This is a genomic window from Phormidesmis sp. 146-33, assembly GCF_052939515.1.
Genome location: NZ_JBJPHU010000019.1, coordinates 1 through 56,901 on the forward strand (window position 1 = coordinate 1; position 56,901 = coordinate 56,901).

Annotated in this window: 54 protein-coding genes, 2 tRNA genes, 1 other RNA gene and 2 pseudogenes (1 of these 59 only partly in view); 31 read left to right on the forward strand and 28 right to left on the reverse strand. The window is 49.1% G+C overall.

Annotated elements, in window-relative coordinates; translation table 11 throughout:
- The 3 genes from ACJ2PR_RS09965 to ACJ2PR_RS09975 all read left to right on the forward strand — a co-directional run.
- Positions 1-1,206, forward strand: a 1,206-nt coding sequence (locus ACJ2PR_RS09965; protein WP_446876898.1) for an HlyD family efflux transporter periplasmic adaptor subunit, incomplete at its 5' end; no start/stop codon positions are given.
- 397 nt (positions 1,207-1,603) lie between these two features.
- Positions 1,604-2,959, forward strand: coding sequence for a 30S ribosomal protein S12 methylthiotransferase RimO (gene rimO, locus ACJ2PR_RS09970; RefSeq protein ID WP_446867626.1), 1,356 nt, complete (start codon positions 1,604-1,606; stop codon positions 2,957-2,959).
- Between the two features lie 280 nt (positions 2,960-3,239).
- Positions 3,240-4,673, forward strand: a complete 1,434-nt coding sequence (locus tag ACJ2PR_RS09975; RefSeq protein WP_446857603.1) for a DEAD/DEAH box helicase — start codon at positions 3,240-3,242, stop codon at positions 4,671-4,673.
- Positions 4,674-5,073: 400 nt separating this feature from the next.
- On the opposite strand, the gene ACJ2PR_RS09980 is transcribed toward ACJ2PR_RS09975, so the two are convergent.
- From ACJ2PR_RS09980 to ACJ2PR_RS09990, 3 genes are all read right to left on the reverse strand, one after another.
- Complete coding sequence (locus ACJ2PR_RS09980) at positions 5,074-7,791, reverse strand: hybrid sensor histidine kinase/response regulator (protein ID WP_446876899.1); 2,718 nt, start codon at positions 7,789-7,791, stop codon at positions 5,074-5,076.
- A gap of 193 nt (positions 7,792-7,984) precedes the next feature.
- Positions 7,985-8,365: a response regulator gene (locus ACJ2PR_RS09985; protein WP_446857605.1), complete on the reverse strand. Its 381-nt coding sequence runs from the start codon at positions 8,363-8,365 to the stop codon at positions 7,985-7,987.
- 181 nt (positions 8,366-8,546) lie between these two features.
- Entirely contained in the window at positions 8,547-9,494 is a 948-nt protein-coding gene (locus ACJ2PR_RS09990) for an aldo/keto reductase (protein ID WP_446876900.1), read from the reverse strand.
- Positions 9,495-9,650: 156 nt separating this feature from the next.
- On the opposite strand from ACJ2PR_RS09990, the gene ACJ2PR_RS09995 reads away from it, so the two are divergent.
- Positions 9,651-11,060: a BCD family MFS transporter gene (locus ACJ2PR_RS09995; protein ID WP_446876901.1), complete on the forward strand. Its 1,410-nt coding sequence runs from the start codon at positions 9,651-9,653 to the stop codon at positions 11,058-11,060.
- 442 nt (positions 11,061-11,502) lie between these two features.
- Here the strand turns inward: ACJ2PR_RS09995 and ACJ2PR_RS10000 are convergent, their stop codons facing one another.
- On the reverse strand, positions 11,503-12,165 hold the full coding sequence (locus ACJ2PR_RS10000) for a hypothetical protein (RefSeq protein WP_446876902.1): 663 nt from the start codon (positions 12,163-12,165) through the stop codon (positions 11,503-11,505).
- A 443-nt stretch (positions 12,166-12,608) separates the two neighbouring features.
- On the opposite strand from ACJ2PR_RS10000, the gene ACJ2PR_RS10005 reads away from it, so the two are divergent.
- Positions 12,609-13,475: an inositol monophosphatase family protein gene (locus ACJ2PR_RS10005; protein ID WP_446876903.1), complete on the forward strand. Its 867-nt coding sequence runs from the start codon at positions 12,609-12,611 to the stop codon at positions 13,473-13,475.
- Here the strand turns inward: ACJ2PR_RS10005 and ACJ2PR_RS10010 are convergent.
- Complete coding sequence (locus ACJ2PR_RS10010) at positions 13,469-14,023, reverse strand: hypothetical protein (RefSeq protein ID WP_446867633.1); 555 nt, start codon at positions 14,021-14,023, stop codon at positions 13,469-13,471. The two genes, ACJ2PR_RS10005 and ACJ2PR_RS10010, sit on opposite strands and share 7 nt — an antisense overlap.
- Before the next feature lie 262 nt (positions 14,024-14,285).
- A complete protein-coding gene (locus ACJ2PR_RS10015) occupies positions 14,286-15,128 on the reverse strand; it encodes an SAM hydrolase/SAM-dependent halogenase family protein (RefSeq protein ID WP_446876904.1) in 843 nt (280 codons plus the stop codon).
- Between the two features lie 129 nt (positions 15,129-15,257).
- Here ACJ2PR_RS10015 and pirA point away from each other — a divergent pair, with 129 nt between their 5' ends.
- From pirA to ACJ2PR_RS10035, 4 genes are all read left to right on the forward strand, one after another.
- On the forward strand, positions 15,258-15,413 hold the full coding sequence (gene pirA / locus ACJ2PR_RS10020) for an arginine synthesis PII-interacting regulator PirA (protein WP_446857612.1): 156 nt from the start codon (positions 15,258-15,260) through the stop codon (positions 15,411-15,413).
- 264 nt (positions 15,414-15,677) lie between these two features.
- Positions 15,678-16,586, forward strand: a complete 909-nt coding sequence (gene thyD, locus ACJ2PR_RS10025) for a thylakoid membrane protein ThyD (RefSeq protein WP_446876905.1) — start codon at positions 15,678-15,680, stop codon at positions 16,584-16,586.
- 45 nt (positions 16,587-16,631) lie between these two features.
- Entirely contained in the window at positions 16,632-17,183 is a 552-nt protein-coding gene (locus ACJ2PR_RS10030; protein ID WP_446876906.1) for a Uma2 family endonuclease, read from the forward strand.
- Positions 17,184-17,544: 361 nt separating this feature from the next.
- Positions 17,545-17,760, forward strand: coding sequence for a hypothetical protein (locus ACJ2PR_RS10035; protein ID WP_446867637.1), 216 nt, complete (start codon positions 17,545-17,547; stop codon positions 17,758-17,760).
- Positions 17,761-17,853: 93 nt separating this feature from the next.
- Here the strand turns inward: ACJ2PR_RS10035 and ACJ2PR_RS10040 are convergent, their stop codons facing one another.
- The 4 genes from ACJ2PR_RS10040 to ACJ2PR_RS10055 form a co-directional block, all read right to left on the reverse strand.
- Complete coding sequence (locus ACJ2PR_RS10040) at positions 17,854-18,093, reverse strand: hypothetical protein (protein ID WP_446876907.1); 240 nt, start codon at positions 18,091-18,093, stop codon at positions 17,854-17,856.
- 149 nt (positions 18,094-18,242) lie between these two features.
- Positions 18,243-18,449: a hypothetical protein gene (locus tag ACJ2PR_RS10045; protein ID WP_446857617.1), complete on the reverse strand. Its 207-nt coding sequence runs from the start codon at positions 18,447-18,449 to the stop codon at positions 18,243-18,245.
- 565 nt (positions 18,450-19,014) lie between these two features.
- A complete protein-coding gene (locus ACJ2PR_RS10050; protein WP_446857618.1) occupies positions 19,015-19,434 on the reverse strand; it encodes a tetratricopeptide repeat protein in 420 nt (139 codons plus the stop codon).
- Between the two features lie 63 nt (positions 19,435-19,497).
- A complete protein-coding gene (locus ACJ2PR_RS10055; protein WP_446857619.1) occupies positions 19,498-19,854 on the reverse strand; it encodes an iron-sulfur cluster assembly accessory protein in 357 nt (118 codons plus the stop codon).
- Positions 19,855-20,068: 214 nt separating this feature from the next.
- On the opposite strand from ACJ2PR_RS10055, the gene ACJ2PR_RS10060 reads away from it, so the two are divergent.
- From ACJ2PR_RS10060 to ACJ2PR_RS10080, 5 genes and pseudogenes are all read left to right on the forward strand, one after another.
- Positions 20,069-21,697: a DUF6930 domain-containing protein gene (locus ACJ2PR_RS10060; RefSeq protein WP_446876908.1), complete on the forward strand. Its 1,629-nt coding sequence runs from the start codon at positions 20,069-20,071 to the stop codon at positions 21,695-21,697.
- A gap of 421 nt (positions 21,698-22,118) precedes the next feature.
- Positions 22,119-23,297 carry a hypothetical protein gene (locus tag ACJ2PR_RS10065; protein ID WP_446876909.1) on the forward strand — a complete coding sequence of 393 codons (1,179 nt, stop codon included), beginning with the start codon at positions 22,119-22,121 and terminating at the stop codon, positions 23,295-23,297.
- Between the two features lie 410 nt (positions 23,298-23,707).
- A pseudogene (locus ACJ2PR_RS10070) lies at positions 23,708-24,019 on the forward strand (HU family DNA-binding protein); the annotation flags it as partial.
- 38 nt (positions 24,020-24,057) lie between these two features.
- On the forward strand, positions 24,058-25,107 hold the full coding sequence (cobD, locus tag ACJ2PR_RS10075) for a threonine-phosphate decarboxylase CobD (RefSeq protein ID WP_446876910.1): 1,050 nt from the start codon (positions 24,058-24,060) through the stop codon (positions 25,105-25,107).
- A 20-nt stretch (positions 25,108-25,127) separates the two neighbouring features.
- On the forward strand, positions 25,128-26,495 hold the full coding sequence (locus ACJ2PR_RS10080) for a dihydrolipoyl dehydrogenase family protein (protein WP_446876911.1): 1,368 nt from the start codon (positions 25,128-25,130) through the stop codon (positions 26,493-26,495).
- Positions 26,496-26,742: 247 nt separating this feature from the next.
- Here ACJ2PR_RS10080 and dcd read toward each other — a convergent pair whose 3' ends face one another.
- From dcd to ACJ2PR_RS10100, 4 genes are all read right to left on the reverse strand, one after another.
- The gene (dcd, locus tag ACJ2PR_RS10085) at positions 26,743-27,324 is read right to left on the reverse strand and encodes a dCTP deaminase (RefSeq protein ID WP_446857624.1); all 582 of its coding nucleotides are present in this window, start codon (positions 27,322-27,324) and stop codon (positions 26,743-26,745) included.
- 9 nt (positions 27,325-27,333) lie between these two features.
- Positions 27,334-27,867: a P-loop NTPase family protein gene (locus ACJ2PR_RS10090; RefSeq protein ID WP_446857625.1), complete on the reverse strand. Its 534-nt coding sequence runs from the start codon at positions 27,865-27,867 to the stop codon at positions 27,334-27,336.
- A gap of 246 nt (positions 27,868-28,113) precedes the next feature.
- Positions 28,114-28,911, reverse strand: coding sequence for an MlaE family lipid ABC transporter permease subunit (locus ACJ2PR_RS10095; RefSeq protein WP_446857626.1), 798 nt, complete (start codon positions 28,909-28,911; stop codon positions 28,114-28,116).
- 102 nt (positions 28,912-29,013) lie between these two features.
- On the reverse strand, positions 29,014-29,655 hold the full coding sequence (locus tag ACJ2PR_RS10100; protein ID WP_446876912.1) for a hypothetical protein: 642 nt from the start codon (positions 29,653-29,655) through the stop codon (positions 29,014-29,016).
- 114 nt (positions 29,656-29,769) lie between these two features.
- Between ACJ2PR_RS10100 and corA the strand changes: the two genes are divergently transcribed.
- Positions 29,770-30,936 (forward strand): magnesium/cobalt transporter CorA, encoded by a 1,167-nt coding sequence (gene corA / locus ACJ2PR_RS10105; RefSeq protein ID WP_446876913.1) that lies wholly within the window; start codon positions 29,770-29,772, stop codon positions 30,934-30,936.
- A 58-nt stretch (positions 30,937-30,994) separates the two neighbouring features.
- Here corA and ACJ2PR_RS10110 read toward each other — a convergent pair whose 3' ends face one another.
- The 3 genes from ACJ2PR_RS10110 to ACJ2PR_RS10120 form a co-directional block, all read right to left on the reverse strand.
- The gene (locus ACJ2PR_RS10110) at positions 30,995-31,363 is read right to left on the reverse strand and encodes a phasin family protein (protein ID WP_446857628.1); all 369 of its coding nucleotides are present in this window, start codon (positions 31,361-31,363) and stop codon (positions 30,995-30,997) included.
- A gap of 190 nt (positions 31,364-31,553) precedes the next feature.
- Positions 31,554-31,650, reverse strand: an RNA gene (gene ffs / locus ACJ2PR_RS10115) — signal recognition particle sRNA small type.
- Positions 31,651-31,715: 65 nt separating this feature from the next.
- Positions 31,716-31,982 (reverse strand): YciI family protein, encoded by a 267-nt coding sequence (locus ACJ2PR_RS10120; protein ID WP_446867645.1) that lies wholly within the window; start codon positions 31,980-31,982, stop codon positions 31,716-31,718.
- 297 nt (positions 31,983-32,279) lie between these two features.
- Between ACJ2PR_RS10120 and ACJ2PR_RS10125 the strand changes: the two genes are divergently transcribed.
- Positions 32,280-32,831, forward strand: coding sequence for a 2'-5' RNA ligase family protein (locus tag ACJ2PR_RS10125; protein WP_446876914.1), 552 nt, complete (start codon positions 32,280-32,282; stop codon positions 32,829-32,831).
- Positions 32,832-32,937: 106 nt separating this feature from the next.
- Here the strand turns inward: ACJ2PR_RS10125 and ACJ2PR_RS10130 are convergent, their stop codons facing one another.
- The 4 genes from ACJ2PR_RS10130 to lpdA all read right to left on the reverse strand — a co-directional run bounded on the left by ACJ2PR_RS10130 (position 32,938) and on the right by lpdA (position 37,258).
- A complete protein-coding gene (locus tag ACJ2PR_RS10130) occupies positions 32,938-34,068 on the reverse strand; it encodes a hypothetical protein (protein ID WP_446876915.1) in 1,131 nt (376 codons plus the stop codon).
- A gap of 152 nt (positions 34,069-34,220) precedes the next feature.
- On the reverse strand, positions 34,221-34,493 hold the full coding sequence (locus ACJ2PR_RS10135; protein WP_446857632.1) for a DUF5340 domain-containing protein: 273 nt from the start codon (positions 34,491-34,493) through the stop codon (positions 34,221-34,223).
- Positions 34,494-34,610: 117 nt separating this feature from the next.
- A complete protein-coding gene (gene trpC, locus ACJ2PR_RS10140) occupies positions 34,611-35,501 on the reverse strand; it encodes an indole-3-glycerol phosphate synthase TrpC (RefSeq protein ID WP_446876916.1) in 891 nt (296 codons plus the stop codon).
- A 266-nt stretch (positions 35,502-35,767) separates the two neighbouring features.
- Entirely contained in the window at positions 35,768-37,258 is a 1,491-nt protein-coding gene (lpdA, locus tag ACJ2PR_RS10145; protein ID WP_446876917.1) for a dihydrolipoyl dehydrogenase, read from the reverse strand.
- Positions 37,259-37,346: 88 nt separating this feature from the next.
- Here lpdA and ACJ2PR_RS10150 point away from each other — a divergent pair, with 88 nt between their 5' ends.
- On the forward strand, positions 37,347-37,481 hold the full coding sequence (locus tag ACJ2PR_RS10150) for a hypothetical protein (protein WP_446876918.1): 135 nt from the start codon (positions 37,347-37,349) through the stop codon (positions 37,479-37,481).
- Positions 37,482-37,498: 17 nt separating this feature from the next.
- Complete coding sequence (locus ACJ2PR_RS10155; RefSeq protein ID WP_446857635.1) at positions 37,499-37,723, forward strand: hypothetical protein; 225 nt, start codon at positions 37,499-37,501, stop codon at positions 37,721-37,723.
- A 68-nt stretch (positions 37,724-37,791) separates the two neighbouring features.
- Here the strand turns inward: ACJ2PR_RS10155 and ACJ2PR_RS10160 are convergent, their stop codons facing one another.
- Together ACJ2PR_RS10160 and ACJ2PR_RS10165 are read right to left on the reverse strand one after the other, a co-directional pair.
- Entirely contained in the window at positions 37,792-38,589 is a 798-nt protein-coding gene (locus ACJ2PR_RS10160) for a TrmH family RNA methyltransferase (protein ID WP_446876919.1), read from the reverse strand.
- Between the two features lie 161 nt (positions 38,590-38,750).
- Positions 38,751-38,834, reverse strand: a tRNA-Leu gene (locus ACJ2PR_RS10165).
- A gap of 229 nt (positions 38,835-39,063) precedes the next feature.
- On the opposite strand from ACJ2PR_RS10165, the gene murA reads away from it, so the two are divergent.
- The 3 genes from murA to ACJ2PR_RS10180 all read left to right on the forward strand — a co-directional run bounded on the left by murA (position 39,064) and on the right by ACJ2PR_RS10180 (position 41,477).
- Positions 39,064-40,419 carry a UDP-N-acetylglucosamine 1-carboxyvinyltransferase gene (gene murA / locus ACJ2PR_RS10170; RefSeq protein WP_446857752.1) on the forward strand — a complete coding sequence of 452 codons (1,356 nt, stop codon included), beginning with the start codon at positions 39,064-39,066 and terminating at the stop codon, positions 40,417-40,419.
- 128 nt (positions 40,420-40,547) lie between these two features.
- Complete coding sequence (locus ACJ2PR_RS10175) at positions 40,548-41,417, forward strand: M48 family metallopeptidase (RefSeq protein ID WP_446857637.1); 870 nt, start codon at positions 40,548-40,550, stop codon at positions 41,415-41,417.
- A tRNA-Leu gene (locus ACJ2PR_RS10180) sits at positions 41,396-41,477 on the forward strand. Before ACJ2PR_RS10175 ends, ACJ2PR_RS10180 begins: the two co-directional genes overlap by 22 nt.
- A gap of 487 nt (positions 41,478-41,964) precedes the next feature.
- On the opposite strand, the gene ACJ2PR_RS10185 is transcribed toward ACJ2PR_RS10180, so the two are convergent.
- Genes ACJ2PR_RS10185 through ACJ2PR_RS10195 form a run of 3 tightly spaced genes read right to left on the reverse strand, consistent with a single transcriptional unit; the run spans position 41,965 to position 43,343 of the window.
- Positions 41,965-42,231 carry an FAD-dependent oxidoreductase gene (locus tag ACJ2PR_RS10185; protein ID WP_446867282.1) on the reverse strand — a complete coding sequence of 89 codons (267 nt, stop codon included), beginning with the start codon at positions 42,229-42,231 and terminating at the stop codon, positions 41,965-41,967.
- 29 nt (positions 42,232-42,260) lie between these two features.
- Positions 42,261-42,887, reverse strand: coding sequence for a TVP38/TMEM64 family protein (locus ACJ2PR_RS10190; RefSeq protein WP_446876920.1), 627 nt, complete (start codon positions 42,885-42,887; stop codon positions 42,261-42,263).
- A 24-nt stretch (positions 42,888-42,911) separates the two neighbouring features.
- Positions 42,912-43,343, reverse strand: a complete 432-nt coding sequence (locus ACJ2PR_RS10195) for a hypothetical protein (protein WP_446867280.1) — start codon at positions 43,341-43,343, stop codon at positions 42,912-42,914.
- A 178-nt stretch (positions 43,344-43,521) separates the two neighbouring features.
- On the opposite strand from ACJ2PR_RS10195, the pseudogene ACJ2PR_RS10200 reads away from it, so the two are divergent.
- The 8 genes and pseudogenes from ACJ2PR_RS10200 (at position 43,522) to ACJ2PR_RS10235 (ending at position 47,711) form a co-directional block, all read left to right on the forward strand.
- Positions 43,522-44,427, forward strand: a pseudogene (locus ACJ2PR_RS10200) (LysR substrate-binding domain-containing protein).
- A gap of 228 nt (positions 44,428-44,655) precedes the next feature.
- Complete coding sequence (locus ACJ2PR_RS10205) at positions 44,656-45,042, forward strand: cupin domain-containing protein (RefSeq protein WP_446867278.1); 387 nt, start codon at positions 44,656-44,658, stop codon at positions 45,040-45,042.
- A 76-nt stretch (positions 45,043-45,118) separates the two neighbouring features.
- Complete coding sequence (locus tag ACJ2PR_RS10210) at positions 45,119-45,337, forward strand: hypothetical protein (protein WP_446867277.1); 219 nt, start codon at positions 45,119-45,121, stop codon at positions 45,335-45,337.
- Positions 45,338-45,478: 141 nt separating this feature from the next.
- Positions 45,479-45,703 carry a hypothetical protein gene (locus ACJ2PR_RS10215; protein WP_446876921.1) on the forward strand — a complete coding sequence of 75 codons (225 nt, stop codon included), beginning with the start codon at positions 45,479-45,481 and terminating at the stop codon, positions 45,701-45,703.
- A gap of 183 nt (positions 45,704-45,886) precedes the next feature.
- A complete protein-coding gene (locus tag ACJ2PR_RS10220) occupies positions 45,887-46,447 on the forward strand; it encodes a GNAT family N-acetyltransferase (protein ID WP_446876922.1) in 561 nt (186 codons plus the stop codon).
- A 2-nt stretch (positions 46,448-46,449) separates the two neighbouring features.
- A complete protein-coding gene (locus tag ACJ2PR_RS10225) occupies positions 46,450-46,572 on the forward strand; it encodes a hypothetical protein (protein ID WP_446876923.1) in 123 nt (40 codons plus the stop codon).
- 314 nt (positions 46,573-46,886) lie between these two features.
- Positions 46,887-47,021, forward strand: coding sequence for a hypothetical protein (locus ACJ2PR_RS10230; RefSeq protein ID WP_446876924.1), 135 nt, complete (start codon positions 46,887-46,889; stop codon positions 47,019-47,021).
- 396 nt (positions 47,022-47,417) lie between these two features.
- Complete coding sequence (locus ACJ2PR_RS10235; RefSeq protein WP_446876925.1) at positions 47,418-47,711, forward strand: hypothetical protein; 294 nt, start codon at positions 47,418-47,420, stop codon at positions 47,709-47,711.
- Here the strand turns inward: ACJ2PR_RS10235 and ACJ2PR_RS10240 are convergent.
- Positions 47,708-49,438: a ShlB/FhaC/HecB family hemolysin secretion/activation protein gene (locus ACJ2PR_RS10240; RefSeq protein ID WP_446876926.1), complete on the reverse strand. Its 1,731-nt coding sequence runs from the start codon at positions 49,436-49,438 to the stop codon at positions 47,708-47,710. The genes ACJ2PR_RS10235 and ACJ2PR_RS10240 overlap by 4 nt on opposite strands.
- Before the next feature lie 140 nt (positions 49,439-49,578).
- Complete coding sequence (locus ACJ2PR_RS10245) at positions 49,579-55,017, reverse strand: beta strand repeat-containing protein (RefSeq protein ID WP_446876927.1); 5,439 nt, start codon at positions 55,015-55,017, stop codon at positions 49,579-49,581.
- A gap of 227 nt (positions 55,018-55,244) precedes the next feature.
- On the opposite strand from ACJ2PR_RS10245, the gene ACJ2PR_RS10250 reads away from it, so the two are divergent.
- Positions 55,245-56,729 carry a protein adenylyltransferase SelO gene (locus ACJ2PR_RS10250; RefSeq protein WP_446876928.1) on the forward strand — a complete coding sequence of 495 codons (1,485 nt, stop codon included), beginning with the start codon at positions 55,245-55,247 and terminating at the stop codon, positions 56,727-56,729.
- 16 nt (positions 56,730-56,745) lie between these two features.
- Positions 56,746-56,901 carry the start of a ribosomal protein S5-alanine N-acetyltransferase gene (gene rimJ / locus ACJ2PR_RS10255; protein WP_446875241.1) on the forward strand. It continues 411 nt past the right edge of the window, so 156 of the gene's 567 nt are visible here — the first part of the coding sequence; the start codon lies at positions 56,746-56,748; its stop codon lies beyond the right edge, outside the window.

The window sequence follows — 56,901 nt, forward strand, 5'->3', positions numbered from 1 at the left end:
GGCAGCGTTACTGAGACAAAAGTCAGCGTGGGATCAACGGTCAAAAAAGGAGACGTGTTAGTCACGATCGATCCTGGGTCTGCTGAGACGAGTGTGACCAGTTTGGAGCAAGATGCCGCCAAGATTCGCGAAGACATTGCTCGTCTCCAGGTTGAGAGAAGCGGTCAGGGCGAAGCTGGGACTCCTCTACAAGATGAGCTAATCGCAACCCGTCAACAAGAGTTTTCTAAGAAACAAGCGGGCGCGATCGCCGATGCCAACAGCAGAGCCGGAGCCTACCAAGAGTCTCAGTCTGAGCTAGTCCGATTTCAGGAAAACCTGACCGCCGCCCAAACCACGTTAGACAATGCCACCGCTAACAAAATTCAGGCAGAAAACTCGTTGGCGCTGGCTCAAAAACGTCAAGCAATGCTCAAACCCCTCGAAAATTCAGGGGCGATCCCTAACCAGGAAGTGATCAGAGCCGCTCAAGAAGTCACTCAGGCCACCCAGCAAGTCATCAGCGCAGACAACCAGATTGCGGAAGCGGAAGATCGGATTGGCTCTCTGAGAAATAAGATTCAGTCTCAGCAAGGGCAAGTTCAGCAAACCCAGCAGGCATACGAGGCCGCAAAAAATGCGGCTCAGGGGCTAAGTCCTCAACGTCAGTCAGAAGTCCTCACCCAACTCAATCAGCGTCAAGAAGAATTGACCAAAAAACTGGGTGAACTCGCTGTCGCCAAACAGCAGCAGAGCGATCGCGAGTCGGTCAAAGCGCCGTTTGATGGCAAAGTTTACAACTTGAAGGTGACGCAAGGGCCGGTTCAGCAAGGCGAAGAACTCCTGTCGATTTCTCCAACGGATCAGGATCTAGTGCTAGAAGTCAAAGTGTTAAACCGAGACATTGGCTTTATCCAACCTGGTATGAAGGCAAAAGTGAAGCTGGCAACCTTTCCTTTTCAAGAATTTGGTGTGGTAGAAGGCGATGTGATTTCGGTGAGTCCTGATGCGGTCGTTGAGAAGGATGAAAATGGACGAGACATGGGGCCCGTCTTCTTGACCAGAGTGCGCCTCAACAAACGAGCGATCGACGTGAGAGGAAAAGCCGTCGAACTCACTCCCGGTATGGCGGCCTCGGCGGAGATCGTCACCCGCAAAAAATCAATTCTCACCTTCATCACGGAGCCTGTCACCCGACGATTTAGCGAAGCGTTCTCAGTGAGATAGGCATCCCCAACGCCACTGCTAAAGACTTTAGAGAGATCCCTGGCTTCGCTCAGGCGTTGGGGATCTCATCGTTATGGTGCAACCATTCAAGCAGGATTGCTGAATTCGCCTAAACAAGGCCCAAAGTTTTGAAACTTGTTGCCAGAAAGCGCTAGAATAGCCTCTCAGTTCTGCATCCCTCCCTACACTCTTGAAAGAAAAATAATTGTTTAACAGAACGTAATATTTGCAGAACTGCGTTATCATAGAGACCAATACAACAAAGCGGTTGCATTATCTGTATCCAACAAGCATTTACTGCCTGGATTGTGAAGCGAGGGGACAGACCATCGCACGCGCGATCGCTACAGTTCATCCCTGTCACTGACCTTTCGTTCTCCCTCCATTCAGGTATTTCATGGGCAACAAGCCAACCATTGCCATCTCGCATTTAGGCTGCGAAAAAAATCGAATCGATACCGAACATATGCTGGGTCTGCTGGTGCAAGCCGGATACTCTGTTGATGCCGACGAAGCGCTTGCAGATTATGTTATTGTAAATACTTGCAGCTTTATTCAAGCAGCCCGTGAGGAATCTGTTCGCACTCTAGTTGAGTTGGCAGAATCCGACAAAAAGATTGTGATCACAGGCTGCATGGCGCAGCATTTTCAAGAAGAACTGTTAGAAGAACTTCCAGAAGCCGTTGCGCTAGTCGGGACGGGCGATTACCACAAGATTGTGGACGTGATCGAGCGGGCCGAGACAGGCGAACGAGTTAAAGAAGTTTCTCAAGAGCCGACGTATATCGCGGACGAGACGACTCCTCGGTATCGCACCACGACTGAGGGCGTTGCCTATCTGAGAATTGCCGAAGGCTGCGACTACCGTTGTGCCTTTTGCATCATTCCTCATTTGCGCGGCAACCAGCGATCGCGGACGATTGAATCGATCGTTGCCGAAGCGGAACAGCTTGCCTCTGAAGGAGTCAAAGAGATCATCTTGATCTCCCAGATCACGACCAACTACGGTCTAGACATTTACGGCGAACCGAGACTGACAGAGTTAATTCGAGCCTTGGGGCAGGTTGATATTCCTTGGATTCGGATGCACTATGCCTATCCCACGGGGCTGACTCCCAAAGTGATCGAGGCAATTCAGCAAACGCCCAACGTTTTGCCTTATTTAGACTTGCCCCTTCAGCACTCCGATCCTGAGATCTTACGGGCGATGAATCGTCCCTGGCAGGGTCGGGTCAATGACGGCATTATCGATCGCATCAAAACTGCGATTCCGAATGCTGTCTTGCGTACAACCTTCATCGTTGGTTTTCCCGGTGAAACAGAAGAACAGTTTCAGCATCTGCTGCAATTTGTTCGACGACACGAGTTCGATCATGTAGGCGTGTTCACTTTCTCACCCGAAGAAGGCACTGCCGCCTACGAGTTGCCCCATCCAGTACACCAGTCGGTGATGGATGCCCGTCGCGATGCCCTGATGCAGCTTCAGCAACCGATTTCTCTCAAAAAGAATCGATCGCAGATTGGTCAGGTTGTCGATGTCTTGATTGAGCAAGAAAATCCCCAAACAGGTGAATTAGTGGGGCGTTCTGCCCGCTTTTCGCCAGAGGTTGACGGACTGGTTTATGTCCAGGGTGAAGCCTCGTTGGGGTCGATCGTGCCTGTGGCGATCGTGGATGCTGACGTGTACGACCTGTATGGGCGAGTTGCGACCGCAGCCGACCTGATGCAGCACTCACTGGTTACGTCACGATAGTTGCGATTTGATGTCTACGATTTGATATCTACCACAAAAGTGTCGGATGAACTGATTCTGACCTTTTAGAATCCGATCCCCGCTTCTCACACACTTTTTTTCACACACGACCGACGCGCCTTTTTCGACAGTTGTCCGCAGCAGGATTGATTGTGCCCCGGCACCCGCAGTTCTGATGAGATTCCGTGACTGGGTTTCAGCACTCCCTTGAGTCCATTTGCTCAGTCAGATATCCTCTGTCGAGTCTTGGCGTTTGACCTTGACACCTCTAGGAGATTCAATGACCCTTTCTTTCCAAAGCCTTGGACTTTCTGAAACCCGGATTCGCCAATTAGAAGAACTTGGCTTTACCGCTCCAACTGCCATTCAAGCCCAAGCGATTCCTCATCTGATGTCTGGGCGCGATGTCGTCGGACAAGCTCAAACCGGGACAGGCAAAACGGCGGCTTTTTCACTGCCTATTCTGGAGCGGCTTGATGCCAAAAATCCCGCAGTGCAAGCGTTAATCCTAACTCCGACTCGCGAGTTGGCCATGCAGGTTTGCCAAGCGATTAAAACCTTTGTAGACGATCGCCGCGTTAAGGTCGTCACGATTTACGGCGGACAGTCGATCGACCAGCAAATTTCTCAACTAAGAAGAGGCGCTCAAATCGTCGTCGGCACACCGGGACGAGTGATCGACCTGCTAGGCCGAGGCGACCTCAAGCTCGACCAACTCGGCTGGATGGTGCTGGACGAAGCGGATGAGATGCTCAACATGGGCTTCATCCAAGACGTCGAAAAAATCCTGAGTAAGGCACCCCCTGAGCGTCAGACCGCATTCTTCTCAGCGACGATGGAGCCTTCGATTCGCAAATTGGTGACCAAGTTTTTGCGATCGCCGATCACTGTGACGATCGAGCAACCCAAAGCCGCTCCTAATCGGATCAATCAAGTCGCTTACACGATTCCTCGCGGGTGGACAAAGGCACGATCGCTGCAACCCATTCTCGAACTCGAAGATCCCGAATCAGCGATCATCTTCGTGCGGACTCGTCGCGCTGCGGCAGAATTGACCAGCCAACTGCAAGCCGCCGGACACAGCGTGGATGAATACCACGGCGATTTGACTCAGACCCAGAGAGAACGCCTGTTGTTGCGGTTCCGTCAGCGTCAGGTGCGTTGGGTGGTGGCAACCGATATCGCGGCGCGTGGGCTTCACGTCGATGACCTGACCCATGTGATCAACTACGATCTGCCGGACAGCGTTGAGAGTTACGTTCACCGGATTGGTCGGACAGGCCGCGCTGGTAAAGAAGGAACGGCTCTGTCGATCGTTCATGCCCTTGATCGTCGCAAACTGCGTGACATCGAAAACCACGTTCGTCAGCGTTTAGAAATTCGCAACGTCCCGACTCGTGCCGAAATCGAAGCGCGTCAACTAGAAAAACTGCAAGAGCAAGTCAAAGAAGCTCTAGCGGGTGAGCGGATGGCTTCCTTCTTGCCGATCGTGGCCCAGCTTGCTGAAGAGTATGAACCTCATGCGATCGCGGCGGCGGCTCTACAAATGGTCTATGACAAAACCCGTCCTTCTTGGATGACTTCCGGAAGTGATGCGGCGGATGATGCGCCTCGTGGCGGTGGTCATCGCAATGGTGGCGGCGGTCACAATAACGGTGGCGGTAATGGTTCTGATAAGCCGAAGCCGATCAAACGAGTCAAGACTGCTCACTAATTAACGTCATCTCGATGAACGCTTCGCTTCGCTTTTAGATTCAGGAACGCCCCCTAAATCCCCCACGAGTGAGGGACTTTGAACCAGAATTCCTCTCTGAAAGTCCCCCAAAATTGGGGGGTTGGGGGGCAGGAGCCGTGAACAACGAAGCGAAAAAACTCTCATCGAATTCACGTTAATCACCGTTTGAATGAATGAGGCGGGTTGAGAATGATTCTTGACTCGCTTTTTTCGTGCGATCGTTTTTCTTCTAAACCAAAATGAATTTGACCCCTTGCGGGGAACTCGAAGAGATGGAGTGTTTCGCTTCGGTGGTGAGTGCTAGAGCGCCGATTCAAAGTTCTATATTTATGGGGGCACTGGATTTGTAATCGTAGTGAGGCAGTTGATCGAACCTACGTTAAAGCAGCGTCGTGATCAATCGGACAAATTCTTCGGGATCGATCGGTTTCGACAGATGGGTATCAAATCCGGCTGCGATCGCTTGTTGGCGATTTCCTTCTCCCGCGTAGGCAGTGAGGGCGATCGCTGGCGTTCTCAGGTTGGATTGCCGGAGTTGGCGGATCAGCGCGTAGCCGTCCATGTGAGGCATTCCAATATCGCTGACCAGAAGATCGGGGTTGAGCGTTGAAAAGATTTGCAGCGCTTGAGAGGCAGAGGAGGCAGCCGTCACCTTCGCACCATGAAGCTCTAACACAAATTGGATAAACTCGCGCGAGTCTGGCTCATCATCGACAATCAAAACTTGAACCCCATTGAGGTCAAGCGTTTGGGCGGCAGGAGTCAGCATAGCCGTATCTGTAACGGTCTGATGATGAATGGGCAACTGTACTGTAAATGTGGCTCCTTTGCCTTCTCCGGGGCTAGTTGCGCGGACGGTGCCACCGTGGAGTTCGACGATTTGCTTGACGATCGAGAGTCCCAATCCCAGTCCGCCGTATTGTCTTGTAATCGTGCTGTCTGCCTGACGAAAAGCCTCAAAAACGCAGGGTAGAAAGTCTGCATGAATGCCTTTTCCGGTATCGGTGACGTGAATTTGAGCAACGGAATTCCCAGCTTGAGCATTGAGGGCGGAGGATTGTAGCCTAACTTGAACCTGACCGCCGGAGGGCGTAAACTTGACCGCATTCGAGAGCAGATTCCAAACGACTTGCTGCAAGCGACTGGCATCTCCAATCACCAACCCCACCTCTGGAGCGATCGTAGTCTGAATTTGAATTGACTTTGCCTCGGCTGACAAATGCACTGTCTCGATCGCCGCCTCAATTACCTGACCCAGATCGACCGGATCGTGAGCTAACGTCAATTTTCCGCGCAGAATTCGAGCGATGTCGAGCAGATCATCAATTAGTTGAGTTTGAATTCGAGCGTTGCGCTCGATCGCGGACAGCGCTTCGGTCACTTTTTCGTCACTCAGTTTGCGACTCTGGAGAAGCCTCGTCCAGCCGAGAATTGGATTGAGGGGCGATCGCAGTTCGTGAGACAACACGGCTAAAAATTCGTCTTTGATGCGGTTAGCTCGACTCAATTCGTCGGCTTGCTGCTGGAGTTGAATTTCGGACTGTTTGCGATCGCTGATGTCGCGAGAAATGCCAATCACCCCGATCACCTTGCCTGCTACATCGCGCCACGGATATTTGGAGGAGAGCAGCGATCGTAATTTTTTTTGCCTGGGCACTTCTTCCTCGTAGCTGACAGATTTTCCGGTCTGCATGACTTGGCAATCGATCTGCCAAATCCGTTCTGCTACGTCTGAGGGAAACAACTCAAAATCACTGCGCCCTAACATCGCATCAACGGTCGTATTTAACCAGTGAGCAGCGGTTGGATTGACGACGACATAGCGACCCTGAGTGTCTTTGACAAAAATAATGTCAGAACTGTCCTCAATGACTGATCGTAAAATGCTGTTGGTTTGAGATAGAGCAGCTTGTGCCTGTTTACTTTCGGTAATTTCATAAACCACGACATTCACCCCTAGCACCGTGTCGTCGATCGCTTTGAGCGGATAGAGACTCACCAGCCAATCACGCTCAACTCCCGGTTGGGATGCATTGGGGCCGCGAGCTTCAAAATTTTCTAAGGGAATTCCTGTTTGCATTACCTGGTGATAGAGCGGTTCGAGACTGTCTGCCATTTCGGGCAAAATTTCGCGCAGCGTGCGACCGATGTGAGCTTCGGCTGGAGTGCCATTGATTTCAGCCAGGCGATCGTTGATCCGCACAAACCGCAAATCGGGATCGACAAAACAAAGGCCGATCGGAGCCGTGGCATAGATGGCATCAATTTCGGCAAGTCGCTGATAGGCCGTTTGTTTTTGTCTTTGCAAGGACGCTTCGGCAACTTTTTGGTCGGTGATGTTTTGAAAGTAAACGGCCAGACCAGAGGCGATCGGGTAAGCCCTCACCGCAAACCAACAGTCAAGCGGCGGATAAAACGCTTCAAAGCTAACCGTAACTTCTTGAGCAACGGCGCGATGATACTCATAATCAAACAAGCTACCGATCGCTTCAGGAAACGCTTCCCAGACATTTCTGCCGATGAGGTCGTTAAAGCCACGGTTTAGAACCTGTACAGCTTGGCTGTTGAGATAAGTGAATCGCCAGTCGCGATCGAGCGAAAAGAACGCATCGGTAATACTTTCTAGCGTGTTTGACAAATCTTGTAGCGACGCTTGGCGAAAGTAGCGATCGTGTTCGATGTTTATCGCCGGAAGTTGGGTAAACGTCGTCACTACCGCATAGGGAGTCGCTTCGCCAGCCCGAAACAGCGGCTGAGAATTGAGCGAGAGCCACATAATTTCGCAGTCTGGTCGGTGAAAGCCCATCGTTGCCGTAGAAGGCTGACCCGTTTGTAGGGCAATCATAGCGGGGTGCGTCTCACCGGGGAAAGGCGACCCATCTGGGTGAATGGTTTGCCAGGGGTAATCGATCGACGTAACGCCCTGCATCTGTCCGATCGTCATGCCTAACAACCGTTCAGCGGTGGCGTTGCAGGCTTGTATCGTCCCGTCTGCCATCTGCAAAACCATGCCCATATCACTCAAATAAGTTGAGGAATTCAAGGATGTCTCAGTCAGTGAGGGGTCAGAGGCTGGGTCAGATTGCTGGCTGTACATGAACAAAAGGCATGAGATAGACAAACTGGCCGCTTAAGCACCTGGAGAACCTGCACATTTAAAGATTTTTGCAGTCGTGCAGTGTCCTCTCAAAGGAGGAGTCAAGTTCTTTTAGTCTATGCCTTTGTGGTGATTCCGTTGATCTACTGAAAGGAGGAGAAGTGTACTCTAGCTAATTTTCTAGAAGATTCCCTTAAAGGTTGCAGCGGGTGCGTTCTAGAAGATACCGAACGGCGTTCATCATTTCGATCGGGCGATAGGGTTTAGAGATGTAAGCGTCGGCTCCTTGTTTTAGCCCCCAGTAGCGATCGAAGTCCTCATTCTTAGTCGTACACATCATTACAGGAATGCTTTTGGTTTTGGGATCGCTTTTGATCCAGCGACACAGTTCGTAGCCATTCATGCGCGGCATGACAATATCGGTGATCACCAGATCAGGGCGGTGAGATTGAATATGGGCGATCGCTTCGACACCATCGATCGCTTCCACAACCTCAAATCCCGACTCGCTCAGATACTCTTTGAGCATCAACCGAATCATTGCACTATCGTCAACGACCAAAACCGCACACATAGACGCTTCCTCTCGCTACGTACGTTCCCTTTTGAAGTCACTATTCACGGTTGCGACTTTCGATTCAGGGAGTTTTATGTGTAGAGAGCGTGAAGGAGGGAAAGACGTTAGACAAAAGACCTTGACATTGGACACCAGACCAAAGACTTAAAATGCCATTCAGTCCAGAGTCCAAAATCTTCTATCGTCGATCGCGCGTCAACAGATCCAACTGTGTAAATTCTTCGTCACTGATTGACCAGCCGAGGGCACCTGAATTTTGTTGCGCTTGATTGGCATTTTTTGCCCCAGGAATCGGAATCACGTTGCCTTGTTTGATCAGCCAGTTGAGAGAAACTTGAGCGGGAGTGCGATCGTGCTTTTCGCCAATTTGCCGTAGAAGGTTGGTCACAGGCGCGAGTTTCTCTAATCCCTGACGACTAAAGCGCGTATCTAGCTTGCGGGCACCCGTTACAGAATCGGCATTTTCGGGCGTGTACTTTCCGGTGAGCAAGCCTTGAGCCAGGGGACTATAAGCCAAAATGGTCACACCGAGTTGACGAGCCGTATCGAGAATTCCATTCGTCTCAATTTGACGAGTAATCAGCGAATAGCGCACCTGATTGACCGCCAGAGGAACGCCTTTTGCAGCCAGATATCCGTGAGCTTCGCGCATCTGATCATCGGAATAGTTGCTGACTCCGATCGCGCCAATTCTTCCCCGCTTCACTTCATCCGCCAAAGCCTCCATCAGCGTTTTCTTGCTCATAAAAAAGTCAAAGGGCATGTGAACTTGGTAGAGGGCAACCCGATCAACCTGCAAGCGTTTCAGGCTTTCTGTCACCGCTTCATGGACGGCATCCGCAGAAAATCGCCAGGGCAGCGGCATATATTTTGTCGCAATCTGAATCGGCTGGCTGGTTTGTTTCATAAAGCGTCCCAGCAGTTTCTCAGACTCTCCTAACCCATAGATTTCTGCCGTGTCAAAAAAAGTCACTCCCGCGTCTACAGCCGACTTAAACGCATTCTGCACATCTGTCTCGCTGTAATCTTTGCCATAACTCCAAAACAGAGAATCGCCCCATTGCCACGTCCCAATACCCAGGGGAGCGAGTTCCAAACCGTTTGCGCCAAGAGAGAGGGTTTGCATAATCAAAACAGGTAAAGGCTTAACATTTCTTAGTGTAACGATGAACCTCTGATTCACCCGCCCTTCTAGAGAGCCATTTATGATCGAATGCTCAAAGCGCTCTCGCTTGCCCTTATCCTTAGAAAAAATAAGAAAATCTAAATCACACTCACCACGATGGATACTAATCAACCGATCGACTTCACCGCCCCCGAAAAGTCACTCCCAAAAGTGGGCTTGTTTACAATGTTTCGCCTCGGTCTGTTTCAGATGGGGTTGGGGATGCTCTCCCTGTTGACGTTGGGCGTTCTCAATCAGGTGATGATTTCAGAATTGAAGGTGCCCGGTACGATCGCGGCAGGGGCGATCGCCATGTATCAGTTTGTGGCCCCAGCGCGAATCTGGTTTGGGCAGATGTCCGATGCAAAGCCGATTCGAGGCTATCACCGCACGGGCTACATTTGGAGCGGCATTGCCTTACAGGTCGTCTGTCTCCTGTTAGCCATCCAAGTTGTCTGGAGATTGGGTGCCAGTATCACCGACGGATGGACAACGACCAGTACGCTTTGGGCGATGTTGTTAGCGCTCATGTTCGCATTGTATGGACTGTGTATCAGCGCGAGTTCGACTCCATTCACAGCGCTGTTGGTGGATATTTCGGATGAAGAAGATCGATCGAAGATCGTTGGCGTAATCTGGTCAATGTTGATGGTGGGGATTGTTGTAGGCGCGATCGTCGGTCAAAGAATGCTCACAGGCTTAACTCCAGAAACATTGCAACCTGTAATCAATCGATTATTTTTAGTGTTTCCGGTTTCGGTTTTTTGTTTAGCGATCGTGGCCACCTTTGGGATTGAGAAAAAGTATTCGCGTTACGCTTCGCGTTCTCAATTGGTTGAGCGTGAAGATCAAATCACGTTGGGAACTGCGATCAAAGTGTTGACTGCCAGCCGTCAAACTGGAATCTTCTTTGGCTTCCTGTTAGTGATGACGATTAGCTTATTTCTGCAACAGCCTGTCTTAGAACCCTATGCGCGAGAAGTCTTTGGGATGACGATCGCCGAGAGCGCTGGACTCAACAAATATTGGGGCTATGGCATTCTAGCGGGCATGGGCGTGACGGGATTTCTAATCGTGCCTCGTCTGGGCAAACAGCGGACGGCTCAATTGGGATGTTGTCTCACGGCAGCTTGTTTCGTTTTGATCATCATTTCTGGCTTGACGCAAACTCAGACGTTGCTCAAAAGTGCGGTAATTTTGTTTGGGTTATCGTCTGGGGTGTTGACCAATAGCGCCGTCAGCCTAATGTTGGACTTGACCGCCACCGAGACCGCCGGAACCTTTGTCGGAGCGTGGGGTTTGGCGCAAGCCCTGTCGCAAGCATCGGCCACCGTCACCGGAGGCGCACTCCTCGATTTAGGACGAAAACTCTTCCAGCAGCCGTTTCCAGCCTTTAGCGTCGTGTTTGCTTGCGAAGCGTTGGGGATGCTTTTAGCCGTGACGCTCCTTCGACAAGTCAACGTGCAAGAATTCCGCAGCAGTTCTCGTAAAGCGATCGCCGCCGTCCTCCACCACGAACTAGACTAGCCTGCATCCCTGCTTATAGCCGTTTTTTTCCTTCAGGGGACTTTGGACAAGAGACTTTGGACAAGAGACTTTGGATGCTAGGTTTTCTGCCTAAACTCTTAGGTCTCAGGTCTAGAGTCTGCACAACTTCCGTAGCACTAATTTAACGTGAATTCGATGGAATCTTTCGCTGCGGTTATAGATCCAGGCAGCCCCCTAAATCCCCCAATTCTGGGGGACTTTGAACGAGAAATCTTGCCCGAAAGTCCCCCAGAATTGGGGGGTTGGGGGGCAGAAGCGTTGAGTAACGAAGCGGAAAACCTTTGTCGAATTCACGTTAATTTAAAGAACTAGTAAGAGGGAAGAAGCCGTAGCTAGGAAGAGTAGAGAATCTGTGGTAATAAAAGATCAGCTTATTGCATTCTTATTTCACAACAATTCTATTAAATCTCTATTCGGTTGTTCACGGATTGTTAAACCGAAACGCTAACAGTGAAGGACGCAAACATAAATAGGCGAGCGGGCCAAACAAGGGAACCCACGCTGCTATATGAAATAGTTGAGATTTGGGGGTCAGTCCGCGTCGCACCATATCATTCTCTAACAGAGTTGGATAAGGAAATAGCCCACAAAACAGACAAAACGCCAAGCTCATTCCATGTACAAATCGGTTGGTTGTAAACTCTTGTATAAAGCCAGTCCAATCGCCCCACAAAACTGCGTAAAGAACCAAGATAACTGTGCTGATGGTCAACACTACGCCAGTCGTCTGCGAATCGAGTACAGCAATCCAGGGATCTTTTTTACCTGAAAACGATTGATTGGGCTGACGCAGGGCGAGGTATGGAATGAGCGCAAACACCCCGGTCGCGATCGTTGCCAGCATAAACGCCCACGCGGGTAAAGACTGCATTCTCCCGTCTGCAAAAATCAAACAACTATAAATCAATAGCCAAATACCTACCAAACTAAACAGTGACACAATCACTGGATTGATAGAAGGAAACTGTCCAGATAGTAGCGATCGAAGGGGTTGAAGCGTATCAGATTGAAGGGGCGGCGCAAAAAACAGCAAATAAATAATAAAGCCAAGCCAAACAAACCAGAGTGTCAACGATCGCGCCATATAAATGAACCTCTTCGCATTACGTTTGATTGTTAAAGCTTGAGAGAGATCAACACACCTCCTAAAGATAGATTGATAGAAATACAGCGTCTAATTTTCTATTTAAGATGTAAATGACTTTGTAATAGTAAGTTACTCTACATAAAACAACTTTCTAACCTCTTTCAATATAGTTTTGTAGATAGAAAAATTGTGTTTTACAACGTTTGATGGAGATAATTAAATTCACAGAAGCTACCTTTAGCAGAAGGCAATAATGTCTAAGGTGTTAGCGCTGATTTAGAAAACTGGTATTACTCCTTGATTACCCAATCTTTCGTTAAATGATTCCATGCCCTCACCTTCACCCTATCCAAAAGATAGAGGGAACAGGACTTGGTTAGCTCCCATCGTCATAGCCTCATCCCTCATCCCTCATCCCTCATCCTTCATCCCTCGCCTTCATGGACTGGACACAAATTCTCAACTTTGCTGAAACAACGACTCATCAAGTCGGGACACAGCTTCTCAAAGATTTCGGGCAGGTGCAAGCGTCTGAAAAGTCGGACGGAAGTTTGGTAACCCAGTCAGACCAATGGGCGGATCAGGTCTTGCGGGATGCGATCGCTCACACCTTCCCCACTCACGGCGTTTTGAGCGAAGAAGTGGAGCATGTTTTCCCGCATACAGACTGGTGCTGGGTGATCGATCCACTCGATAGCACGACCAATTTTGCCAGAGGATTGCCGCTTTGGGGAGTGTCGATCGGACTGCTTTACCAAGGCATTCCCGTCTTTGGCTATGTGCATTTTCCGCCGTTGAGACAGTCCTTTCATGGCTTTTGGCAGGGTGACTCTGGGTTAGAAATGCTAACGGGCGCGTTTCTCAACGGCAAACCGATTCACGCCAGTCAAGATGCTTTAACTAGCAACCATTTCTTTAACCTGTGCGCTCGAAGTGTTTCGGTTCTCAAACAGCCCTTTCCTGCCAAAATTCGCATGTTGGGTGTAGCAACCTATAATCTGCTGACCGTAGCAGCGGGAGCAACGTTGGGCGGAGTCGAAGCCACTCCAAAAATTTGGGATATTGCGGCAGTTTGGGCGATCGTTCAGGCCGCAGGCGCAATCTGGCACCCTTTAGAATCTGAACCTATTTTTCCATTAACCGTGGGACAAAATTATCGGCAGCGATCGTTTCCTACATTAGTCGTCAGCCGAGCTGATTTATTGCCTGTGTTTGAACCGTTGGTTAAGTCGATCTCTTCGAGTTACCCGCAAGGGGTCGCTTCGAGTTACCCGCAAGGAGTCGGCGCGAAGGTGACTCCTCAATAACCAAATCGACTGCGAGTTTTCTTTGAGCTTTGATGCAACTTGTCGATAATTGCTTTGACGTAAGGCTTGTCGAGTTCGGGGCTGCCTGCTGCGATCGTGTCAAACACCCCAATCTCTGCTCGCAAAAACTTACCAATCACAATCTGCACATTTCTAATCTCAGCCCATCGCTCTTGAGGTAAAGAACTGTCCCGATGCTGCTCCAGCAAATCGATCAAGTAATGATGATAACCCCAGACGATTTTGGCGGTTGATCGCGTTAGAAAAATTGCATGATCAGAAAGCCAACTGTCATACTGCTTCTGAAATTCAATTAGCTGTTGATTGTTTGGAGCGCCATACTCAATCACATTGTTTAGATCATTCAAGGCTTTAAAGAGAATAGGATATCCTTCTAGTCGTTTGTCAAACAAAGAAGTTGTATATTTCTGCTCTAATTGTCTACTTAGCTTACGGAATTCTGTCCGTGCTTGATAGAGGGCGACAAAGAAAGAAGCCAATACTGTAATTAGCCCTGATACGATCGGTATCCACAATTCTGGCTTCATAGTCTTGTATAGATCTAATTGCAACTTCATCGGACGATATTAACAAAACGCGAATTCGATAAAGTTTTTTTGCTTCGTTGTTCACGTCTTCTGCCCCCCAACCCCCCAATTCTGGGAAGCTTTAGAGCAAGATTTTCAAATCAAAGTCCCTCACTTGTGGGGAATTTAGGGGGCTGCCCAAATTGACGACCGCAGCGAAAGATTCCGTCGAATTCGCGTTAACAAAGCATTATTACTGAATTTGCACTGAAATACGATCTCTTCAAGTTACCCGCAAGGGGTCGCTTCGAGTTACCCGCAAGGGGTCGCTTCGAGTTACCCGCAAGGGGTCGCCCCAGTTCAGTCCCAGTTGCCTTTGAGCATTTCCTTGGTTGGTGGCGATTTCGATCCAGTTGTGACTGCCAATTAATGCCAAAACTTCTCCAGGTTCACTGTCTGCATAGGTCGTTTTGCTTGGATAAGTTATGTGAGCGATCGTCACGCTCCAGTCCCTTCCCTCCACTTCTGTCCCCGGAATATTCGTAATCAGATTGCCAAAATGGTCGATCGCTTGAATCGATCCTTCAATTGTGTGATCTGTCCGAATGGGATTAGCAATGGGAAACTGCACGATCGTATCCAACTCGATCGCTCGTCCCAATTCCCTCAACGGTACGCCACTCGCCAAATATGCGCCAACCGGGGCAAAAATATCGCGTCCGTGAAAAGTCTGACTCGGAGCCAAAACGCGCCAATAATTGGGATTTGTCAACTCAACGGCGGCGACCCCTTGCGGGTAACTCGAAGAGATCGCTTTCCACTGGCTCAACACGCCACTCACCAACCCATTGTCAGGACTGACCAAAAAACCAGACTCAAGCTGAACGGCGATCGCTCGTCTCGCACTGCCCACCCCCGGATCAACGACAGCTACATGCACCGTTCCATCAGGGAAGTAAGGATAGGCATTCATGAGTTGAAATCGCGCCATCGCTACAGATTGAGGCGGAATCTGATGGGTAATATCGATCACTTGTAGATGAGGATTGACGCGAGCGATCGTCCCTTTCATCACCGCTACATACGCATCACTCAGTCCAAAATCAGTTAGAAGGGTCAGGATCATTTATCAGTAGGTTCAGTAACATTTATGTTTTTAATGTTAACTTTGGTAGCATAAGCTACGGATTATTCTACTAGCTGCTACCATTAGAGTAAGCGAAAGCTAACAGGTGACACTCTAGGAACGTTTAACATGAACAGAAATCGTAATCAAAACGCCGCGCAAACTGCCAGCGTCCACCGTGAAAACCTTCAGAAAAACCTGCAACGCCGCATCGAAGCTGCCAGAGCCAGCGGTGACACCAACCTTCTTCGACTGCTAGAAGCAGAAGCCAGCTACCTCAAGTAGTGCTTCAATCATCATTCAATTCTGCTCCTATTTAGGATTCACGCAGAGGTACAGGCTGAAAGGTTTGTGCCTCTTTTATTTTGGGCTTTTTTTGATCTTCTGTTAATCTTCTGTTTTGATCAAGTTGCAGCAGTTCTCTAGTAAGTCAGGACAGTTGAGTAGAGGACGCTTGTATACTGAATTCTAAGTTTTGTGGATGGGTTCTCAGAATTCCTTTCTCTATTTAATTTTCTAAAAAAACTTTAGAGCACGCGGAGATACTCAATGAAAGTCGCAATTACAGGGGCAACGGGATTTGTGGGCAGTCGTTTGGTAGAGCGGCTTTTGGCTGAAGGGCATCAGGTCGTTGTGTTGACGCGCAATCCTGCTAAGGCTGCTTTTCCTCAGTCGTCGAATCTCGAAATCGTTGCCTACAAACCAATTGAGGCAGGCGATTGGCAAAATGTCTTTTACGGCTGCGATGGTGTAGTTAATCTGGCAGGAGAAGCGATCGCCGAATCCCGCTGGACACCCGAACGCAAACAAGCGCTGATCGACAGTCGCAAAATCACTACCCAAAAGATCGTCGAAGCCATTGCCAAAGTCGATCACAAGCCTTCTGTCTTGGTGAATGCATCAGCGATCGGCTTCTACGGCACCAGTGAAACGGCCACCTTTGACGAAACAAGTTCTGCGGGAGACGATTTCTTAGCGGAGATCTGCCAAATCTGGGAAGCCGAAGCCAGCAAGGTTAAGGAAATTGGAACTCGATTGGTCATTCTGCGATTGGGCGTTGTGTTGGGAGATGGAGGCGCGTTGGGTAAGATGTTACCAGCCTTTAAGTTGTTTGCGGGTGGCCCGATCGGCAGTGGTAAGCAGTGGTTTTCGTGGATTCACCGAGACGATGTAGTGAGTTTGATTGTGCGGGCACTGACGCGATCGGACATGGAAGGCACTTTTAACGCAACGGCTCCCAATCCCGTCCGTATGGTTGACCTGACGAATACGATCGGTGAAGTGATGAATCGTCCTTCCTGGCTGCCTGTCCCTGGTTTTGCATTAGAGGCGATGTTAGGAGACGGCGCAAAAGTGGTGCTAGAAGGTCAGGAAGTCTTGCCCAAACGAACCCTATCCAGCGGATTTGAATATCAATATCCAACCCTCAAGCCAGCACTAGAAGCCATTCTAAAATAAAGTTTTGAGTGGCTCCTTTACTCAACAAGTCCTGGAGAATTGCCAATGACCATCGCAACTTATAAATGGACAATCGATCGCTATCACCAGGCGATCGAGGCTGGCATATTTGATGATCAGCCTATTGAATTATTGAATGGAGAATTGATAGAGATGTCCCCCGAAGGAGTTCCCCACGCTGGCTTGAGCGACAGTTCATCAAGGTATTTGCAAAGGCTACTAGGGGAACGAGCGATCGTGCGTGTAGGGCACCCAATCACGTTGCCTAATTGTTCTGAGCCTGAGCCAGATTTAGCGATCGTTCAACCTCTAGAGCAACTTTATAAAACCGAGCATCATCCCTATCCAGAGAACATTTTCTGGGTAATTGAATATGCAAACTCTAGCTTAGAGAAAGATACAGACACCAAGCGTAGAACCTATGCAGCGGCGGGGATTTGTGAATACTGGGTGATTAATCTCAGAACGATGGCGTTGATTGTCTATCGCAATCCTGTCAATGGGGATTATCAATCTGAAGTCACGCTGACCAGTGGAACCATTCATCCATTATCTTTTCCAGAGGTTGCGATCGAGGTGATGAGATTAATTCATTGATCACTAAATTGGCTCAGACTATTAATTGACAAAGGATTGGCCAAAACAGAGCGAAGTCACCGCCGCCTCAATCACTGCAAAAAGTACTTGACTTTTACAGAGAAATTCTTGTACGCTCTCTGGTTAAGTTGCCTTGCGTGAAGTGTTCGGCAATCGGATACCCAAAAATAAATTCTAGCCGTCGCCGCTCAAAGCTGACTGAGACCCAGCAATGAACGGCTGACCCCCAAGCTGACTGAGACCCAGCGTGGAGGCTAATGGAGAATCATAGCATTCCTCCTAGTCATCCTGCTTTGTCCTGCTTGTGGGATGGCTAGGTTTTTGGGCCTTCCTGCATCCCAAAATTTAGGAGAACCCCCAAATGTCTGACAATCTGCGCGATTTTCTGTCTGACGACGAGCCGCCCACCGACTACGAAAAGCTGAAAATTTTGATCATTGGTTTCCCAGCAGGGGTTACCGAAACGATTCACACGCTATACAGCCTTGGGTTTGCCGAAGTGAATGATTGGAGTCCCCTATTACCCGCCCCTAAACCAGGAGAAGTGATGAGCATTTTGAGGCGCGATCGCGGATAACTCAAAGCGATTGGACTCGATAAAAAAGTGGCGGCGGACATCAGTGGATTTGAAGATCCATCTGCTCTCAAGTCCGTTGCCATCTTCTCAATCCTACTGACTGAGCCGTTTTGTCAGCCAACTTGCCGCACCACTGATCAGCGCACCTGCCATGAGAACGCCGATCGCGGGCGTAAAAACAGGCTCCCAAAGTTTGTACCAAAGATCTAACCCCAGCGGAATTTTAGCCCCTCGACCAATCACAGCCGCCGCCAGCCAAAAGAAGCTAAAAAGCACCAGAAATAAATCCAGCATCAAAATGAAGTTAAGCCACTTCAAAAACTGCTCTTTCATATAAGGTTATTAACCTAAAGTTGTTAAACGCATCGGTAAGAATTGATCTACACTTTATACCTTATCAAAACACTTTATCAAAAAATAGGGCTGCCTCTGGGATTCAGGACAGCCTTATCAACGATCGAATCAACATTGCAAATCAGAATTTACAGTTCCTCAAATTTAGGTAATCCTTTGTGGTGCGATCGTTGCAGATTTTCTGGATCGACATAGTGACAGACCGCATCACTCACACAGATGATCGCCCACCCTGCCTGATCTATCTCTCTTAGCTGATACCCCGAAGCTTGTTGAACAAAGCAACCTCTGTGATTCCGTGTGCCCGGTTTAACGCCTACGAATTCATACAACATGGCTAAATTATTCCTAAACGAATCAGTGGATTTGCACAAGAAGCTTTCACACCCCTTCACAACCAAAAGTGATGATCGAGTCGATCGAGTCGTTATGAGTTTTTGCAGTTAGTCACTGAAGCGATCGTTGAGTGCCTTCTGATCATCAAGCATTCAAAAATCGCGCCTTTTAATAACTGTGAAATGGTGTAAAGACTACTCTTTGTCTTGTTAGTTGAATCTTACCATTCTATTTCTGAAAGCATCATTAAGTTAGTTGTGATATTATTTCGAGTAATGTATTTCAGTCGTCAAAATCTTTACCGCGTTGCAAGTATTTCAGCCGTTTTAATGTAGTTTTATAACCAGCATCCTCTAGCTTCGATTTAATCAGCCGTTTATTCTAGCGGCAAGTCCAAATTCTCTTAAAGTCCCCCAAAATTGCCAGCTTGGGAGGGCAGAAGCCTTAAGCAACGCAGCGAGATTTATGATCAACTTCACGTTAGTTTACAGAACTAATCCATAAAAAAATGGAGCCAGGTTCAAAAACACTAACTCCAGCTCAACTTGGACTTTGATTCAAAACTTACTCAGCCAGCCAGGCCTTAACTCGCTCCATACTGACCCAACCTGGCTTACGAGTTAGCCCATCTTCGATATTTTTCTCGACCTCTTCGCGCAATTCTGGAATCGCCATCGTCAACTGTTGAGCCACTTCGACATGGGTTCTGACCCCCTTCTTGTTTAAGTCGAGCATGGCCAGCACTAGATTGATTCGTGCTTGCGGATCTTGAGGATTGAGCTTTACTGCTTTTTGGGCAGTCGTAAAGGCCAAAGAATGCTTGCCAGTCAAGAGATATAACCATGAAAGACAAGTCCAGGCAGCGCTAGTTTTACCAGAGCGATCGCAGATTTCCTTAAAAACAGGAATCAACTCCTCTGGGGATTCGCCTTCCTTGTAGCGTTCCAGGGCTTCATCAAAGATGGTTTCAATAGTTTGAGTCATGATTGAGCTAAAGGTCTAAAAATTAAACGATCGCAATGGCAGTCTGAAACTAACGCCGAAACCCTATGCCGAAAACGATTTGCCACAGCCACAGGTCTGATCCGCATTGGGGTTTGTAAACTGAAAGCCGCCGCCAATCAAAGCATCACTATAGTCCAACAGCAACCCATAGAGATAGAGCATACTTTTGGGATCACAGACCACCTTAAAGCCGTCGTAATCGTAGACCTCATCATCCGATCGAATATTGCTGGGATCTTCAAAATTCATCGTGTAGGACATGCCAGAACAGCCGCCGCCTCTGACCCCCACCCGCAAGCAAAGATCCTGCCCTTGCTTTTCTCGCAGCGCCATCACATGCTTGAGGGCCGCATCACTCATGAGAATTCCACGCTTTTGGGACTGAGTTGCCTGTGTCATGGCCGTCTGACTCCTAAGATCTTTTGCTGACTGATCTAGTTTATCGATTATTTGAGTAAAACAGATTTCTGAGTCACAATCTTACCGAACTGACTATGCTGATAGAAGGCTTTTGTACGACGTTTCAGAATGTCGGTGAGGAAGTAGATTAGCGTCTAAGATAAAGTCTGCTGTCCGAGAGCCTTGCATCGTCCCTCCGTTAATTGACTTGGTTATGACTGGTCTCAATCGTGCTACTCGTCGTCGGCTGCTGCAACTACCGCAGGTTCCTAGTGTCTGGGAGGGCGATCGTCGGCCACTCTCTACAGGGTTGTCGATCGCCAGCAGTCCGACGATAGACCCGACAAATGCCCATCCCGATGGCGACTGTATTCTTTGGGTCGATGGGTCACAAGGGGTTGTCAGAGCAATGGATGTAGTGCCGGATGAGACGGGGCATGAAGCGATCGTTCGCACTTTGTTACGAGCGATGGAGCATCCCCACAATCCAGGAAAGCCTGCTCGTCCTCAAAAGATCGTGGTGCGCGATCGAGAAACCCAGTTTTACCTGAGAGGCGTGCTGCAAGATTTAGAGATTACTCTGGACTATGTGCCTGAGTTGCCGCTGATTGATGAGATCTTTCGCGGATTTCAGGATGCGACGGATACTCGTCCGCCTCAGTTGCCACCTCAGTTTGCCGATCAGTTAATCGAGAAGGCAGAAGGACTTTGGCAAGATGCCCCCTGGGAAGTGTTGGGCGATCATCAAATTTTAGAAATCGAGTTAAATCAGTGGGATCTGCACAGCCTCTATGCCTCGGTGATGGGGATGCTGGGGATGGAATATGGGATTTTGCTGTATCGATCGCTCGATTCGCTGAAACAATTCCGGCAGCGCGTGTTGGCTAACGAATCGCTCGAACAGATGGAAGAAGCTTTTCTGGGTCAAGACTGCCTGTTTCTCACCTTTGAATCGGGCGAAGACGAAGACGAAGACCCGCTAGAAGTCGTCGATCCAGACTCAGAAATTATGCCTGTTTTTGGGACGCTCCATCCGTTAGAAGGGATTCGATCGTTTCTCTACGACGAAGAAGCCCTATCACTGCTGGTCATTCTAGAAGCGCTGCATCGATTTATGCGGCAACATCGGCGCAAATTTGAGGGCGATGCTTTTCCGGCTGTCAGCAGTAAGTACAAAATTCCCATTCCTGAAGGGAGCGAAGCAAACACATCAGCCGTGTCGGTCAAGGTTTCGACGATGCCCGATCTGGCAAATGAACTGTTTGCAATGGTAGACGACGAGGAAGAGGAGCCGTTCTTTCCGGTGATTCGGGACGACTTGGTGCCAGAGCATTCTTTCTTGAGTCTGGGCGTGATGCCGTGGGAAATGGTGGAGCGAATGCGATCGCACGTCGATCATCACCAGGGCGGCGAACCGACAGAATCGGGAGAAGGGTTGCCCGTGATTTTAATCCAGACTTCTCGACCCAAAGCGAAGGCAATGGTAGATGAAATTAAGGAGGCAGGCGGCATTCGCGGTATTTGCTTTAATCCTGGTGCCGATCCGTTTGTGGGCGATCACTATGATTTGGGACTGCTGCAAACCGCCAACGGCGAACTTCATTTATTTGGCGAATTTGAAGAAGACGATCCCACCCATATTCAGGCGCGTAAAAAGTGGGAGCAGCGCTGCAAGAAGACCAAAGGCTATTGTGGGCTGGTCGTAGCCAAGGGACTGACGGGCGCAAGTCGAGGCAATCCCAATATGAAGGATATGGTGGCCCTGTTTGAAGTGAAGGCAATCTCATCGGACGAGTTGGGTCTGGGACTGCTAGAGCGTAAGTTTGCGGTGGATTGGGTCTAAGAGGGCGCTCGAAGCGAAGGATGGCAGATCAAATCGGCGTTGCTAACTCAAGGTGAAGTCGATGGGATCTTTTCGCTTCGTTATTCAGTGCTTCTGCCCCCCAACCCCCCAAAACTGGGGGACTTAAGCCAAGAATTTCAGTTCAAAGTCCCTCACTTGTGGGGGATTTAGGGGGCTGCCTAGATCCATAACCGCAGTGAAAGATTTCATCGACTTCACGTTAACTTAGGGGATGAATTGGGGATGAATTGCCCTCAACGTCGCGAGAGATCGGACGTTCAAGGTTTTTCAACCCAATAAACGCACCCTTTTTGATTGGGCAAAGCAAGAATTGATGTAACGAATTCAGAAACGGCGATCGTCAGGTGTGAGTCAACTCACTAAGTTAGAACCATCCTTTACAACGCCTCCACTCCTGAAAATGACAAACATCACACCAAAAAACTTCAAAGCGCATCAAATCACCATCGCTGTGCTCACCGGATTGATTCTACTCACAGGTGCCAAATCACAGCAAGCCGGACTGTCCTCACCGCCGTCACAAAGCACTGTGTCTTCAAAATTAAGAGTGACCCGATCGTCTGCCTTGCCCTCATCCGTTGAACAAAGGGTACGCCAGGATTTGTCTCAACGGCTCAATATTCCGTTGCGGGATGTCAAAATTGTGAGCTTTAGCCAGCAAACCTGGTCAGATAGCTGTTTGGGGTTAGGAGGTGCGGCTGAGGGCTGTTTGAGGGGAACTGTCCAGGGTTGGCGAGTTGAAGTCACCAATGGTCAGCAAAATTGGTTTTATCGCACAGATGACACTGCTCAGGCGACCCGATTGGAACCTCAGCCCAACAATGTGGTGACTTTGCCTGCCGATGTCGCTCAACGTTTGCTAAAAACGGTTGCTAGACAAGTGAGAATTTCCATCAGTCGCTTGCAGATTGCAGAAGTCAAATCAGCGACCTGGGATGGCTGTCTAGGAGTCTATAAACCAGAACAAGCCTGCACTCAAATTGCGCTATCTGGGTGGCAAGTGATTGTGACGGGCAGCGATCCCTTGCGGGCAACTCGAAGCGACCCCTTGCGGGTAACTCAAAGCGACCCCTTGCGGGTAACTCGAAGAGATCGCAGTTGGGTGTATCACTTAGACGAATCGGCAAACCGGATTGCTCAAAACCCAACTGCAAGTCGCAGCCAAGGTGGACTGGTGCCTTCCTTTATTCCAGAACAAAATAAGCCTGAGATCGAAACTAACGTGGTTTTTCGGTCGATCGTCAGCGGCGATCTCACAGGCAAGGTGACTCAAGTGACCTTAACGAATGATGGCGTGATCACCCAATTGATCACCGCTCCCAATATTCGTTCTCGCCCAGTTGTGCTGGGGCGATTGTCTCCACAACAAATGGAGCAATTTCAGCAAATTCTGCAAACGCAGCGCTTTCGCAATTTGAATGACTTGAGATATTTGAGTAGTGCAGCGTTTGCCGACTATCCCACTACGACCTTGCAAGGGGTGGGCAGTACCGTTCAGTACATCGATTTGGAGGTCAAAAACCTCCCTAAAGCATTACAGTCCGTAATTCAAGCTTGGGAGAAATTGCCTTCTCGCTAGGGATCACGAGTGATCCCAAAGTAGAGTCATTGGACGGTCTGGTGAAGGGTGCATTTTCGCCATCGTCTCTCATGACCAGCTTTCTCAAATGAGACGAAGTTTGGCGATCGCTTCCTCTGGTCGATCGTCCCTTGATCCAACTCAAAGCCAGTGTAGTCGGGTCAGTGCCTTACATTTCTTAGCAGTTGGGACGGAGTTTTGGGTATAAATGCTTATCAAAATACCAAAAATGAGCAGAAAAGTGCTGTAATCCATATAACTTAAAGCTTTTCACGCTCCAGATTGAGAGAACAGCCTATAGAATGGGTCATTGAAAAATCGAGGTTCTGGGAGTTTCAGCCATTTTGAACCGACCACCTTGAGGATTCAACTTTCGGTCTCACTTTGAGACTAAAGGAACGCTTCAAACCCACTCAACAAACTCTGAGGGAAACGATATGAATAAGGGCGAACTCGTGGATGCAGTCGCTGAGAAGGCTAGTGTCACCAAGAAACAAGCAGATGCAGTGTTGACTGCTGCGATCGAAACGATCGTCGAGGCAGTTTCTTCGGGTGACAAAGTGACGCTGGTTGGTTTTGGCTCGTTTGAGTCGCGTGAGCGCAAAGCTCGTGAGGGGCGCAACCCCAAAACAGGCGATAAGATGGAAATTCCGGCGACCAAAGTTCCTGCATTTTCGGCAGGGAAGCTGTTTAAGGAGAAGGTTGCTCCTTCTGACGACTAGGCTGGCTAGACATTACGACCTTTTTAAGCAGGAAAATTTTGAAACGTCCAGTGCATGGGGGGAATTTAGCTTGGGCAGCGGCGCTGGTTGGCTGTTCTCCCTCTGCAATTCTTGATTTTTCTGCCAGTATCAGTCCGTTGGGGCCGCCCCGATCGGCGATCGAGTCCATTCAAAATAATTTAGGTTTGCTGAAAGCGTATCCTGATCCCGCGTATGGGGAGTTGCGATCGGCATTGAGCGATTTTCACCAGATTTCACCGGACTGGATCTTGCCTGGAAACGGGGCGGCTGAGTTGCTGACATGGGCCGCTTGGGATTTGGCAGCGTTAGACACGACCTGGGTTTTGATTCCTGGATTCAGCGATTATTTTCGAGCATTGAAGGCGTTTGGGGCACGGGTCGATCGCTATTCCTTAATGGTTCAGAATGGTTTAACGACACTTCCACTGGATGCCCAAAAGTCTGGGTTGCTGTTAAATAATCCCCACAATCCAACGGGTCAGCTATTTGCAAAAGCGTCCATTCTGCCTTATCTCAAAGCGTTTTCGCTCGTGGTGGTGGATGAGGCTTTTATGGATTTCTTAACGCCCGATTGTCAACAAAGTTTGATTGATGAAGTTGAGAATTATCCCAATTTAGTGATTTTACGATCGCTCACCAAGTTTTATAGTCTGCCAGGATTGCGATTGGGCTATGCGATCGCTCATCCCGATCGATTGAGTCAATGGCAACAGCGGCGTGATCCCTGGTCAGTGAATGTTTTGGCTTCTGTGGCCGCGATCGCCATGCTAAAAGACACCGAATTTCAGCAACAAACCTGGGATTGGTTAGAATCTGCTAAACCTGCGTTATTTGATGGGTTGAAACAATTACCGGGATTGCATCCTTTTCCGAGTGCTGCTAACTTTTTTTTGGTAAAAACTGAGCGATCGAGTGTTGAAATTCAAAAGCAATTATTAGCAGATCACAAGATTTTAATTCGAGATTGTTTGAGTTTTGATGAGTTGGGCGATCGCTACTTTAGAGTTGCTGTGCGTTCTGAGTCAGAAAATAACCGCTTGCTCGAAGGATTAACCAACGTTTTGTGATTTTTGTTGTAACTTTTAATATGGCAGTTGAGTATGATTTGGTCGTCATTGGTAACACGGCGGTTGGAATTCATGCCGCGATTTCGGCTGCTCGATTAAAAGCAAGAGTTGCCTTAATTGATCAAGCGATGAATACAGAAAAAACGGTCGATTGCTTTCGAGAAGTCGGGCGGATTTCTCAACAGATTGCGCGGATCAATCAACTGAGCTTTTATCAACAGACGATTGATTCCAATACACTCAATTGGACAAAGGTTAAAAAGTGGGCAGATACGATCGCAACTGACTTTCAAGAAGCCAACTCTCCTGCGGTTTTAGCCTCTTTAGGAATTGAGGTAATCCCTGCGTCAGGTGAATTTGTACGTAAGCCACAGGCTGGTTTTTTGGTGAATGGACGACTGCTACGATCGCGAGCTTTTCTAATCACAACGGGAATGCTAAGAACGCCCACGATCGAAGGTTTGAAGTCAACTCATTACCTCACCGAAAAAACCGCCTTTCAGTCCTTACCTGCTACCTTAACCATTATTGGTGACGATGCGATCGCGATTGAGTTCGCGCAAATTTTCACTCGGCTAGGCGCTCAAGTTACGTTGATCACAACTCAATTTTTGGCAGAAGTCGATCGAGAAGCGGCGTTTCTCATTCAGGCACAGCTAGAAGCAGAAGGCGTTCGAGTTTTGACCACCCAAGTAACGCAGGTGAGACAGATTCAAAATAAGAAATGGGTACAGGCGGGAGATGTAGCGATCGAGACTGATGAAATTCTGTTAGCAACCAAGACAGAACCCAATTTAGAGGGATTGAATTTGGAAGCAACGGGAGTACGATCGCCCATTCAAACTAATGCAAAACAACAGACGACGAATTCCCGCATTTATTGGTGCAACACTCAACACCAAGCAGATATTGCCGTTAAAAATGCGCTATTTTTTCCAATCTACAAGCTAAACCGTCACATTCCCAGAGTTATTTTATCAAGTCCAGAAATTGCCTGGATCGGTTTAACAGAACCTCAAGCAGTTCACGAATACGGCAAAGACATTTTTGTTTTAAGGCAACCTTTCAAAACTCTAGAAAAGGCGCAAATTCGAGGAGAACTGACGGGATTTTACAAATTAATCGTGCGTCGAAATGGCTCAATTTTAGGAGCGCACATTGTTGGCACTGAGGCAAGTGAGTTGATAGGAGCGATCGCCTTCGCCATGCAGAATAAATTGAAGGTGGGAGCGATCGCTGCTCTCCCCTTTCCTTCTTCCACGCTGTCAGAAATCCTATCCAAAGTTGCCACAGATTTTCAGTCTCAAACGCTCAAACAAAATTCCAGACTACGAGACTTTTTGCGGAACTTTTTTAATCAGCGGAGACGGCGATCAAATAGCAAATAAACCGTGAATTCAATACGATTCTTCGCTACGTTTGAAGTTCGTGGAAGCTCCCTAAATTTCCCACAAGTGAGGAACTTTGAACTAGAAATCCTGTCTATAAGTCCCCCAGAATTGGGGGGTTGGGGGGCAAAAGCCTCTAGACAACGCAGTGAAAAATCTCATCAAATCAACGTTAAATACCAACCGTTGAAGCAGACAACTCAACACGTTTAAATTTGTTGGAATCATCCGCTTCAACCATCTTTTCTCACACTCTCGCCAGCGTGACACGTTCTGATTGGTCTTGATATTTACCACGCCGAGTTTCGTAACTGACTGCACAAGGAGCGCCTTCCAAAAAGAGCAATTGTACAATCCCTTCATTGGCATAAATCCGACAATCCGCACTCGACGAATTCGAGAATTCCAGTGTCAAATGTCCCCGCCAGCCCGCCTCAGCAGGCGTTAGATTTGCAATCAACCCAATCCGCGCATAAGTCGATTTACCAATGCAGATCACCGTCATATTTTCGGGAACTTCTAGCCGCTCTAGAGCCACACCCAACCCATAGGAATGAGCAGGCAACACAAAGTAGCGGCCATTCTCATCTTCATGCAGTTGAGCAGGTTCCAAGTTTGCCGGATTGAAATGTTTGGGATCGACCACCGTGCCCGGAATGTGACGAAAAATGCGAAACTCAGACGCAGACAGACGCAAATCGTATCCATAGCTGCTCAACCCATAGGAGATCACAGGCAGACCCTCCACATGCCGAACAAGCTGCGGCTCAAAAGGAGCAATCATCCCCTTCTGCGCCATTTGAGTAATCCAGGTATCGTTTTTGATCATAGTGTTTGCCTATGGCTGGTGGCTGCGACGAAGTTCAGTAATTTGATCCGCTACATCTAAAATCGCCTGGGGCATCTCAGGGCCCGTCAGAATAATGTCAATTTGCCGAGGGCGACGCTTGAGAAATTCCAGCACTTCTGCTTGAGGAATCAGCCCAAAATTGATCGCCAGACTCAACTCATCCAACACAACCAGATCGTATTTGCCCTGACACACGACATCCTGCGTGTATTGCCACAATTGCAGCAGCGATCGCACCTCTGATTCATCTAACTCAGGAGTGTCAATACACCGGGGAATGTCACAACGAATCCAATCCAGACTTTGACTGAGCTTGACGGGGCGATCGTACCCCTGCCCAATGCCCCCTTTGAGAAACTGCACCACCAAAACCGACGTACCCTGGCCCGCAATTCGCAAAGCCTGAGCCATCACTCCTGTAAAAAAGCTGCGATGAAAGGAGGTAAATACCTGCACCAGCCCTTCTACACTGAGATGAAGGGGACGAGAATCAAAAACCGGAGTCTCAACTTGGGAAACCATAGCGCACTCAGTCAAAGGGTGAGAAAAGGAACGTAATTTCTGAAGGCTCAGAAGTCAGATATAGCGTGTTTCAAAATATGCTTTCATATCAAACACTACATGTAGAGAAGCGTCAAGAGTATTCATGATCTTGTGGAGTAATCTCGTGCAGCGCCTTCTCTCTGACCAATAGAATACAGAAAAGTTTGTTAGAAGTACAGACGTTCTAAAAAATGGGGGTGGATCACGTTGTGGGGAGCAGTTGTTTTAAAGCCCTCGACTCACGCCAGTTCCCGTCCCCTGGAACATGATCCACGAGAGGAAGAAATTAGAGATAAAGATCGCCAGCAGCGAGGTCACAACGGCCGTGGTTGTCGATTGCCCGACTCCTTTTGCGCCTCCTGTGGTCGTCAACCCCCAGCTAGATCCAATCACCGCAATCAATGCCCCAAAGAAAAATCCTTTAAGGGGTGCACTACAGAGATCCCAGACGCTCAAAAAATTCTTGGCTGAGTTGATGAAAACCGTGTTGGAGATGCCGTACAGCCCTTCAGCGACCAGCATTCCGCCAGCCATTCCTGTAAACAGAGCCAAGATCGTCAAAATGGGCAACATCAAGCAGCAGGCAATCACACGGGGAATGACTAAGTAATCGATCGGATCAGTCCGCAATACATACAGTGCATCAATCTGCTCAGTCACTTTCATCGTGCCAATCTCTGCTGCAAATGCTGATCCCACCCTTCCCGCTAAAATTACGGCGGTTAGAACAGGTGCCAATTCTCGCGACAAAGAAATCGCTAACACGCCCCCGACGGCCGTTCCTGCACCCAGATTGATAAACTCTCTAGCAACTTGAATGGTGAACACCATGCCCACAAAAGCAGCCGTCAATAACGCAATCAGCAGCGAGGCGGGGCCGACAGCGGCCATTTGCTCGATCGTATTGCGTCGATTAATTTTGCCACTCAGTAAGTGAACGAGGACTTGCCCACCCAGCAGCACCGCAGATAAAAGGCGCTGGCTCCACAGTCCCAAAGCAGAATTTGAAGGTGTCTCAGTCAACGGAACAGTACTTCTAGCAACTATGCTGACAGGATATCAGTTAAACCCTTAGTCAGTCTTTGTTCTCGCAGAACAAGGAGAATTATTTGATTGTTAAGAAGCTCAGATTTTCTTCTGAGAATTGCGTTTTTCTAAAAGATATCTAAGTTGATAGAGATAAGCTGCACCAAGTAGCCAAACCCCTAAGAGTCTGAGTGAGAGTTCCACATCCAAATCTGAGGTGTAAAGTTTTATTAAACGACCTGCTCCACAACCTGTGAGCGTGCCCAAGCGCGCTGCAATTGATGAATTTACAAACCCTACTGACTCAACTTCTTGAATGCAGTACTGGCTCGAGGAAAAGTAGGGGAGGGCAACAAGAACGACGGGTAAGGTCGCTATAGTTGTGATGACCATACTGTAGAGAAGCTCTGACCACTTCCGAGATGGACTTAACCAGTATGGAGGAGTTGACCAAAAAAGCTTTAGGAAAATTACGTACATCACTTTTAAGGCCAAATACCAGACCAAACCTCCAGCTAGGCAAGCCAGTGAGAAGCCAAAGAGAAATAGTAGTAATTCTGGCTTTAGAGAGTTCGTTGCAAGAGAAGCCACCACAATGACTGAACCCGGTATAAAGACTAACCAAAACCACGCAGCAAAGACAATAACGCCGAAATACGTTGGTATCGCTAAACTGATTGCTCTTAGCCAACAGATAGGATAGGGTATCCACGCAGGATAGAGAGATTTGGGGCGACTCATGAATCAACCTATTGCAATTTGATGGGGCGAACAACTCCTTATTATCTTTCCCATCCGGTTATCCACTATAGAAATAGCGGAAACTTGATACACGTAAAAACGAGGTAAATCTGCATGGTGGCAAAGCGTCTTCAGGCTCCAAAACCCATTGTTCAATCGGATGAGGAAGACTCGTCGATCGAGTACTTCTATGATGTGCCCGGTAGTATGCCTGGGACGCTGAGAATTGACGTAGATGCCGCGCCTTCTGAAATCGTCTTGATCGATTACAACGAAGCCAACGCCGTGCGCCTTCAGATTGAGTCACCGCGAGTCTGTGCAGACTATCTAGACACCGAATCTGTCTCCTGGGTAGATGTCAAAGGACTTGGCAGCGAAGACATTTTGAATGAACTTGGGGAGGTTTTTAGTTTGCATCCCCTGGTGTTGGAAGACGTGGTAAATGTGCCGCAGCGCCCCAAAGTCGAGGAATATGAGAATCAACTGTTGCTCATTTCGCGAATGGTGATGTTGAGGCGATCGTCCAGTGGTTTTCACACCGAGCAGGTCAGTTTTGTGTTAGGTCGTCACTACTTACTCACCGTTCAAGAAGAGCCTGAGCGCGATTGTTTTAACGCGATTCGAGAACGCATTCGTACCAGTAAAGGCACTATTCGCAAACACAAAGCTGACTATTTGATGTACGCGCTGTTGGATTCGATCGTCGATGGTTTCTTCCCAATTTTGGAGCGCTACGGAGAAGAAATTGAAGGTCTCGAAGATGAAGTAGTCGAAAATCCTACTCACAAAACGTTAGAAAAGATTCATAAAATCAAGCGAGAATTGTTGACGCTGCGGCGATCGATCTGGCCCCAACGCGATGCGATTAATTCTCTGATTCGAGATGGCAGTGACTTGATTTGTGATGAAGTTCGGGTGTATTTACGCGACTGTTATGATCACGCCGTTCAAGTGCTGGATATGGTCGAAACCTACCGTGAGCTGGCTTCTAGCTTGATGGATGTCTATTTATCTTCGGTCAGCAATAAAATGAACGAAGTCATGAAATTTCTAACGATCGTCTCCACCATCTTCATTCCCCTGACCTTTATTGTTGGAGTCTACGGTATGAATTTCAACACTGATAAGTCACCCCTCAACATGCCAGAGCTAAATTGGTATTGGGGCTATCCGTTGTGTTGGGCAGTGATGATGGCGATCGCCGTTTCTCTGATCTTCTTCTTTAAGCGAAAAGGCTGGTTTGAGAACTTTTCAACCGTCAAAGGAAAGAGTAGGGAGTGAAAAAAACTTCGTAATTTACTTAGATACCACTCCCCGTTTCTCTAACTAATTTCTCTAACTAATCTCGCTTTAACCGTCGTAATTCATCTTGCAAATCCATTACTTGCCGCCGCATGTCTTCAACGCTGTTTTGAGGAGTTGCCGCAGTCGGTTCCTCATCGTCGTCTAAAATCTCAATCTTGCGAGGCTCCGAAGGTTTTGGATCATTTGACTGTGTGACGGGCGGTTGTTGGGCGCGATTGACCATATCATCAACAAACTTGCGCGCATCCTCAGCCGACATTTCACCGCGCTCGACCATCTCATCCGCCAATTTTTGCACCTGTACGCGAAGCTCACTCAGCTTTTCTCCCGCCTTTTCTCCCGCGTAAGAAGCCACTCCAATCCCCAGATACACCGCTTTCTGCACTAGATCTCCCAAACCCATATCCTTTAAACTCCCATGTCATCCGTTTCTTTTAGGGTACAAAGAAAACCGGAGACGCGCCCACGGGGGTTTACCGCACCCAAGTAAGACTAAGGAAAAGATTGCTGAATTCGCTGAATTCAAGGATGAGTTATCAAGATTCTATTTGAAGTGCAGAATCAAGAGTCCATCTTAAAGTCTTTAAAATTAAAGTGACCCGGAGACTACGCCTATCTTGAGCATCCCGTATTGCTGCTGCCTTCCGGCCCTGACAAGATTTGGGTGTCACGATCGCATAGATCCGAGTCACTTATTAGAATAACACTGTTGAGCGCGATTGGTTTTTATTCAACGGATTCTTCTTGCCTTGCCGCTACTCCACGACGACACGCCATTCATAAAGCTTGTAGTTGACACAGCCGTTTTGAATTAAGGGATCTTTGGCGACGATCGCCTTTGCCTCATCCATCGACTGCGCCTTAAAGAGAAGCATTCCGCCCCCGTAGTGTGCCCAATAGCCTGTGCGAGCTTCGTGACCTTGATCAATGAGAGATTTGACGTAGGCTTTGTGAGCAGAGACGTAGCGATCGAAGATACTCTTATCTACAATTCCCTCTTCGATCTTCACAAACCAAGGCATTAGTATTCTCTTCCTTAGAATCTTTTTACTCAAGTTTCCCATTCTGTAGCTTACAGTCAGAACGAGTCTGGATAGAAATTTTCACGCTAATTGGCTTATCTACAGATGCTCATCTACATAGTTGTTTTGGCGTTGCTGAATCAGGGGATGAATTGCCCCAAAGCGGAGGGAAACCCAAGGCTCAAAGTCCCCCAATTTTGGGGGATTTAGGGGGCGAAAAGATGGACACTTCCCACAGATTCATCCCTCCAATCAGCAAGGCCGTTGTTTTTATAGTTGTTTTTATAGTTGTTTTTTATGGCTCTGATGCAACGCTTTTTCATTGCGCTTTTACCCCCCCAAGACATTCAAGATCGGGTGACTGAGATAAAGCAATATTTTACAGAGCATTATGCGACTCGTCACGCTCACAAATCGCCGCCACACATTACGTTGCAGCCTCCGTTTGAGTGGTCGTCTGGAGAAGTTTCGCAGTTAGAGCAGAGCTTAAAATCGTTTGCTCAAAAGGCGAGGAAGGTACCGATCGTATTGGACAATTTTGCAGCGTTTCCGCCTCGCGTCATCTATATCAATGTTCTCAAAACTCCTGACTTGCTGACATTACAACAGCAGTTGATGGCTCACCTCGAAGCGACCCTGAGCATCGTTGATCCGGTTTCTAAGTCTCGTCCCTTTGTGCCCCACATGACCGTAGCGTTTCGTGATCTGACTCGACAAAATTTCGCTGTCGCCTGGGAAGCGTTTCACAACAAATCGCTGCACTATGAGTTTGTGGGCGATCGCTTGACGCTATTGGTTCACACGGGCGATCGCTGGACTGTCGCCTCTGAGTTTCCGTTTCTCGCTTGAATAGACAACAGCAAAGCCTTCAAAGGTATGTCAGTTCGACAACTTTTTTCGCTTCGATGTTTTGCGCTTCTGCCCCCAATCTCACCAAATTCACGTTAAAGCAAAGCTAGGTGCGATTGCGGTAGATGCGGCGGCGGGTGAGAAAGTCTGGAAGGTCGATTTTGTCTGGATTTGACGGCTCAGTTTTGAAGGTTCGCCCCGCTTCCATCGTTTGAAGGGCGGCAAAGAGGTCTGCGACTTCTGGTGGGAGGTTGGGAATCTGATCCAACACGTCTTTGAGCCGCGTCACCTTTTCTTGAGCATTGTAAAAGCGATCTTTCCAGTGCTGTACGGCGGCCTCATACTCGCTGGCCTGCTGGGCCTGACTGAGAATTTGCTCTTGCATTTCGGCAGATTGTCGCTCTAGCTCTGCGATGCGCGTTTGACTGAGTTCTCGATCGGCTTCCAATTCCTGACAAGCTTGCTGAAGGAGGACTTGATTGGCCATCTGTTTGGCGATCTGCGCTTCGAGTTCTTCGACTCTGGGTGGCAGGCTGACTTCTGAGACGGGGGGAGAGTCCATCCCTTGCGCGTAACTCGAAGCAATTGTTTCTGGGGCAAAATCTCCTTCTAGTCGCGCTTCTAGCTCGTTGATTGCAGTGTGACGATCGCTCAACTCTCGATAGAGCCGCATGATTTGTTTTTGTGCGTCACCCAACTGCGCTTCTAGACTGGCGATCTGCGATCGAGCCGCTTCTAACTCTGAACCAGATTGCTGCTCTAGAGAGGACTGTAACGCTTCGATCTGACGCTGCTGGATCTTGGAGCGATCGGACAGGGCCCGTAGCTGCTCTAACTCGCACTGTTGGCTCTGTAGAGACGCTTCTGCGGCTTCTAATAAGGCTTGATAGTGACGTTCTCGCTCTCTAGAGGCGTGGATTTCTTGCTCTAATGAGGCTTGTTTTTTGGCAAATAGCAGCTTGAGTTGGTGGATAGCCTGCTGCTGGACGTTGGCGATTTCTTCGGTCGAGGCGAGTTGATGCTCTAAAAACTGCTGGTCAGTAATCTGCGATCGCAGTTCATTAAGATTAGCGATCGACTGATCCAGCGCTTGCTCTAGATTTTGAATCCGTTCCGTCTGGTTACGAAGTCGCTGTTGTAGCTGGTCTAGCGCTGCCGCCGTTGAAGTGTCCACTGTAAAACTAACGGAGTCCTGATCCGCCCATTCAGAACCATGAGAAGAGTTCGGCTCGACCACCTGGAACCTCCCAAAAATCGCTCCCAAAATTCAGCTACCCGCGCAGCCAAAAAGGGTCTTGAGCGATCATAAATATTGCGATATAGCTTACACGGATTGGCCGTTTCCTGCCTCCGTAACCGATTAAGTTTTGCGATGGGCTGCGGCGATCTCTAAACTTTTGGCTCCTGTGGCAAGATAGCGGCTTCTAGGGGAGGCGCTTCGACTCGGTTGAGTGACCAGCGATATTCGATCGGTAGCTTGAGGCGATCGCACTCAGACTCTAGCTGTTTCTGTTGAGAAAGCGCCTTGCGAAGCGTAATGATCAACTGCTGAACCTGTTCGCGCTGTTTCCCTTTGTAGCCGACTGCAAACATCGTCTGACGCTCTAAGAGTTGCAGCAGTAATTCGTAGTGAATGTGCGAAGGAAGAGGAATTGGCTCCATGTAACGCTAACCTACTGCGGGTAAATAAGATTTGAGCAGAAAAAACCAGACAGATGTAGAATCCTGGATTTTAGACGCATGAATGTACTCAAGTTCAAATGTCTAAAGTTCATTCGTCTAAAGTCTAGCCCCAACGAGTTGCGCGAGGGCTTGACCAGGATCAGGCTGCTTGATTAACGATTCGCCAATCAGGACAGCTTTAGCACCTGCTTGTGACACCAGGCTCAGATCGTCGGAGGTGTGGAGTCCCGATTCGCTCACGACCAGAATATTCCGATCGAGAAGCTGGCTTCGTCGCTCAGACAGCAAATGAGTCGTGGTGTGCAGGTCAACCGAGAAATCTTTGAGATTCCGATTGTTGATGCCCACCATCGTCACGCCCTCTAGCGACAGAACGCGATCAAGTTCTTCTAGAGTATGCACCTCGATCAGAGCAGTCATGCCCAATGTTTTGACAATCTTCAGGAAATACTGCAAATCTTTGTCAGAGAGGATCGCAGCAATCAGCAAAACGGCATCTGCGCCCTGCGATCGGGCCCAATACATTTGATAGGGATAAATGATGAAGTCTTTACACAATAGCGGTAGATCCACTGCTTGGCGAATGGCTGCCAGGTTTTCAAAGCTCCCCTGAAAGAACTTCTGATCCGTCAGCACCGACAGGCAAGTTGCGCCCCCCGTTTCGTAAGACTGAGCGATCGTCACTGGGTCAAAATCTTCGCGAATCACTCCCTTACTTGGAGAAGCCTTTTTTACCTCTGCAATCACAGCCGGGGTCGTTTTGCCGTTTTGCAGCGCTGCCAAAAAGTCACGAGGAGCCACAGTCGTCAGCACTTTTTTCTGCAATTCAATTAGAGTCACCCGATCTCGCTTTTGGTCAACCTCGACTTCTTTATGCCAGACGATTTCCTCCAAAATATGACGCGGCTCAGAGCCGGGAATCGTAGACAGATAGCGTAATTCCTGCACAGACACCCCAGGATTGGGCGAACGACGGCGAATCTCCATTGGGCTAGTCACAAATAGCAAAACTTGACATGGCGCGGCTGCAAGAGGGGCGGGCCTCCAGCAGAATCTCATTAGTAGCGTAACGCAATTCGGGGAAGGGATGAAGGAGGGAGGAGGGATGGGGGAGGAGGGAGGAGGGAAGAGGGAGGAGGGAGGAAAAAGGGAGGAGATGTGAGGTGTGAGATTGAGAAAACACAGGTCAGGCTTTCAAATCAGGTGCGACTCAAATCAGTACAACTTACTTTTCATCCCTCCTCCCTCATCCCTCAATGCGTTGCCGCTCGTTTGTAGGCTTCGTCTAAAATCTCGGACAGCGTGGGATGGGTGTGGACGAGGAAGGCCAGCGAGTGGACAGATTGACGGTTGGCGATCGCGTTGGCGGCTTCTTGAATCAAATCTGCGGCGTGGAGTCCGATAATGTGGGCCCCCAAAACTTCGCCCGTGTCGGAGCGGTAGATTAGTTTGGCGATGCCTTCAGATTCTCCTTCGGCGATCGCTTTGGCGTTGCCTTTAAAGTAAGTTCGGACAGCAGATACTTCAAACCCTTCAGTCTTGCCCAATTCTTTGGCCGCAGGTTCGGTCATGCCCACAAAGCTGATTTCGGGATGGGTAAAGGCGGCTGCGGGAATGCTGCGATAGTCGATTTCGCGGGGACGATCGCAAATGTTCTCAATGGCCACGACTCCTTGAGCGGCCGCCGTATGAGCCAGCATCATTTTGCCCGTCGAGTCACCGATCGCCCACAAATGAGGCACCGACTCGCCATCTGACAGCACTTCCATGCGATCGTTAACGGGAATGTAGCCCCGGCGATCGAGTTCGACGCTGACGGTTTCGAGTCCCATGTCTTTGGCCACCGGAATCCGACCTGTGGCGATCAAGCAGGCATCGACTTCTAAAACTTCGACAATCTCTTTGGTCTTAGCGTCTGCAAGCTCAATCACGACGGGCGATCCCGGTGTCACCTTCATCGCTAACATGCCGACTTTGGTTTCAATGTCGCGAGGCGTGATCAGAATGCGTTGGGCCAGCTTGGCAATGTCAGGATCAAACCCTGGCATCAGTTGATCCAGCGCTTCGATCAGGGTCACTTCACAACCTAGAGCCGTGTAGACATCTGCAAATTCTAGACCGATGTAGCCGCTGCCGACGATCGCGATCCAGGGGGGCAGGCTTTCTAGCTTGATCGCATCGTCACTGGTGAAGACGGTCTTACCATCAATCTGCGCTCCCGGCGGCACAAACGGGATAGATCCGGGTGCCAGAATAATGTCTTTCGTCCGAATAATTTTCTCGCCCGCGTCGGTCGTGACGGAGACTTTTTGCGACCCGGCGACCCGTCCCCAGCCCTGAATCACGTCTACACCGATGCGCTTTAGGCTACCAATCAAGCCTTCTCGCTGCTTGGTGACAATCCCGCTGGCATGGTCGGCGATCGCTTGACGATCAAACGCCACATCTCCAACTTGAATACCCAATGACTTCAAATGGTGTGCATCACGCAACTCACGAACTCGCCCAGCGGCCGCCAACAAAGCTTTGGAGGGAATGCAGCCTCGATTAACACAGGTGCCGCCCATATCTGCTGCTTCGATGATGGCAGTCTTTAGCCCACAATCGACCGCGTGAAGAGCCGCACCATGCCCCCCAACGCCTGCGCCAATAATGACCAAATCATAATCAAATTCGCTCGTCACGTCGTCCTCCCGGTGCAGTTTCTCTTCTTTATTCTCATCTGTGTAGGGCGCATCAGACAACTGTTCTCTGGTGAGTGAGGCCTATGATACGATTTCGGTGGGTTGAATATTCGATCGGGAATGGGCATCTTAGTGAGGGTAGAAATCTGTGAAAACTGGATCAACCCGCTTTACGCCGATGGTTAAGTGTCGCTCTCTGAGTGATTTTTTAAGAAGTTGCCGACCCGATTTTCTGACGGGCACTCGGTTTCAAGCCACAGCCGTTCGGCGTTTTGATCCTTGAATTTGGAGTCAAGCACTATGGATTCGCATCAGCAAGAACTGCGACGTGCCGCAACAGAAGCCTTTTTTGAGTCGCTCGACAAGCTCCAAGAAACGTTAGGTGTTGATGGGCAACCTGTGCCAGTTTCTCCCCAAGAAGCGGCTCCCAATCAAGAAGACAGCGAACCTGAAATGAGTCTGGCGAGTCTAGAGCAGGCTGTAGCAGACATTGAGCAATTTATGCAGGCGAGAGAAGAAAAATAGCTTTCGTCCCCTGAATTCGATGATCCTTGACTTCGGTTGCTGACCTTGAAGGCTTCCTAAACGTCTCCTTAAGCCAGACTTGTGGAATCTTCAGAGGCGCTCTGTCTTTTTGCTTCATACAACAGTAGGGCGGCGGCGATCGCCACATTTAACGACTCCACCCCTGGACTTAAGGGAATCGTCACCTGACAATCTGCCAGCGCTCTCAAGTCTTCAGACAGTCCCGCCCCTTCATTACCCAACAAAATCAGGCTGGGCCGACAAAAATCCACTTGCCAATAAGCCTGCGTTGCGGTCGGAACGGTGGCCACAATCTGCATTCCTGCCGCCTTGCAGTTGAGAATTTCTGTCCTCAAATCCGCACTCACCGCCATCGGCAATCGAAACCACTGACCTGCGGACGATCGCAACACTTTCGGATTATCCAAATCCACGCTGTCGTGACTCAGCCACAGTCCATCTGCCCCTGCCGCCGCCGCCGTGCGAATCATCGTCCCTAAATTGCCCGGATCTTGGATGGTTTGCAGCATCAGTCCGAGCTGAGTGAGATGAATCGAATTGGTATGAATCCGTTCAATAGTGGCAACGATGCCGTCTGGTTCGACGGTGGTGGCGATCGCTTTGAGGACTTCAGGCGCGACAAGGAGCGATCGTTGAGCCGTTTCAATGGCTTTCTGCCCCAGATTAGGGTGCTGACTCAACCAGGTTTCTGTGTAGCAAACGGTGACAAAGGGCACTTGAGCGAGACAGGCTTCTTCGATTAAATGCGTTCCTTCGATCAAAAAAAGCTGCTGCTCTCGACGGTCTTTGGCGCGATGCAATTTGCGTAACTGCTTGACAAGCGAATTTTGCAGGCTGGTTAACATTGCAAGGCAGTACTGAATTTTAGGAGTCGCAGAATGATTAAACTTTCGTTACAAACACACGATCGCTCATAAGCAAATTCACGGCGTAACAAAAGGCTCTTCACAAACAAAAGACCCCGCTCAAAACTTTTTAGTCTAGTGCAGAGTCTTTTTGTCAAAGATGCGGAACCCGGGACTTGAACCCGGAAGTCCTTGCGAACACTAGAACCTGAATCTAGCGCGTCTACCAATTCCGCCAGTCCCGCATGAACTGTTTTAGCGTCACGATCTCCTATACTGCTGCATGAGTTCATAGTTTGTCAAGCGTGACCTTAAAAGAATTTTGTTGATACCAGAAGCGACTCACACGGTTGTTTTTAGCGACTGTCAGATGAAAGGCTGGACATCTACGAAGTTTCCGGTAGAATCGAAACCAAATTTGACGTTGTAAAAATATTAACCCAGGAGGACAAACCCATTACTTCCGCTCTCAACCTGTCTAATTCTTATTCTTCCCCCGAAGAAAGCAACTCGGTACTGCAAATCTGGGGCAAAACGCCTCTAAGTGGTCATGTCAACATCAGTGGGGCTAAAAATGCGGCTCTGGTGGTGATTGCAGGAGCGTTGCTGTGTTCTCAAGACTGCCGGATTCGCAATGTTCCGCTGCTGGCGGATGTGACTCGCATGGGTGAGCTTCTATCAGCGCTGGGCGTGAAGTTTCGGCAGCATGGAGATGTTCTGGATATTGACGCAACCCAGATCAGTCATTCAAAAGCGCCTTACGAGTTGGTGAGTCAGCTTCGGGCCAGCTTTTTTGTGATTGGGCCGCTGTTGGCGAGATTGGGGGTGGCGCGGGTGCCGTTACCGGGGGGCTGCTCGATCGGGGCCCGTCCCGTTGATCTTCATGTGCGTGGCTTGCAGGCAATGGGCGCAAATGTACAAATCGAGCATGGAATCGTTCACGCCTATGTGACAGGAACCAGCAAGCGGCTAAAAGGGGCCAAAATTTATCTCGACTATCCCAGTGTGGGCGCGACGGAAACCTTGATGATGGCGGCGACGCTGGCAGACGGTGAGACGACGATCGAGAACGCCGCTCAAGAACCAGAAGTTGCAGATCTGGCCAATTTTTGTCGAGCGATGGGAGCCAAAATCCGAGGAGCCGGGACGAATACGATCGTCATTTCTGGCGTACCCCATCTGCACACAACTGACTACAGCATCATTCCCGATCGCATTGAGGCGGCGACGTTTTTGATGGCGGGGGCGATCACGCGATCAGAAATCACCCTGTCTCCTATCATTCCTGACCACATCACGGCGATCCTGGCCAAAATGCAGGAAATCGGCATCAGAACCGTGATGGACAGTCCGAATCGGATGCGAATTTTACCCAAACAGCGCTATCGATCGACCGACATCGAAACCCTGCCTTACCCTGGTTTTCCCACAGATGTGCAGGCTCCGTTTGTGTCTCTATTGACCCTGGCGGAGGGTGACAGTGTGATTAGCGAAACGGTGTTTGAAAATCGCCTGGGACACGTCCCCGAATTAAACCGAATGGGGGCAGACATTCGCGTCAAAGGCAATCACGCCATTATTCGCGGCGTTTCGATGCTGTCGGGCGCGCCTGTTGTGGGGACTGACTTGAGAGCCTCTGCGGCCCTAGTGGTGGCAGCTTTGGCAGCCGAAGGCAAGACCACGCTTCAGGGATTACAGCACCTCGATCGCGGCTACGAACACCTGGAACTCAAACTTCAAAAGCTCGGAGCCAAACTTCAGCGCGTCCAGGAAGACACCATCACGGAGCCGATTCTAACCCCTGTCGATTCTCCCGTTTCGTCAACCTAACTCCAGCGATGACCTGATGAACGATGAATGGCACCCGATCGACCTTCATCCTTCATCCCTCATCCTTCATCCCTCATCCCTGTTCCCGTTCGCTATACTGACTTTGAGAGTCCTTTCTAGCTCCCCACATGTCTTTCTCAAAGTCTCTTTTGATTGGATTAAAGGCTGATCAATTCCGCCACCCTCTGGATTTGGAAGCCACCAACGCCCTCAAGCAGCTTCCCGGCTTGGATATGGTGATCCGTAATCTGCTGGGCCCCGTGGCAGAACAGTTTTTTTATCTAGAAAATATTGCCTCCAGCATTCTAGTCAGTGAGCAACAGCTTCCTCACCTTCACGGTTTGTTAATTGAAGCCTGCCGCGTGTTGGACATTGAGCCGCCTCAACTGTATGTCCGTCAGCACCCGGTGCCCAATGCTTACACCTTTGCGATGCGAGGCAAACAGCCCTTCGTCGTCATGCACACGTCGCTGATAGAGTTGCTGACTCCCGAAGAAATTCAGGCGGTCATTGCCCACGAGTTGGGACATCTCAAATGTGATCATGGGGTTTATCTGACGCTGGCCAACATTATGGTTCTGGCGGCGGGCCAGCTTCCTCTGGGAGAATTTTTGACGCAGGGATTGCAGAGCCAAATTTTAGCCTGGGTGAGATGTGCAGAATTTACGTGCGATCGTGCCGCCCTGCTCGCTACTCAAGACCCCAGAACAATTATGTCGGTGATGATGAAACTGTCGGGAGGTTCGCCCTCGCTGTCGAGCCAACTAAATCTAGATGCCTTCATCGCTCAAGCGAGAGCTTACGACGACGTGAGCAAAAACGAGCTAGGCGAGATGTTGAAGCAGTTGCAGACGGCACAGCTAACTCATCCGGTTCCGGTTTTGCGGGCGCGAGAAATCGATCGCTGGGCCAGTAGCCAAACTTATGAATCCTTGTTGCAAGATCGAAAAGTAAGCTACAATGGTGAAGCGAAAACGGGCGGATGGCGAAACTGGTAGACGCACCACACTCAAAATGTGGCACCGAAAGGTATGGGAGTTCGATTCTCCCTCCGCCCATCAAACTTAAGTTAGCGTTATTCAACAAGTCCAGGCAACGACTAGGCTTACCGCCGCGCGAACAACCTTTGCAAATCAGACAACTATTTTGAGACGCAGCGACTTGTTTTGTTAAGGTGCGGTGGTAGGTGGGATAAGAATTATTCGTGGACTGCCTTCTTGCTTGGATTCAATCACCTCAATTACATGATCGCGCCCCGCTCGATCGCATTGTTAGACTGTGCCTCATCGATAGGCTTCTAACCAGGATCACAAAGTTTCAATTCTGACGCTTCCACCCTCAACAGCATCAACCTGCAATCGATGATCGTAAAGTAGTGCCATCCCCAGCAGGGGTTCTGTTTCTGATTCTGCAATATAAATTTCGCGGTACTGCCCATCCCGGTAGTCAGGGCAAACGCATAAAAAAATTGGGTGACTGCCCTGCAAGGCTTCCAGACCTCATGGGCAGAAATGCTTAGAGGCTGAAATCCTTAATCTGAAAGGATCAACAATTTTCATGCGTTTGCCCTGGTACACAGCCCATGTTAAGGCAATCTCCGCCCATTAAATGTTTTTCGATCAGTGCCACCTTCAATCCTAGCCCTAATCCTGCGACCCCTGCGGCAACAACCAATCCAGCAGTTCCGGCTCCAATCACGACGAGATCGTAACAATTGGCAGGTTGAGGATTCACCCAGTCCATTGGATGCACATGCGAAATCAGGCGTTGATTATGAATATCAAGTGGAGCAGTAATCAATTCTTCTAGCATCGTGAAAACCTATTTGCAAAGTCTGAACGTTATCGTGAATTGACGCTTTTCTGAAGAGCGCTGCGGGCAACGCGGGTGATATGGAGCGTCACTGCGACAGTTGCAATCAAGCCAACGATGCGGATGACCCATTGCACTCTCTGGGCTTCCGGACTTTGACCTGAGTTCTGAATGGTCGCCAGACTACCTGCCAAAGAACCAATGTACACATACATCATGGTTCCAGGAATCATGCCTACACAGCCGAGAACATAGTCCCGCAAAGACACTTGCGTGATGCCCAGAGCATAGTTCAAAAGGACAAAGGGAAAAACGGGGGATAAGCGCGTGAGCAAAACAATCTTTAGCCCTTCGCGTGCGATCGCAGCATCGATCGCGCTGAATTTATCATGACTAGCGATTCGCTTAGCCACCCAGCCTCGCGCCAGATATCGTCCGATGAGAAATGCCAATGTCGCACCGATCGTTGCTCCGATAAACACATAAATCGTTCCTAGAGCAACACCAAAAACCACACCTGCTCCTAATGTTAGAATCGAACCTGGAATAAACAAAACAGTTGCTAAAATATACAGCCCGATGAATACAACTGCGCTAACAGTGCCTAAATTCTGAATCCAAATTAGCGTTTCGTATAGTGCATTTTGAAGGTTCAATGGTTCTACTCCTTTCACTTCATCCTATGAATTGTTGAGTGAGCGAGACTGAAATTGCAAAAAGAATGCAGTACCAGTGCCCCAAGCGGCATTCAGGATCAAACCCAAGAAAATTCCGTTCGGCGTAACCGGAACTCCTTGCAGCGGGAACACCACAAAAATTGAAACTAGCGTAGGAGCAAGCATCCCAAATAGGAATGCTACGCCCCAGTAGAAAAAACGCTGTAGAATTCGATTGAGCACAACAGCCAGACCCATTCCCCAAACTCCTCCCCAAAAGGCTAAAGACCAGAAGAAGGGAATTCCAAACGGTCTAGTTGGGGCACTTGGATAAGGGGCAATGGGTGTGAAAGCGATCGCATGTAAAAAAGCCAGCATTCCTTGATGAAATACCAGCGTGGACATAAATCCAGCCACGAAAGCAATCAGAAATCGCAATAATTTACGCTGAAACATAATTAGATCGAAATATTGCTCAAGTCGGACAATTAGCTAAAGATACCTGCTGCGATAAAACAAATAAACGTAAACTCATGAACGACTCTCATGCGGAAGTTGCACGAATCCTCCTTCCTTGAGGTAAGATTTTAGGTAGGGAAATCGTGGATTAGCAGGTTATGTGAACCCTTTAACAATGGATATATCAGTACTGCAACTCTTCGTGGAAGTTTTCAGGCAAGGTAGTTTTGCCGCTGTTGCCCGCGATCGCAATCTCGATCCTTCTTCGGTTTCACGGGCGATCGCAGGTCTAGAAGCAGAAATAGGAATCCGATTATTCCAGCGCACCACGCGGCAATTATCCCCGACCGAAGCCGGGATGACCTATTTTGAGCGTGTCGAGTCACTGGTTGAAGAACTCCATCAAGCCACTGCCATCGCGACAGATGTTTCCAGCCAACCCAAAGGAAAACTTCGCGTCACAGCTTCCGTTTCTTTTGGTCTCAAGTGCATTGTGCCGCTATTGACCGAGTTTAATCGACTGTACCCCGATCTCACAGTCGACATACTGCTGTCCGACACCATTGTTGATTTGTTCGCCGAACGAATCGATCTGGCGATTTGACTTGGACTTCTTCCAGACTCAGCCCTTATTGCCCAACAACTGATGCCGACTCACTACTTTGTTTGTGCCAGTTCAGATTATCTCAAGCGATCGGAACAACTTAAAAACCCCGTCGATTTAGCGCAGCATAACTGTCTACTATTTCCGTTCGCAGGGTTTCGATCTAGATGGATCTTCAAGGATCAGAAGGGAGAACTGAGCGAAGTTCCAGTTTTTGGACGCACGTTAATTTCTAGCGCAATCGCTCTTCAGCACTGCGCGATCGCAGGGATGGGTTTAGCTCTGCTTCCGAACTGGCTGATTGGCGAGGATCTACAAGCTGGGACACTCATCAACGTGTTTCCAGATTACGAAGTGACGGCAGCAGATTTTAGCACCGCTGCTTGGCTTGTTTATCCTTCGCGTGCTTATATTCCACTTAAAGTTCGAGTCTTCATTGATTTTCTTAAGAATTTTATTTCGAGCTATGTTTGCTAAGATTCATCTGTCATTGCCGCAAGCTAACAAGTCGATGAAGCGGACGGTCAAAATATCTTGGTAGAGTCGTCAAGGCTATCTGCCGCCACTTATCTTAGTCGTTATGCCGCTCACGTTTCGGCTGGTGGCAGTGGTTTGAAGTCATTGGTCAGGAGGCTTATCGTGTCGGTACTTGACCATTTTGAGCAAATGTACTAGATCTGTCTCAGTCGTTTTTAAGAGGCAAACATGGACACGATAGACATACAATCTGCACTTGAATCTGTCGGCAAGCTCGAAATTACAGAGCAAACCGCAAGTAATGATGCCAGCGCGGCAATGAAAGTACTTGGTAATTTCAATCAATGCATGATGGGGATGGTCTGCTTCTCAGGCTCAACGCCCTGGGAGCGTCACCCCGATGATGAGCTTCTTCACATCCTGGCAGGTAATGTAGATGTCACAGTTTTGAGTGATGGTTATGTGAAGGAAGTTTCTCTGCATACAGGGAGCATTTTTATCGTTCCATGTGGCCTGTGGCACAAACAGCATTCACGCGAAGGTGTAAAACTGCTTTTTGTTACATCGCAAGAAGGCAATGAAGCGTCAGACGCAGAAGATCCTAGCGACATTTAGAGGGTGTGGTTTGGCAATGATTAAGGTCGGTTGGAGAAGTGCTAGGCTGATGAAATGACAACTAGGAGACTCTGACATGGCACCCACTGCTCAACAAGTTTATAACGAGGTCATTCGAGCTTTATCGCCGACAGAACGCTTGCGGTTGGCAACGCTAATTCTGAATGAGTTAGTTCAGCAAGATTCGCCTATGATTGACCAAAGTGATGCTTGGACTGAGCAGGATCAGATGGATGTTGTTAATTTCTCGTTGCAATATTCAGCTTCCCTGTTCCTCGATGAGGAGGCTGTTTAGTGTCATTTAATCCTGGTGATTTGGTGAGCGTTGATTTTCCGGGTGCAACCGGAATGAAACGTCGTCCCGCTGTTGTTTTGTCATCTGCAACGTAATTATGCGATTCGTCCAGATCTTATTGTCGGTCTGATTACTTCTCAAATGAGAGGATTAGGCGCGACGGATTATGTGCTTCAAGATTGGGCAGCATCCGGGCTAAGAGTTGCATCCGTGTTTCGGAGTTTCATTGTTACGCTACCAACTTCTACCAATATTGTGCAAATTGGTCAGTTGTCAGAACGAGATTGGAAAGGTGTTCGTAGCTCTGTAAAAATGGCTTTTGCCGAGTTGGATAATCCGTTGAACAATCAGTCAACCTCGCCGTAGAGATCGCGGCACAACAAGTCGCTGCACCAGAACAATGAGATTAGTCGGTTGAGTTTGAGAAGTTGCCTATGTCCGGTGAGCGCGGACGTTATGCGGCTCAATTTGTTGGTGAGGGAACAAGCTAAAGCTATTTATCGTTTAGCATCGAGTGCAATCTCGTTGAATCAACGTTAGCAACGTTAAATGATGAGCCTACAACTTTCTTTTCAATCTCTATTGATCGGCACAGAGCGTGAGTTATTAGCAGATTGGTTGTCGAGCGATCGCTGGATGTATCACGGAGATCCTCAACTGAGCCGAGAAAAAGTGCTGGAATGGGTTGACCAGGGCGAATTTACTGGAACTAATTGTCAGACTTTTTGGATTGTTGCTAACTCCGATCAACGAGTTGGATTGATTCGATTGTTCGATCTCGATGACATCGATGATGGTTCTCCTATGTTCGATTTACGCATTCAATCTGAGTATCGAGGACAAGGCATTGGTAAGAGAGCACTTCAATGGTTGACGGCTTATTTGTTTGAAACATGGTCTGAGCTTGAACGCATTGAGGGCAGTACTTGCGTTGATAACCTCGCGATGCGGAAAGTTTTTTTACAGTGCAACTATGTCAAAGAGGGGCACTTCCGAAAAGCTTGGGTGACTGTCGATGGCAAACGGTTAGATTCAATTTGCTATGGAATTCTGCGGGAAGACTGGATAAATCAGACGATTACGCCTATAAATTGGAATGACGAGATGTAAACTTGCGGTCTGTTTTGTTTTGTAGCTTATGGCGATCGCTGCATGACGACCCGGTTGGAGCGGACTGGCAGAGATGCTTGGTGTTGTGGCAAACGTTACTGGCAGCCGCTCACTTTAGCCGTTAGCTGGCTTGGGTTATTGGAGGAACGTTCATAGACACTGTTGGCGAGAGCAAATTAATTGAGAGGTGTTTGGTTGTGAGTAGTTGGATTGTTACTGTGAGGCAGTTTTAGTAGAAAAGCTTATTCATAACAGCTTCAATCTTGACCGGACTTGGGACATACAAAAATTCCTCAAAAATGTTTCTGAAGGAGTTCTTGATGCTTACAACTATTGTGGCGGAGAAGATAGTGATTCTTAGCCGAGATTTTACCCATTTGAAGTCCAAGGACAAAACACTCACGCTGTTAATTTAACGTGGCAAGGTGGAGATGGCTGGATGGCAGTTCTTGACTATCAAAGACAACTGCTAAGAGCCGCACAAGTAGCCTGCGAGGGAGATATGAACAGTGTCAAATGGTACGATTCTTTTAGTACTCAGAGTGAATCCATGTTGTCGCGATCGTTCCTCTAACCAATCCACCAAAGCCTTCCTCAGCAGAACGCAAGCTCAAGTCTATGGAGTCGCAAGTTTCCTAAAAAGAACGCAAGCTCAGGTCTATGGAACCATCAGCCTCCCCAGGAAACTTTAAACTCAAGTTGGCACCACGACAAGCTTCTTTAGGATCGCGAATTAAATGAGATCGTTTATTGCCAAGCGACTTCGCCCCCTAAATCCCCCATTCTGGGGGACTTTGAGATCAAAAAATTCTGGAATTCAAAACGGGTTCGAGCTTCAAAGTCCCCCAAATTTGGGGGATTTAGGGGGCTGCAACCCATTAAAACGAAGCCAAAATCAACTGACCAAGCATATTTAGAGAATTTCAGGCTAATAAACTCGCGTTCCTTAGAAGAACTCAAGCGCAAGTCTATGGAATGGGTTCTCTCCGTACAAAGCCCCACCAAAACTCAGCTTGACTCGAACTTCATCAAACCAGCCTGGCTTCTTCCCAAAGTGAGCGATCAGGCAGACGTTGAAAGGGTGAATAGCAATCCCAATAAATCGCTGCACTCATCCTTCTCTAGTTCTCTTGTCTGGCGATCGACTCCCCTTGGGGTGGATGAGCTGCGTCGTTGGCAGGTTCTAAAAACAAAAGCGAGAAATCGGGACGATTCGACATCTGGTGAACCCGCATTCAATCCCATTCCTCGCTCAACCGATTAGAGGCGATAGCCCACACTAAAAAAGAACCCCTTGTCTTGAGCATTGTTGCCTTCGTCGGTCAGCCTGACAAACGGGATGGCATAGTCGAGACGCACCACAAACCGGGGAGCAGGTTCCCAGATGAGTCCAAGTCCGGCGGCGGCCAAGAAAGTTTCGTTGGTTAGCTTATTGGGATTGCTCGATTTGTTCCAGACTGAGCCAGCTTCGATAAAGGGCGCAAGCTGCAAGGTTGGCACCCCAGATGCATCGCGCAAAATGGCAATTCGATCTTCGAGAGACAGCCGGAAACCATTGTCACCCGATCGCGCATTTTGCCGATAGCCCCGCAGAGATTGTCCGCCCCCAATTACAAACTGCTGAGACGGTAACAAACTGTCTGGAGTCAATTGCACATCCGCTTGAGCGATTAATAAGTGATTGTTGCCAAGACGCTGAACGCGCTGAATCTGACCCAACCAGCTAAAAAAGCGACCATCAGGAACCGGATCATTATTTGTCGTCGCATCGAACACATCCAGACCGAGACTAAACTGCGATCGTAGCGCCCAAGCTCCTTGAGGGTCTCGTCTTACATAATCTTGACCAAACTTCAGTACACGAGTCTGGCTATTGCCATCTGCGTCGGGGCCAATTCCAAACGGGAAAGGGGTGTCGTTAAAAAGAAAGGTTTGCCCGTCTTGAAAAGCAAAGCCTAGAGAAAGCGCTAATTCTTCGCGGGGCGTGCGGATAATCGGCTGACGATAGCTGACTTCGTAAAGCGTCGTATTACTCCGAATGTCAAAGGCTGCAAAATCAGAGGCAATAATTCTACTCTTACTAGGAGACACGCGCAGCTGAACTGTGCCATTCATCGCATTCACAGGCACCCGATAGTTAAAGTCAAACACATTCGACCCACCCTGGAGCGATCGAAAGTAAGAGACACTCACTTCATCCCCCAGTCCGGTCGGGTTGCGGTAGCTCAAAACGGCACCCAGTCGCTCAGATCCGACGCTCGGCGGCGAGAAGTTATCCACCCCGATGTAGCCGTTCACGGCTTGAGATTCTTTGACTCGCAGGGTGAGAATGCTTTGTCCGAGTCCAGTTCCGGGGCGTAGACTGGCTTCTACATTGTCAAACAGCGGGTCAGATTTGAGCAGTCTTAGCTGATCTTCTAGGCGGTCTTTGTTCAACGGAACGCCCGCCCCAAGTTGAACGCGACTGCGAACGTAGGATGGCTTCAATCGCTGAGTGCCCTCGATATCAATTCTTTCAAGTGACCCTTCAACCACTCGAATTTGCACCACGCCCTCGACGATCGCCTGATCCACCAAAACGGCTCTCGACGTGATGAAACCCCGGTTTAAGTAAAGCTGAGTAATCGCGTCTGCAACCGTTCTCAATTCTTCGAGGTTGACAGAGCGACCCTCGATCGGCGTAGTAATCGGCGTGATGTCACCTGGCTTGAGAATCGTGCTGCCCGTCACTTCGATTTTGCGAACGGGAATGGTAACTGGGGCAGTGGGTTCGGGAGCGGTCGGGGTCGGAGTGGGTGTGGGCAACGTCGGTTGCTGGTCGCTGGGCGGGAGGGGCTGAGGACTGGGAATCGGCTGCGGAAAGCGATCGAGGCTGGGATTGGGAAGCGTGGTGGGCTCGGTTTGAGCGATCGTCGGGGCAGACATCGCAAAGACCGCCAGAATGACTGGAAAGGCAACTCCACAACTCACCACAAAAGACCTTAAAGACATCGGACTAGTACCCTTGGTTAAACGGCTAAGACTGAAAATTTAATCTGAGAAGGTTGAACGCTGGAGAATGACGGCTTCAGGTCTTTGATAACCGCAAGACACGGTAACACAGATCACACACCAGCGAATGAGATTTTGAATTACTGAGATTTGGATGATGACTTAATCGATCGCGGATTGACGACGACTTCTCGCACACATTCACGAACGCCTTGATAGTCATCTAAACTCGATTCGGGCTTTGTCTTAACAGCACAGAGAATCGAATTGGGTGTGTCAGGCGCAACAGCAGGCGATGGAGGAGCAGCTTGCTTGAGATCTCGTCCCAGTCGGGTTTCTTCGTCCAGTTTGAAGACGGAATCATTGGTCAACCTAAAGCGGGTGATGGTATCGACTCCCTCGGTTGCTGCCGTGCCTGTAAAGCTGCCTTTTTTGTCGTTGGCGACGATCGTCACTCTGGCAATTCCCGCAGCGTCGGTGGCCGATGAGAGCGTGGTGAAGTTGCCCGTAAAGCGACCTGTCGGCCCTTGAGTTGGCACCTGGAAGGTTACCGTGACGCTGGGGATGGGATTGCCAAATCGATCGCTGACCGTTGCCTGTAAGGGATTGGAGAAGGCTTGCCGAATGGTGGCATTTTGGGGCGTTCCTCCAGAAGCGGTAACCGAAGCGGGACGATCGGGCTGATTGGTGAGACTAAAGTTGGCGGAGGTCAGCCCAGAAACGGATGCGGTCGCGGTGAAGGTTCCGGCGATCGTGTTGGCTTGTATGGGAATGCGAACCTGACCCGTTTCGTCAGTGCGCGTGGTCAGCGTTGTGACTTCTCCTGTTAGACGGCCGCTGGCTCCAACTGTCGGCAAACTTAATGTCACCGCAACATCATTCACCGGATTGCCAAACTCATCGCGCACGATCGCTTGTAGCGCATTGTTGAAAGGCGTGTTGACGATCGTTTGTTGCAGGGTGCCGTTTGTTCCAGCGATTTGTGCAGGATTGCCTGTGTTGTTGAATAAGGTGTAGTTGGCAGTGGTTGAGACTCCATTCACACTAGCGTTTCCGGTATAGCTTCCAAAGATGGTATTGGCTGCGATCGCTACTGTTGCGGTTCCAGTTGTGTCTGTGTTGGCGCTAATGGTCGTCACTTCTCCAGTAAAGCGGCCACTCGCTCCGATCGTTGGGACGCTAAAGGTTACCGTGCTGTTGGGAATCGGGTTGCCAAACTGGTCGGTGACGAGTGCTTGTAGCGGGTTTGTAAAGGCCGTATTGACTCGTGCAGTTTGTCCCGATCCGTTTGTGGGCGTGATGCTAGAAGGTGCGTCGGGTAGGTTTCTCAGGTCAAAGTTGGCGGGAATGGCTGCGCCTGCACTCCCGATCGTGGTGAAATTTCCGGCGATCGTGTTGGCTCGAATGGGAATCGAAACCGTCCCGTTGGCATCAGTGACCAGCGTTGTACTTCCGGTAAAAATGCCACTTGCACCGCTTTCGGGAGATTGAAATACAACGTTCACATTCGGAATCACATTGTTGTAAATGTCGTATACCGTTGCTTGTAGATTGGCCGCAAAAGCTGTGTTGACGGTTGTACTTTGGGCTTGTCCACCTGTTGCACCGATGAAGTAGGGGGCTGCTGGATTGACGATAATTCCGGTTTGGCTTCCAGTGATTGTCGAAGTTATCGTATCCGTTGCTGTCAGCGATCGCGTTCCCGCAGTTGTCAGCGTTCCAGTGAATGATCCGGTTCCATTCGTCAAAGTGGATGCACCTGGTAACGTTGCATTGGGATCGTCGCTGCTAAAAGCAACCGTGCCACCATACGCGGTCACAATGTTATCAAACGAATCAAAGGCATTGACGGTGAAGCTATTGGTCGTTCCGGCGATCGTCGGTGACGCAAATCCCCCAACCCCAAGGCGACTGACTGCCCCCGGATCATTCGTCAAACTAAAATTAGCAGGGGTTGCAATGCCGTTGGCGCTGGCTGCGACGGTGTAGCTTCCGGATTTAGTATTTGCGGTTGCAATTGTGCTGGCTTGACCCAAAGCATTGATCGTCGGACTGGTCACACTCGCACTTGCGCCCGTCGTCGGAGCCGTGAAGTTGACAATACCGCCTGCGACAGGCTCGATCGCATCATTCGCATTAACCGTTACACTCAGCGGATTGGCAAAAGCAGTGTTGACCGTTGTGTTTTGGGGCGTTCCACCCGTTGCCGAGAGGGTGAATCCTTTTGACTCAAATGCACCAATGTCGGGATTTCCGACTCGTGCCACACCTCTTTGATCGGTTGGAATCGGGCTATTTCCAGCATCGATCGCTCGGCTTCCTGGCAGCAAAGCATGAGTTTGAGTCGGCCCGCCATAGTTTCCAAGTGGAGCCAGTAAAGGATCAACGGGAGCGGCGATCGTGCCAACCACACTGCCATTCACCCCATTGGTAAAGCCTATACTGCCGTCACTTTTACCGATTAGATTGTTGCCTTGATCAATGAATGAGCCAGAAACATCCGGGCTTGTTGCATCACTGTTGTTGGCGATAATTGAATTGCTAATGTTGACGGTATCGTGACTTCCCAATCCGCCGCCTTCTCCTGGATCGGTGGAGGTATTGTTAGCGATCGTGCTATTTCTAATGGTCAAAGTGCCATCATTGTGGACACCAGCAGAGTATCGACCCTGGTTGCCAGAAATGGTGCTGTTGGTAATGGTTCCAGTGCCACTGATTACCCAAACGCCTGCCCCATAATCTGTGTCAGTGTTGTTGCTGACGGTGCTGTTAGTGAGATTAAGAGCGTTGGTCGAATAGATGCCTGCCCCACCATTGGCCGAGTTGTTCCGGATGATGCTGTTGGCAACCGTTAGCGCACCCTCGTTATAGATTCCACCGCCTTGACTGCTGGTTCTACCGTTTGCGATCGTCAACCCATTGAGATTCACCGTTGTACCAGAATTGATCGCGAAGACTCCAGAGGTATTTCCACCGCTGACGATCGTATTGCCTGCGCCTGCACCATTCAGCGTTTGAGATTTGGCGATCGTCACTGATTCTACATAAGTGCCTGCTGCTGCGTTGACCGTTCCGCCTGTGGCGACAATATCAACTCCATTTTGAATTCTGGCGGTGTTGGCAACATTCACAATGTTTGCGGTGCTACCTGTGACCGTGTTGGCGACGATCGGCGCTTGCAAATTGACCGTTCTCGTGGTGCCAGTGTTTTCAACTGTGACAGTGTTGCCTTGAATGTTCTGCAGCGTGACATCGCCGCCTGTATCAAAGGTGCCGACTGCAATATTGACGTTGCCTGTCCCGGCATTGATGCTAGTTCCTGGAGCCATTGTGATCACGGCGGCACCCGGATCTCGTTGAGCGGCGATCGCTCCTATATCGTTGGCAGACAGCGTGAGATTGCCGTTATCTGTCGTGACGTTGGCGTTCACCAAAATGCTGCGACCTGCTTGTAGCGTTAAGTTGCCACCATTCCCGGTTGGATTATTGCTCGTAACCGCGTTCTTGATCGTAATGTCGTTATTGGCTTGCAAAACTACATTCGTCCCGGCGTTGGTCAGCGTTGTGATTTGACCGGGTGAAATTCTTACAGAAGCGGTGGGATTGTCTGTAAACAGCGCACTTGAGAGGCTGCTCTCACCACTGGTATAGGAAATGATGTTCGATCGTAAGTTTTGAGCATTGGGAGCCGGGCCATGAAAAACGGCTGGGGTCATTCCGCCAAATAGAGCCAGGCCCTGATCGACCACTTTTTCCCCTAAGACAATCTTTGTTGGATCTGGGACATCACGAATCAAGGGAGTTAAGTCTGCTCCAGAAACAGTTGCATGGGCAAAAGAACCGCCCGAAAAGCTAGTTCCGGCGGGTATAAAAGGGCCATTGAAGATAGGATGCGCCGGGTTAACTGCTGTGACATTACTGCTTTCAAGGGAATAACCTGGGTCAAAGTTGAGGGTGACACCAAACCCCATTGAAAAGCTTCCGCCCTGGTTGGGTGCAGCATTCAAAAAGAGCCGTCCGCCTTGCCTTACCCAAGTGTCGATCGCCGTTGAATTGGATGCTAGATAAGCATTGAGGCTATTGGCTCGTCCGTCGCTGCCATCCAAATAGATGAAGGTGTAGTCATTGCCAGTCCCCACTGCAAACGGAGAACCCGTCCCCGTCGCCAGCGAGATGTTGTCCCAATTACCTGTCCCAAACACTGAATTCATCGCACTGGTATTTGAATTGGTGCCAGTACTTCCCCAGATCGGATCACTGATGTAGGCAGCCCGTTGATTGGCGATCGTAATATTCTTAGGGTCGAGCAGCAGTGTGCCATTCAGTCCATTCACCGCAGTAGCGTAGACCATCCCCTGAAAATTGAGATTGTTTTTGCCCGAAACCTCAACAAAGCCACCGTCTCCGCGAATCGTTCCACCTTCAGCGTTGATCGTGCCAAAAAATCGAGTGGACTGATCTGACCAGACAATCACCCGACCACCCTGACCGATTTCTCCAGCGTTAGCGCTGATTACAGAATCGTTGGTGACAGTCGTGCGTGAGGCATTGGGCGCAGTTCCTTTACCCTGAAAGTCGCCGCCAATCAACACGGTGCCCCCATCTTTTGCGCTAGAAGCATCGAGTTTGGCGTTGACCAGTCCCACTTTGTCGCCCAAAACTTGAATGGTTCCAGGAGACGCGCCCACCACAGAAACTTGACCGCTGACAATATTCGTCCCGGCATCAGAGGGAATCGGGGTGTCTGTGCGAGTCAGTTTGATCACGCCATTTTCAACCGTCACTCCGGTTGCATTTAAGAGTGGCTGACCTGTCAGTAAATCAGGGAGCGATAAAGGACTATTGGCTGGATTAATAGCGGACTTATCGGCGATCGGTAGATCCAGACTCAAGACACTTCCGGCTTGATTGAGGCGAACCAGCTTTTCTCCGGGGATGGCAGCGATCGTAATGTTGCCTCCGGGCGCAGAAAGGGTGCCTGTATTGATCACCGTTCCACCTAGCAGTGTGAGGCTCTGACCCTGACCTACAGACAGATTGCCAGCATTGAACAGGCTCCCTGAAGTAATAAACGCAAAGCTGTTAGGAGCGCCAATTAAATCAGCATAGTTGTTCGTTCCGACCGCGTTGAACCAGGAATTTGTACCAAACCCGATCGCATTTGCAGTCGTCGCTGTGAATGATGCAGGAACATTCAAACTTGCGCTATTGCCAAAAATAATTCCCGCGGGATTTACCAGGTAGAGATTAGAATTTCCACCGCTAACTTGAATCAATCCGTTAATCACAGACGCATCGCCACCGACCACGCGACCGAGAATATTTTGGATATTGGGATTAGAAATGAAATTGGCAATCTGATTCTGATTTAAGCCAAACTGTTGAAAGCTCTGGAATAGATTGGCTCCAGATTGAGTTCCTCCGGTGATGTCAAATTGATTGTTGTTGGGTGTGACGATCGTTCCCGTTCCGTCTGTGGCAGGTGCAATCTGGGCGTGGAGTCCCTTAGTGCCAAAGCAGGTCAGGAGTGTCAGAAAAATGAATAGAGCTTGAGCTTGTTTGACAATTTGACGCTTCACCGAAATTTCTCCAGGGGTTTTTTACAAACTTAAGAAGGGCAGCCATCATTTAGGCTCTACTTACGATGGGTAAAGTCCGTAAGAATACTGAGCTATTTGGACTTAAAATGGTAGTTTTTACCTACGTTCGTCAATTTGCCCAAGTTTGCGCCGCAACTAACGGACAAAAAGGGTTTCTTTTGCGTAAAATACGAATGCTTTAGTCATGACTGCGTATCCTCGGTAGGATGAAGAAGACGTTGCGATCGCCCCTTCTCGTTTTGACTTCTACCGACTCTGAAAAGCAGCCCAATCCCTTACTGACGCTCAATTACGAGCCAGCCCTCGAACATTTGGGCGACGATTTCTTCGATCGAGTTTCTGCCGCCCAGTTTCCCCAACAGATCCTCAGATTTCGCAATAACGACGTTCTGCAACAGATCGGGCTTGACCCAGGATCGGTTACGGATGCGGATTTCACTGAGGCGTTTGGCGAATTTCACGGACGCGACCCCTTTTTAGCGCTGCGCTATCACGGCTATCAGTTTGGCGGATACAATCCTTTTTTGGGCGACGGTCGCGGCTTTCTCTATGGACAAGTCCGAGGAATTGACGGCGAACTGTACGATTTTGGCACCAAAGGATCAGGAACCACGCCCTATTCGCGAGGCGGCGATGGCAGACTAACGCTCAAAGGCGGCGTGAGAGAAGTGCTGGCGGCAGAAATGCTGCATCGATTGGGAGTCAGAACTTCTCGCTGTCTAAGTCTGGTCGAGACGGGAGAATCTCTTTATCGGGGCGATGAGCCGTCCCCTACCCGATCGTCCGTGATGATTCGCTTTAGTCGATCGCACATTCGCTTTGGCACATTTGAGCGATTAGCTTATTTAGATCGCAAAGATTTGATTGCCATTCTGTTAGATCATGTAATTGAATATTACTACCCACATTTAGTTGAGCAGCCCGATCGTTACGCGCTTTTCTATCAAGAATTGGTGCAAAAGGTAGCCGATTTAGCCGCTCAGTGGATGGCTTCTGGCTTCTGTCATGCTGTGTTGAATACTGATAATATGTCAGTCACGGGAGAAAGTTTTGATTACGGCCCATTTGCCTTTATCGAAACCTATAATCCCAAGTTTACAGCCGCTTATTTTGACTATGGTGGACGCTACAGCTACGGCAATCAACCGGGGATGTGTCTGTGGAATTTAGAGAAGCTTCAGGCTCCGCTGCAAAAAGTGGTTGCGATCGCTGATCTCGAATCTGCTGCATCCAATTTTGAGGCTGATTATCAAAAAGCCTATCAACAAAGAATGCTTTATCGGTTAGGATTCGATCAGTCAGAAATGGCGCAAGAGTTGGTGTATCAAACCGTTCGATTTCTCAATGATTCTCAAGCTGACTATCAGGACTTTTTCTCACAACTAACCCATCAATTTTCTAGAGATTGGCGAGAGCGTCCCGCATCGATTTTCAAAAATGTAGTGATGCCTGATGAAGCGTTAGTTGGTTTGCTCGATCGCTGGCGACAAACCTATCATCAAGCCTTAAATCAGTTTCCTGAAGATCAGATGTCAGAAATTGTAAATCGATTGGTTCACTACAATTCTGAAGTCTCCTTGATCAGACCGACGATCGAATCCGTTTGGAAGTCCATTACTGAAGAAGATAATTGGGTTCCTTTTAATCAATTGGTTGATCAAATTCAGGCTAAAAACTTTAGATCTCCATAAAAAGAATGGGTCAGGGATGATGATTGATCCTCCTGTGTTTTCAACGTCAAGGCTGATTGTCCGGCTGCTTTCACAACGAGATATTCCTGCTGTGATCAGCTACTACAGCGACAATCGAGCGTTTTTAGAGCCATTTGAGCCGCTCAGACCTAGAAACTTTTACACTCGTGAA

Excerpts from the sequence above, each read along its gene's own strand:
- corA (WP_446876913.1), top strand. The coding sequence starts at position 29,770 with ATGGTGGCAAAGCGTCTTCAGGCTCCAAAACCCATTGTTCAATCGGAT.
- ACJ2PR_RS10240 (WP_446876926.1), bottom strand. The coding sequence starts at position 49,438 with ATGTCTTTAAGGTCTTTTGTGGTGAGTTGTGGAGTTGCCTTTCCAGTC.
- ACJ2PR_RS09990 (WP_446876900.1), bottom strand. The coding sequence starts at position 9,494 with ATGCAAACCCTCTCTCTTGGCGCAAACGGTTTGGAACTCGCTCCCCTG.
- ACJ2PR_RS10185 (WP_446867282.1), bottom strand. The coding sequence starts at position 42,231 with ATGCTAGAAGAATTGATTACTGCTCCACTTGATATTCATAATCAACGC.
- ACJ2PR_RS10010 (WP_446867633.1), bottom strand. The coding sequence starts at position 14,023 with ATGAAGCCAGAATTGTGGATACCGATCGTATCAGGGCTAATTACAGTA.
- ACJ2PR_RS10210 (WP_446867277.1), top strand. The coding sequence starts at position 45,119 with ATGGCACCCACTGCTCAACAAGTTTATAACGAGGTCATTCGAGCTTTA.
- ACJ2PR_RS10205 (WP_446867278.1), top strand. The coding sequence starts at position 44,656 with ATGGACACGATAGACATACAATCTGCACTTGAATCTGTCGGCAAGCTC.
- ACJ2PR_RS10135 (WP_446857632.1), bottom strand. The coding sequence starts at position 34,493 with ATGGAGCCAATTCCTCTTCCTTCGCACATTCACTACGAATTACTGCTG.
- ACJ2PR_RS09980 (WP_446876899.1), bottom strand. The coding sequence starts at position 7,791 with ATGTACAGCCAGCAATCTGACCCAGCCTCTGACCCCTCACTGACTGAG.
- pirA (WP_446857612.1), top strand. The coding sequence starts at position 15,258 with ATGAACAGAAATCGTAATCAAAACGCCGCGCAAACTGCCAGCGTCCAC.
- ACJ2PR_RS10250 (WP_446876928.1), top strand. The coding sequence starts at position 55,245 with ATGAAGAAGACGTTGCGATCGCCCCTTCTCGTTTTGACTTCTACCGAC.
- ACJ2PR_RS10045 (WP_446857617.1), bottom strand. The coding sequence starts at position 18,449 with ATGTTGTATGAATTCGTAGGCGTTAAACCGGGCACACGGAATCACAGA.
- ACJ2PR_RS10040 (WP_446876907.1), bottom strand. The coding sequence starts at position 18,093 with ATGAAAGAGCAGTTTTTGAAGTGGCTTAACTTCATTTTGATGCTGGAT.
- ACJ2PR_RS10175 (WP_446857637.1), top strand. The coding sequence starts at position 40,548 with ATGTCTTTCTCAAAGTCTCTTTTGATTGGATTAAAGGCTGATCAATTC.
- ACJ2PR_RS10110 (WP_446857628.1), bottom strand. The coding sequence starts at position 31,363 with ATGGGTTTGGGAGATCTAGTGCAGAAAGCGGTGTATCTGGGGATTGGA.
- ACJ2PR_RS10005 (WP_446876903.1), top strand. The coding sequence starts at position 12,609 with ATGGACTGGACACAAATTCTCAACTTTGCTGAAACAACGACTCATCAA.
- ACJ2PR_RS10160 (WP_446876919.1), bottom strand. The coding sequence starts at position 38,589 with ATGTTAACCAGCCTGCAAAATTCGCTTGTCAAGCAGTTACGCAAATTG.
- ACJ2PR_RS09975 (WP_446857603.1), top strand. The coding sequence starts at position 3,240 with ATGACCCTTTCTTTCCAAAGCCTTGGACTTTCTGAAACCCGGATTCGC.
- ACJ2PR_RS10235 (WP_446876925.1), top strand. The coding sequence starts at position 47,418 with ATGGAATGGGTTCTCTCCGTACAAAGCCCCACCAAAACTCAGCTTGAC.
- ACJ2PR_RS10100 (WP_446876912.1), bottom strand. The coding sequence starts at position 29,655 with ATGAGTCGCCCCAAATCTCTCTATCCTGCGTGGATACCCTATCCTATC.
- ACJ2PR_RS10060 (WP_446876908.1), top strand. The coding sequence starts at position 20,069 with ATGACTGGTCTCAATCGTGCTACTCGTCGTCGGCTGCTGCAACTACCG.
- dcd (WP_446857624.1), bottom strand. The coding sequence starts at position 27,324 with ATGATCAAAAACGATACCTGGATTACTCAAATGGCGCAGAAGGGGATG.
- ACJ2PR_RS10080 (WP_446876911.1), top strand. The coding sequence starts at position 25,128 with ATGGCAGTTGAGTATGATTTGGTCGTCATTGGTAACACGGCGGTTGGA.
- ACJ2PR_RS10220 (WP_446876922.1), top strand. The coding sequence starts at position 45,887 with ATGATGAGCCTACAACTTTCTTTTCAATCTCTATTGATCGGCACAGAG.
- ACJ2PR_RS10195 (WP_446867280.1), bottom strand. The coding sequence starts at position 43,343 with ATGTTTCAGCGTAAATTATTGCGATTTCTGATTGCTTTCGTGGCTGGA.
- rimO (WP_446867626.1), top strand. The coding sequence starts at position 1,604 with ATGGGCAACAAGCCAACCATTGCCATCTCGCATTTAGGCTGCGAAAAA.
- ACJ2PR_RS10030 (WP_446876906.1), top strand. The coding sequence starts at position 16,632 with ATGACCATCGCAACTTATAAATGGACAATCGATCGCTATCACCAGGCG.
- ACJ2PR_RS10000 (WP_446876902.1), bottom strand. The coding sequence starts at position 12,165 with ATGGCGCGATCGTTGACACTCTGGTTTGTTTGGCTTGGCTTTATTATT.
- ACJ2PR_RS09995 (WP_446876901.1), top strand. The coding sequence starts at position 9,651 with ATGGATACTAATCAACCGATCGACTTCACCGCCCCCGAAAAGTCACTC.
- ACJ2PR_RS10125 (WP_446876914.1), top strand. The coding sequence starts at position 32,280 with ATGGCTCTGATGCAACGCTTTTTCATTGCGCTTTTACCCCCCCAAGAC.
- ACJ2PR_RS10050 (WP_446857618.1), bottom strand. The coding sequence starts at position 19,434 with ATGACTCAAACTATTGAAACCATCTTTGATGAAGCCCTGGAACGCTAC.
- trpC (WP_446876916.1), bottom strand. The coding sequence starts at position 35,501 with ATGGAGATTCGCCGTCGTTCGCCCAATCCTGGGGTGTCTGTGCAGGAA.
- ACJ2PR_RS10120 (WP_446867645.1), bottom strand. The coding sequence starts at position 31,982 with ATGCCTTGGTTTGTGAAGATCGAAGAGGGAATTGTAGATAAGAGTATC.
- ACJ2PR_RS10090 (WP_446857625.1), bottom strand. The coding sequence starts at position 27,867 with ATGGTTTCCCAAGTTGAGACTCCGGTTTTTGATTCTCGTCCCCTTCAT.
- ACJ2PR_RS10035 (WP_446867637.1), top strand. The coding sequence starts at position 17,545 with ATGTCTGACAATCTGCGCGATTTTCTGTCTGACGACGAGCCGCCCACC.
- ACJ2PR_RS10065 (WP_446876909.1), top strand. The coding sequence starts at position 22,119 with ATGACAAACATCACACCAAAAAACTTCAAAGCGCATCAAATCACCATC.
- ACJ2PR_RS10055 (WP_446857619.1), bottom strand. The coding sequence starts at position 19,854 with ATGACACAGGCAACTCAGTCCCAAAAGCGTGGAATTCTCATGAGTGAT.
- ACJ2PR_RS10215 (WP_446876921.1), top strand. The coding sequence starts at position 45,479 with ATGAGAGGATTAGGCGCGACGGATTATGTGCTTCAAGATTGGGCAGCA.
- ACJ2PR_RS09985 (WP_446857605.1), bottom strand. The coding sequence starts at position 8,365 with ATGTGTGCGGTTTTGGTCGTTGACGATAGTGCAATGATTCGGTTGATG.
- thyD (WP_446876905.1), top strand. The coding sequence starts at position 15,678 with ATGAAAGTCGCAATTACAGGGGCAACGGGATTTGTGGGCAGTCGTTTG.
- ACJ2PR_RS10155 (WP_446857635.1), top strand. The coding sequence starts at position 37,499 with ATGGATTCGCATCAGCAAGAACTGCGACGTGCCGCAACAGAAGCCTTT.
- ACJ2PR_RS10230 (WP_446876924.1), top strand. The coding sequence starts at position 46,887 with ATGGCAGTTCTTGACTATCAAAGACAACTGCTAAGAGCCGCACAAGTA.
- ACJ2PR_RS10015 (WP_446876904.1), bottom strand. The coding sequence starts at position 15,128 with ATGATCCTGACCCTTCTAACTGATTTTGGACTGAGTGATGCGTATGTA.